Annotated in this window: 47 protein-coding genes (1 of these 47 running past the window's edge); 29 read left to right on the top strand and 18 right to left on the bottom strand. The window is 71.6% G+C overall.

Features of this window, described 5'->3' with window-relative positions; translation table 11 throughout:
• The 4 genes in view from KBX26_RS00235 to KBX26_RS00220 are tightly spaced (at most 16 nt apart) and all read left to right on the top strand, a layout consistent with a single transcriptional unit that may run on beyond the window.
• Nucleotides 1–653, top strand: partial view of a phosphatase PAP2 family protein gene (locus KBX26_RS00235; RefSeq protein WP_210864360.1) — the 3' portion only. Its footprint begins 325 nt before the window's first position; 653 of the gene's 978 nt are visible here — the last part of the coding sequence; the start codon falls outside the window, past its left edge; the stop codon is at nt 651–653.
• 16 nt (nt 654–669) lie between these two features.
• On the top strand, nt 670–1,362 hold the full coding sequence (locus KBX26_RS00230) for a response regulator transcription factor (RefSeq protein ID WP_030337016.1): 693 nt from the start codon (nt 670–672) through the stop codon (nt 1,360–1,362).
• Nucleotides 1,359–2,816 carry a sensor histidine kinase gene (locus tag KBX26_RS00225; RefSeq protein WP_210860918.1) on the top strand — a complete coding sequence of 486 codons (1,458 nt, stop codon included), beginning with the start codon at nt 1,359–1,361 and terminating at the stop codon, nt 2,814–2,816. Before KBX26_RS00230 ends, KBX26_RS00225 begins: the two co-directional genes overlap by 4 nt.
• Nucleotides 2,813–3,319: a hypothetical protein gene (locus KBX26_RS00220; protein ID WP_245233750.1), complete on the top strand. Its 507-nt coding sequence runs from the start codon at nt 2,813–2,815 to the stop codon at nt 3,317–3,319. Before KBX26_RS00225 ends, KBX26_RS00220 begins: the two co-directional genes overlap by 4 nt.
• Nucleotides 3,320–3,334: 15 nt before the next feature.
• Here KBX26_RS00220 and KBX26_RS00215 read toward each other — a convergent pair whose 3' ends face one another.
• From KBX26_RS00215 to KBX26_RS00205, 3 genes are read right to left on the bottom strand one after another with little or no spacing between them, the layout of a single operon-like run.
• Nucleotides 3,335–4,357, bottom strand: a complete 1,023-nt coding sequence (locus KBX26_RS00215) for a D-alanine--D-alanine ligase family protein (RefSeq protein WP_030337011.1) — start codon at nt 4,355–4,357, stop codon at nt 3,335–3,337.
• Nucleotides 4,354–5,496, bottom strand: a complete 1,143-nt coding sequence (gene alr / locus KBX26_RS00210) for an alanine racemase (protein ID WP_210864359.1) — start codon at nt 5,494–5,496, stop codon at nt 4,354–4,356. Before alr ends, KBX26_RS00215 begins: the two co-directional genes overlap by 4 nt.
• A complete protein-coding gene (locus tag KBX26_RS00205) occupies nt 5,493–6,650 on the bottom strand; it encodes an acyltransferase (RefSeq protein ID WP_307857714.1) in 1,158 nt (385 codons plus the stop codon). The genes alr and KBX26_RS00205 overlap by 4 nt, the downstream gene beginning before the upstream one ends.
• Before the next feature lie 148 nt (nt 6,651–6,798).
• Here KBX26_RS00205 and KBX26_RS00200 point away from each other — a divergent pair, with 148 nt between their 5' ends.
• A complete protein-coding gene (locus KBX26_RS00200) occupies nt 6,799–7,671 on the top strand; it encodes an LLM class F420-dependent oxidoreductase (protein WP_030337005.1) in 873 nt (290 codons plus the stop codon).
• A gap of 122 nt (nt 7,672–7,793) precedes the next feature.
• Here KBX26_RS00200 and KBX26_RS00195 read toward each other — a convergent pair whose 3' ends face one another.
• Nucleotides 7,794–10,055, bottom strand: coding sequence for a catalase (locus tag KBX26_RS00195; RefSeq protein ID WP_210864357.1), 2,262 nt, complete (start codon nt 10,053–10,055; stop codon nt 7,794–7,796).
• Between the two features lie 185 nt (nt 10,056–10,240).
• On the opposite strand from KBX26_RS00195, the gene KBX26_RS00190 reads away from it, so the two are divergent.
• The 13 genes from KBX26_RS00190 to KBX26_RS32870 all read left to right on the top strand — a co-directional run bounded on the left by KBX26_RS00190 (nt 10,241) and on the right by KBX26_RS32870 (nt 27,811).
• Entirely contained in the window at nt 10,241–11,131 is an 891-nt protein-coding gene (locus tag KBX26_RS00190) for a lipase (RefSeq protein WP_030337001.1), read from the top strand.
• Nucleotides 11,132–11,268: 137 nt separating this feature from the next.
• Nucleotides 11,269–12,057: an ABC transporter ATP-binding protein gene (locus KBX26_RS00185; RefSeq protein ID WP_030337000.1), complete on the top strand. Its 789-nt coding sequence runs from the start codon at nt 11,269–11,271 to the stop codon at nt 12,055–12,057.
• Between the two features lie 180 nt (nt 12,058–12,237).
• A complete protein-coding gene (locus tag KBX26_RS00180) occupies nt 12,238–12,960 on the top strand; it encodes an ABC transporter ATP-binding protein (RefSeq protein WP_210858725.1) in 723 nt (240 codons plus the stop codon).
• 30 nt (nt 12,961–12,990) lie between these two features.
• Entirely contained in the window at nt 12,991–13,869 is an 879-nt protein-coding gene (locus KBX26_RS00175; RefSeq protein WP_210864356.1) for a branched-chain amino acid ABC transporter permease, read from the top strand.
• Entirely contained in the window at nt 13,866–14,975 is a 1,110-nt protein-coding gene (locus KBX26_RS00170; RefSeq protein WP_030336996.1) for a branched-chain amino acid ABC transporter permease, read from the top strand. Before KBX26_RS00175 ends, KBX26_RS00170 begins: the two co-directional genes overlap by 4 nt.
• A gap of 84 nt (nt 14,976–15,059) precedes the next feature.
• Nucleotides 15,060–16,346 carry an ABC transporter substrate-binding protein gene (locus tag KBX26_RS00165; RefSeq protein WP_030336994.1) on the top strand — a complete coding sequence of 429 codons (1,287 nt, stop codon included), beginning with the start codon at nt 15,060–15,062 and terminating at the stop codon, nt 16,344–16,346.
• A gap of 143 nt (nt 16,347–16,489) precedes the next feature.
• Nucleotides 16,490–16,645, top strand: a complete 156-nt coding sequence (locus KBX26_RS00160; RefSeq protein WP_210864713.1) for a hypothetical protein — start codon at nt 16,490–16,492, stop codon at nt 16,643–16,645.
• A gap of 94 nt (nt 16,646–16,739) precedes the next feature.
• The gene (locus KBX26_RS00155) at nt 16,740–17,351 is read left to right on the top strand and encodes a TetR/AcrR family transcriptional regulator (RefSeq protein WP_030336992.1); all 612 of its coding nucleotides are present in this window, start codon (nt 16,740–16,742) and stop codon (nt 17,349–17,351) included.
• A gap of 82 nt (nt 17,352–17,433) precedes the next feature.
• Entirely contained in the window at nt 17,434–20,238 is a 2,805-nt protein-coding gene (locus KBX26_RS00150; protein WP_307857713.1) for an AAA family ATPase, read from the top strand.
• Between the two features lie 46 nt (nt 20,239–20,284).
• The gene (locus KBX26_RS00145) at nt 20,285–21,433 is read left to right on the top strand and encodes an acyl-CoA dehydrogenase family protein (protein WP_210864354.1); all 1,149 of its coding nucleotides are present in this window, start codon (nt 20,285–20,287) and stop codon (nt 21,431–21,433) included.
• 20 nt (nt 21,434–21,453) lie between these two features.
• Nucleotides 21,454–21,918 carry a MaoC family dehydratase gene (locus tag KBX26_RS00140; RefSeq protein WP_030336986.1) on the top strand — a complete coding sequence of 155 codons (465 nt, stop codon included), beginning with the start codon at nt 21,454–21,456 and terminating at the stop codon, nt 21,916–21,918.
• 382 nt (nt 21,919–22,300) lie between these two features.
• On the top strand, nt 22,301–23,671 hold the full coding sequence (locus KBX26_RS00135) for an endo-1,4-beta-xylanase (RefSeq protein WP_210864353.1): 1,371 nt from the start codon (nt 22,301–22,303) through the stop codon (nt 23,669–23,671).
• Between the two features lie 495 nt (nt 23,672–24,166).
• Complete coding sequence (locus KBX26_RS32870; protein WP_051708924.1) at nt 24,167–27,811, top strand: hypothetical protein; 3,645 nt, start codon at nt 24,167–24,169, stop codon at nt 27,809–27,811.
• 9 nt (nt 27,812–27,820) lie between these two features.
• Here the strand turns inward: KBX26_RS32870 and KBX26_RS00125 are convergent, their stop codons facing one another.
• The gene (locus KBX26_RS00125; RefSeq protein ID WP_210864352.1) at nt 27,821–28,870 is read right to left on the bottom strand and encodes an acetylxylan esterase; all 1,050 of its coding nucleotides are present in this window, start codon (nt 28,868–28,870) and stop codon (nt 27,821–27,823) included.
• Nucleotides 28,871–28,891: 21 nt separating this feature from the next.
• Nucleotides 28,892–29,929, bottom strand: a complete 1,038-nt coding sequence (locus KBX26_RS00120; RefSeq protein ID WP_030338248.1) for a LacI family DNA-binding transcriptional regulator — start codon at nt 29,927–29,929, stop codon at nt 28,892–28,894.
• Nucleotides 29,930–30,226: 297 nt separating this feature from the next.
• Here KBX26_RS00120 and KBX26_RS00115 point away from each other — a divergent pair, with 297 nt between their 5' ends.
• The 8 genes from KBX26_RS00115 to KBX26_RS00085 all read left to right on the top strand — a co-directional run bounded on the left by KBX26_RS00115 (nt 30,227) and on the right by KBX26_RS00085 (nt 39,893).
• Entirely contained in the window at nt 30,227–31,216 is a 990-nt protein-coding gene (locus KBX26_RS00115; protein ID WP_030338250.1) for a sugar ABC transporter permease, read from the top strand.
• A complete protein-coding gene (locus tag KBX26_RS00110) occupies nt 31,213–32,124 on the top strand; it encodes a carbohydrate ABC transporter permease (RefSeq protein WP_307857712.1) in 912 nt (303 codons plus the stop codon). The genes KBX26_RS00115 and KBX26_RS00110 overlap by 4 nt, the downstream gene beginning before the upstream one ends.
• A 52-nt stretch (nt 32,125–32,176) precedes the next feature.
• The gene (locus KBX26_RS00105) at nt 32,177–33,814 is read left to right on the top strand and encodes an extracellular solute-binding protein (RefSeq protein ID WP_210857873.1); all 1,638 of its coding nucleotides are present in this window, start codon (nt 32,177–32,179) and stop codon (nt 33,812–33,814) included.
• 84 nt (nt 33,815–33,898) lie between these two features.
• Nucleotides 33,899–34,588 (top strand): DUF624 domain-containing protein, encoded by a 690-nt coding sequence (locus KBX26_RS00100; RefSeq protein WP_210864350.1) that lies wholly within the window; start codon nt 33,899–33,901, stop codon nt 34,586–34,588.
• Nucleotides 34,585–34,719, top strand: coding sequence for a hypothetical protein (locus tag KBX26_RS32640; protein ID WP_256443313.1), 135 nt, complete (start codon nt 34,585–34,587; stop codon nt 34,717–34,719). Before KBX26_RS00100 ends, KBX26_RS32640 begins: the two co-directional genes overlap by 4 nt.
• Nucleotides 34,716–36,854, top strand: coding sequence for an alpha-glucuronidase (locus tag KBX26_RS00095; RefSeq protein WP_307857711.1), 2,139 nt, complete (start codon nt 34,716–34,718; stop codon nt 36,852–36,854). The genes KBX26_RS32640 and KBX26_RS00095 overlap by 4 nt, the downstream gene beginning before the upstream one ends.
• Nucleotides 36,855–37,160: 306 nt before the next feature.
• Nucleotides 37,161–38,471, top strand: a complete 1,311-nt coding sequence (locus KBX26_RS00090) for a PHB depolymerase family esterase (RefSeq protein WP_210864349.1) — start codon at nt 37,161–37,163, stop codon at nt 38,469–38,471.
• A 39-nt stretch (nt 38,472–38,510) separates the two neighbouring features.
• Nucleotides 38,511–39,893: an endo-1,4-beta-xylanase gene (locus tag KBX26_RS00085; RefSeq protein ID WP_210864348.1), complete on the top strand. Its 1,383-nt coding sequence runs from the start codon at nt 38,511–38,513 to the stop codon at nt 39,891–39,893.
• Between the two features lie 166 nt (nt 39,894–40,059).
• On the opposite strand, the gene KBX26_RS00080 is transcribed toward KBX26_RS00085, so the two are convergent.
• The 9 genes from KBX26_RS00080 to KBX26_RS00040 all read right to left on the bottom strand — a co-directional run bounded on the left by KBX26_RS00080 (nt 40,060) and on the right by KBX26_RS00040 (nt 50,270).
• Nucleotides 40,060–41,550 (bottom strand): hypothetical protein, encoded by a 1,491-nt coding sequence (locus tag KBX26_RS00080; RefSeq protein WP_210864347.1) that lies wholly within the window; start codon nt 41,548–41,550, stop codon nt 40,060–40,062.
• On the bottom strand, nt 41,547–42,128 hold the full coding sequence (locus tag KBX26_RS00075) for a DUF3558 family protein (protein ID WP_210864346.1): 582 nt from the start codon (nt 42,126–42,128) through the stop codon (nt 41,547–41,549). The genes KBX26_RS00080 and KBX26_RS00075 overlap by 4 nt, the downstream gene beginning before the upstream one ends.
• Before the next feature lie 47 nt (nt 42,129–42,175).
• The gene (locus KBX26_RS00070; RefSeq protein WP_210864345.1) at nt 42,176–42,709 is read right to left on the bottom strand and encodes a hypothetical protein; all 534 of its coding nucleotides are present in this window, start codon (nt 42,707–42,709) and stop codon (nt 42,176–42,178) included.
• A complete protein-coding gene (locus KBX26_RS00065) occupies nt 42,706–42,990 on the bottom strand; it encodes a hypothetical protein (protein WP_030338145.1) in 285 nt (94 codons plus the stop codon). The genes KBX26_RS00070 and KBX26_RS00065 overlap by 4 nt, the downstream gene beginning before the upstream one ends.
• A 46-nt stretch (nt 42,991–43,036) precedes the next feature.
• Entirely contained in the window at nt 43,037–45,784 is a 2,748-nt protein-coding gene (locus KBX26_RS00060; protein ID WP_030338147.1) for an AAA family ATPase, read from the bottom strand.
• Nucleotides 45,785–45,864: 80 nt separating this feature from the next.
• On the bottom strand, nt 45,865–47,268 hold the full coding sequence (gene sthA, locus KBX26_RS00055) for a Si-specific NAD(P)(+) transhydrogenase (RefSeq protein ID WP_030338148.1): 1,404 nt from the start codon (nt 47,266–47,268) through the stop codon (nt 45,865–45,867).
• A 53-nt stretch (nt 47,269–47,321) separates the two neighbouring features.
• The gene (locus tag KBX26_RS00050; protein ID WP_210864344.1) at nt 47,322–48,344 is read right to left on the bottom strand and encodes a fibronectin type III domain-containing protein; all 1,023 of its coding nucleotides are present in this window, start codon (nt 48,342–48,344) and stop codon (nt 47,322–47,324) included.
• A gap of 88 nt (nt 48,345–48,432) precedes the next feature.
• The gene (locus KBX26_RS00045; protein ID WP_030338152.1) at nt 48,433–49,071 is read right to left on the bottom strand and encodes a response regulator transcription factor; all 639 of its coding nucleotides are present in this window, start codon (nt 49,069–49,071) and stop codon (nt 48,433–48,435) included.
• Nucleotides 49,068–50,270, bottom strand: a complete 1,203-nt coding sequence (locus KBX26_RS00040; RefSeq protein WP_210864343.1) for a sensor histidine kinase — start codon at nt 50,268–50,270, stop codon at nt 49,068–49,070. Before KBX26_RS00040 ends, KBX26_RS00045 begins: the two co-directional genes overlap by 4 nt.
• Before the next feature lie 146 nt (nt 50,271–50,416).
• On the opposite strand from KBX26_RS00040, the gene KBX26_RS00035 reads away from it, so the two are divergent.
• The gene (locus KBX26_RS00035) at nt 50,417–51,175 is read left to right on the top strand and encodes an ABC transporter ATP-binding protein (RefSeq protein WP_030338156.1); all 759 of its coding nucleotides are present in this window, start codon (nt 50,417–50,419) and stop codon (nt 51,173–51,175) included.
• Nucleotides 51,172–53,703 carry an ABC transporter permease gene (locus KBX26_RS00030; RefSeq protein WP_210864342.1) on the top strand — a complete coding sequence of 844 codons (2,532 nt, stop codon included), beginning with the start codon at nt 51,172–51,174 and terminating at the stop codon, nt 53,701–53,703. Before KBX26_RS00035 ends, KBX26_RS00030 begins: the two co-directional genes overlap by 4 nt.
• A gap of 50 nt (nt 53,704–53,753) precedes the next feature.
• Here the strand turns inward: KBX26_RS00030 and KBX26_RS00025 are convergent, their stop codons facing one another.
• Nucleotides 53,754–55,367 (bottom strand): RICIN domain-containing protein, encoded by a 1,614-nt coding sequence (locus tag KBX26_RS00025; RefSeq protein ID WP_247680061.1) that lies wholly within the window; start codon nt 55,365–55,367, stop codon nt 53,754–53,756.
• Between the two features lie 95 nt (nt 55,368–55,462).
• Nucleotides 55,463–55,885: a DUF2000 domain-containing protein gene (locus KBX26_RS00015; RefSeq protein ID WP_210862690.1), complete on the bottom strand. Its 423-nt coding sequence runs from the start codon at nt 55,883–55,885 to the stop codon at nt 55,463–55,465.
• Nucleotides 55,886–55,935: 50 nt separating this feature from the next.
• Here KBX26_RS00015 and KBX26_RS00010 point away from each other — a divergent pair, with 50 nt between their 5' ends.
• Nucleotides 55,936–56,739: an AraC family transcriptional regulator gene (locus tag KBX26_RS00010; RefSeq protein ID WP_307857710.1), complete on the top strand. Its 804-nt coding sequence runs from the start codon at nt 55,936–55,938 to the stop codon at nt 56,737–56,739.
• Between the two features lie 9 nt (nt 56,740–56,748).
• On the opposite strand, the gene KBX26_RS00005 is transcribed toward KBX26_RS00010, so the two are convergent.
• The gene (locus KBX26_RS00005; protein ID WP_210864687.1) at nt 56,749–57,582 is read right to left on the bottom strand and encodes a helix-turn-helix transcriptional regulator; all 834 of its coding nucleotides are present in this window, start codon (nt 57,580–57,582) and stop codon (nt 56,749–56,751) included.
• Nucleotides 57,583–57,671: the final 89 nt, after the last annotated feature.

Genomic DNA, 57,671 nt, shown 5'->3' with positions numbered 1-57,671 from the left:
TGCTGCGCCGCCGGCTGGTGGCGGGCGTCGTCGGCGTGGGCATGGTCGTCTGCGCGGTGCTGGTGGCCGGCGCGGTGAAGACACAACTGCCCCGCCCGGACCTGCAGATCGAGAGTTCCACCACCCACAACAGCTTTCCCAGCGGTCACGTGGCGGCGGCGACCGCCCTGCTGCTGGCGTTTCTGCTGGTCCTGCCCGGGTGGGCCCGGCGCTGGCTGGCGGTGCCGGGTGCGGCGGGAGTCTCGGTGATCGCCGCCGCCACGATGATCGCGGGCTGGCACCGGTTCAGCGACGTGCTCGGTGGCGTACTGCTGGGGGTGACACTGTTTCTCCTGGCCGCGGCCGCGTTGGCGGCCCGGCCCACCGACCACGACGCGGCCGGCGGTTCGGCCGGCGGCGGCCTCTGGCGCGGGCTGGCCGAGGCGGCGGTCGGGCTGGTCGTGCTGGTCTGGGCGCTGGTGGTGGTCGTGCCCGGTCTGGCCGCGTCGGTGCAGCGCGGGCCGCTGGTTGCGATCGTGGCCGCGGCCGTTTCGACGATGTTCCTGGTGGGCGCTGTGGTGTTCCTGGTGCGTTCGACGGATTTCGCGGTGCCGAGGGCGGTGCGGAGCCCCGCGCAGCCGCAGCCGTCGACCGAAGCCCGAAAGATCTCATGATGGGATACTTGACGACATGTCCCAGGTGCTGTTGATCGAAGACCACCAGACGGTGCGCGACGGACTGCAGTTGGCGCTCACCCGGCAGGGCCACACGGTGCACGCCGTGGGCACCGGTGAGCAGGGGCTGGAGCGGCTGCGCGCGGCCCCGTCCGACGTCGTGGTGCTCGATCTCATGCTGCCCGGGATGGACGGGTTCGAGGTCTGCCGCCGGATACGGCAGCTCGGTGACCTGCCGATCATCATGCTCACGGCCCGCAACGACGACATGGACGTGGTCGCCGGCCTGGAGGCCGGCGCCGACGACTACGTGGTCAAGCCGGTGCAGGCCCGGGTCCTGGAGGCGCGCATCCGCGCGGTGCTGCGACGCACCGGTGGCGACTCGCGGCGCGGCGGCGAGCGGGCCGGCCTGGAACAGCACGGCGCGTTGACCATCGACCGGGCGGCGCTGGTGGTCAGCAAGGACGGGACGCCGGTCAGCCTCGCCCCCACGGAGCTGCGGCTGCTGCTCGAACTCTCGCACACGCCCGGTCAGGTGCTCAGCCGGCAGCAACTGCTGGAGGCCGTGTGGGAGCACGGGTATCTCGGTGACTCGCGACTGGTGGACGCGTGCGTCCAGCGGGTCCGCGCCAAGATCGAGGCCGATTCGTCGGCGCCGGTCTTCATCCAGACCGTGCGTGGTTTCGGATACCGGTTCGGGCCGCTGTGACCTTCTGGCGCTCGGTCGCCGCCCAGGCATCGAGCCTGCGGGTCCGGCTGCTGCTGGCGTTCGCGCTGCTCGGGGTCACCACCACGGCCGTCGTGGCCAGCGGCAGCTACTTCCAGGCCCGGACCGTCATCCTCCAGCAGGCGCAGGACGCCGCGGTGATGTCGCTGACCGACCAGCTCACCAAGGTCTACCCGATCGCCCAGCTTCCGCCGACCCAGAACGACCTGGACCTGTTGGCCCAGCGGCTCTCCGACCGCGAGGGCTTCGCGGTGGTCATCTACCGGGACATGCGGGCACAGGGCTCGCAGACACCCGCCCCGCTCAGCCCCGAGCTGCGGGCGGAGGTCGGCGACGGTCAGATCGCCTGGCAGCGTGTCTCGCAGCACGGGCGGCCCTGGCTGCTCATCGGCACCCAACTGCGGCTCGAGCGCCCCGACGGCACGGCCCACCCGTCCGGGTTGGAGGTCTACTCGGTGCGCGATCTCGTGCCCGAGCAGCAGAGCATCGACCAGCTCGCCACCAGGGCGTGGTGGACCGGAGGGTTGTCCCTGCTCCTCGCCGTCCTGCTGGCCCTGCTGTCCGCCCGGGGGGTCCTGCGACCCGTCCGCGACCTGGGCCGAGCGGCCCGCCGCCTCGGCGAGGGCGACCTGAGCACCCGGCTGACGGTCCGGGGCGTGGACGAGCTGGCCGACGTGGCGCGGACCTTCAACGACACCGCCGGCACGCTCGAGCGGCAGGTCGGTGAGCTGCGGCGGATGGAGTCCGACGCCCGCCGCTTCGTCGCCGACGTCTCGCACGAGCTCCGCACCCCGCTGGCCGCGATGACGGCGGTCACCGACGTGCTCGACGAGGAGGCCGAGCACCTGCCCGGGGACGCGGGCCGGGCCGCTCGGCTGGTCAGCCAGGAGACGCAGAACCTCACCCACCTGGTCAACGACCTCATCGAGATCAGCAGGTTCGACTCTGGCACGGCCCGGCTCGCCCTCGACGACGTGGACGTGGGCGCGGCGGTGACCGCGACCCTGCGGATCCGCGGCTGGACCGACCGGGTACGCGCCGACCTGCCTCCCGCTGTGGTGGCCCGGCTCGATCCCCGCCGGCTGGACGTCATCGTCGCCAACCTGGTCGGCAACGCCTTTCGGCACGGTGCCGAGCCGGTGACCGTACGCGTGAGCGCCGATCCGGACTGGGTCACCATCGAGGTGGCCGACCAGGGGCCGGGGCTGGACCCGGAGGTGTTACCGCACGTGTTCGACCGCTTCTACAAGGCCGACACGGCGCGGACCCGCTCCGAGGGCAGCGGCCTCGGCCTCGCCATCTCCTGGGAGAACGCGCGGCTGCACCGCCACGGCGAGCGCCGGGGGGCTCTCGTCGCCGGCAACGCCCCGGGTGGCGGCGCGGTCTTCACGCTCCGGCTGCCCCGCGAGACGACGGACACCGGGGGTGCCCGGTGACCGGCCGGCGCACCGGGCGGGCGCTGCTCGCCGGCGCACTGCTGCTCGGTCCGCTGCTGGCGGGGTGCGGGGTACGGCCCAGCCTCGTCATCACCGGTCGTCCCGCGGTCAGCGGCCCCGCGCAGGGAGTCGGGCTCTACCTGGTCGCGCAGGGCGAACTGGTGCTGGTCCTGCGCCCGGCCCGGGGGGATTCCTCACCGACCAAGGCACTTGCCCTGCTCGCCGCCGGCCCGCAGCCGAACGAACGCGACCAGGGTCTGACCAGCGACGTGCCGACCGGGTTGAACCCGGTCGTCGAGGTGACGCCCACGGCCGGTCGGTTCGGTGGTCTCACGGTGCGCGTCACCGGGACGGCGCAGGCGTTGTCGCCGACGGCGACCGACCAGATCATCTGTACGGTGTCCGACGCCGCCGCCCAGGCCGGCGTGGTGGCAAGCTCGGGCCCGGTCACGATCGTCGGGTCCGACGGTGCCCAGCCAGCCCGCCGGTGTCCCGCCAGGTGACCGGGCCCCACCGCCTCACACCAGGTCGACAGCTCGGGCCTGCCGGGGCAGGCCGCTGTGGTGGCGGTGGTCCTGATCGGCCAGCGCGCCGGAGATCAGGATGTCGATCAGGGTGGCGAACCCGATACCGGCCTGCTGCCAGATCTGCGGGAACTGTGACGCGGCGGTGAAGCCGGGGAAGGTGTTGACCTCGTTCACGATGGGCTCGGGCGACCCCTCGGCGGGCAGGAAGAAGTCGACCCGCAGCAGCCCGCGGCAGTCGAGGGCCTGGAAGGCGCGGATCGCACGGTCCTGGAGCACCTCGGTGGTCGCCGCGTCGAGCGGGGCGGGAATCTGGAAGGTCGCCCCGCCGTCGTACTTCGCGTCGTAGTCGAAGAAACCCGCGCCGCTCACCCTGATCTCCAGCGGCGGGCCGGCCTGCACCCGCCCGTCCGGGTGCTGGAGGACGGCCACGTCGATCTCGCGTCCGCGCGCGCCCTGCTCGATGAGCACCTTCGGGTCGACCTGACGGGCCTGCTCCAGCGCGGCGGGAACCCCCGCCCAGTCGTCGACCTTGACCACACCCAGGCTCGAACCCGCCCGGGCCGGTTTCACGAAGACCGGCAGCTGCAGCCGGCGCTGGTCATCGGGCGACAGTTCCTCGCCGGGACGCACTGTCACCCCCGGGCTGACCCGCAGGCCCTCCGCCGCGAGGAGCCGCTTGGTGACGCCCTTGTCCATGCCGGCGGCGCTGGCGAACACACCGTTGCCGACGTAGGGCACGCCGAGCCATTCCAGCAGCGACGACACGGTGCCGTCCTCGCCGTACGGGCCGTGCAGGGCGGGGAACACCACGTCCTGGGCGCGCAGCACACGCAACGCCGCGGGAAGTGGCGTCGGTCGACCGCCGACGTGCCACCCGCCGTCGCGGTCGATGAGGACCTCGGTGACCTGGTACCGCTCACGGTCCAGGTGGGCGAGGATGCTCGCCGCCGAGCGGCAGGACACCTCGTGCTCGCCGCTCTGCCCGCCGTAGAGGACCGCCAGTCGCGTTGTCATGATTTCCGTGCCCTTCCGTCGAGGTGGTCGCGGGCCACCCGAGCCCCGATGCCGGTCAAGATCTCGTGTGGGTTGGTGTCGGCCCAACGGGCCCACTCGACGACGGTCGGAGGGTGGTGGTCACCCTCGGCGGGGCCGAACACCACCACCGGGTCGCCGATCGTCACGGGAAGATCCCCGGCGTCGACCACGCACTGGTCCATGGCGATGCGTCCGACGATCGGGCACCGCCGACCGCCGAGCCACACCGAGGCGCGCCCACCCGCGACCCGGGGCAGCCCGTCGGCGTAGCCGAGCGGCAGCAGCGCCAGCGTGGTCGGTGCGCTGGTCACGTGTTCGAACCCGTAGGAGACACCCGTACCGGCCGGCACCCGCTTGACGTTGACCACGCTCGTCCGCAGTGTCATCGCGGCGCGCAGCCCGTACTCGCCGGGACCACTCGCGCCGAACGGGTCCACGCCGTACAGGGCGATCCCGATCCGGCAGAGGTCGAAGCGGGTCTCTGGTGCGCAGAACGCGGCCGCCGAGTTGGCCAGGTGGACGAGATCGGGGTCCAGACCCGCCGACCGTGCGATCCGCAGCGCCTCCTCGAAGATCGCCACCTGTCGGGTGAGCGCGGGGGCGCCCGGCAGGTCGGCGTCGGCGAGGTGGGACCACACCCCGCGCACCCGGATACCGCCCTCCCGTTCGTACTTGCGGGCCCAACCGACCATCTCGGGCCAGTCGTCCCCGGCGGCCCCGTTGCGGGACAACCCGGTGTCCGCCTTGAGCTGCACCATTGCCGGCGCGCCGAGCAGACGGGCCGCGTCGGCGACGGCGTGCAGGTGCGTCGTCGTGGACACGCCGATGTCGACGCCACCCTTGATCAACATACCGAAGTCGTCGTCCGGGCGGTGCAGCCAGCTCAACGTGGGCGCTGTCACACCCGCCTCGCGCAGGCTCAGCGCCTCGGCCGTCGAGGTCACCCCCAACCAGGCGGCGCCGGCCCGGAGCGCGGCCCGGGCCACCTGCACCGCGCCGTGGCCGAACCCGTTGGCCTTCACCACGGCCATCAACCCGGTGCCGGTGACCGACGCGATCGTCCGCACGTTGGTGGAGATCGCCTCCAGGTCGACCAGGGCTTCGGCGAGCATGCTCATCGGGCCGCCTCCACCCGCCGCCGGCCGGGGAGCGCGAACAGCCAGCCCGCGCGGACCGCGAGCAGCGCGCGGTGCACGGCCAGGCTCAGGCCGATCACCAGCCCGGTCAGCAGAATCGGATAACCGAACACGATCAGGCCCTGAGCAGACCCACCCAACCCGGAAACCGGTACGAGCAACAGCCGGTGCAGCAGGGCCAGGACCGGCATGTGGACGACGTAGATCGGCAGGGTGATGCGGCCGAGCCTAGCCAGTGGATCGCTGAGCACCGACCAGGAGGTCAGCCGGGCGGCGGCGGTTATGCCGAAGATCACTGCCAGCACGGAGACCGCCGGCCACACACCGAACCACTGCTGCGCGCCGGTCACCGCCATCGCGGCGAGCGCCAGGAGGTAGGCCCCCGAGGTCAGCACCAGCCGGCGGCGGTTGGCAGTGGCCGCCCACCGTTCGATCTGCTGTCGCAGGGACAGGCCGGCGAGGAAGAAGACCAGGTTCTGGTAGAGACCCGCACGGTTGCCCGGGGTGTCGAGCAGGCCGGCGGCGGCGACGGCGGACAGCGCGGCGGCGGGGAGCAGGACCAGCGTCCGGGGCAGCCGTCGGGTCGCCTTGGCGATCGTGAAGTACACCGCCAGGGCGTACAGGTACCAGAGGTTGGACGGCGTGATGGTGAGCTGCTCCAGCAGACCGAGCGCCGAGGTGGCCCGGTCGGTCGGCAGTTGCGGCGCGGCGGCGAGCACCGCCGTGTGGATCAGCAGCCAGACGGCGTACAGGTAGAGGAACCCGGCGATCCGGCCGCGGGCGACCAGCCGCCAGGGCCGCTGGGCGGCGTTCGCCGCGAAGACGCCCGAGATGGTGAAGAACAGCGGCATCCGCAGCGGGAGGAACTGTTCACCGAGCGTTCCCCAGAAGCCCGGCACCGGTACGCCGATGTGCCAGTCGATCTGGAGGTAGTCCTTCACCACCACGTGCCACAGCACGACGAGGACGATGCAGACGCCCTTCGCGGCATCGGCCCACTGCGCCCGCGGTGATCCGGCGGCGGGCGCGGACACGGTGGCAGGGGTGGGTCCGGTCCGCTGGCGGTGGCGGAACCGGACACGCGTCGCGTCGGGCTCCCGCTCGGTGGGCCGGGACTCGATGGTCTGTTGGATCACCCACCGAAAGCTGCCAGCCGGATATCCGCGCGTGATCCCCGAATTGTCATGATCCGGTAATGGACGTGGCCGCAGCCGACTCGTCGGCGACGCGGAGCCGCCCCGGCGCGGGCCGGGCGGCACTAGGCTCGTTGCGGAGGTGCCGAACATGAAGCTCGGGCTGCACTACTGGAACTACTCGACCCCGGCCGACCCGGCCGCCATCGCACCGACACTGGCCCAGGCCGCCGCCAGCGCCGAGCAGGCCGGTGTCGCGTCGTTCACGGTGATGGACCACTTCTTCCAGATGGACGCGGTGTTCGCGGCCGACGAACCGATGCTGGAGGCGTACACCACGCTGGCCTACGTCGCGGCGAAGACCCAGCGGATGACGCTGGGCGTGCTGGTCACCGGTGTGATGTACCGGTACCCGGGATTGCTGGCCAAGACCGTGACGACCCTCGACGTACTCTCCGGCGGCCGGGCCCGCCTCGGCATCGGCGCCTCCTGGTACGAGCGGGAGCAGCTCGGGCTGGGTGTGCCGGTGGTACCGGTGGCCGAACGGTTCGAGCGTTTGGAGGAGACGCTGCGCATCTGCCTGCAGATGTGGAGCGCCGACGACGGCCCGTTCAACGGCAAGCACTACCAGCTCGCCGAGACCATCAACTCGCCGCAGCCGTTGAGCCGCCCGCACCCGCCCATCATGATCGGTGGCGGGGGCGAGAAGAAGACCCTGCTGCTGGTGGCCCGGTACGCCGACGCCTGCAACCTGTTCGGCCGCGCCGGCATCGACGACGTCGCGCGCAAGCTGGATGTGCTGCGCGGGCACTGCGCCGCCGAGGGCCGCGACTACGACACCATCGAGAAGACGGTGGTCGCCGCCCAGGCGCCGCTGGACGACACCGACGCGTTCCTCGCCGAGGTGTCCGCGTACGCGGCGCTCGGCGTGAGCGAGGTGCAGGTGACGCCGGATCGGCACCCGGTCGAGTTCGCCCAGCGGCTCGGCGACGAGGTGCTGCCCCGGTTGGCCGACATCGGCTGACGGCGGCCGCGACTGGCGGTGTCGACACGAGACAGCCGCGGTGGATCCGGCGACAGAGTCAGGACACCGACGAGGGCCGCCCTCCCGGTGGAGCGGAGGACGGCCCTCGTCGGTCGGTCAGGTCAGGCGACCGAGACGGGGAATCGTTCCCACACCCGGTGCGCGGCCATCAACTGCTGCACCGCGGTCAGTGCCTCGGTGCCCGAGCCCGCCGCGACGACACCCGGCGTGCCGGCGACGCCGGCCTGCTCCAGCACCGTGACGCCGGCGCCCCAGGCGCCGATCGCCTTCGCGTGCCGCCAGCACTCCTCGACCAGCAGCAGCACCCGTGGGTCGACAGTGGTCGGTTCCGGCCGGCCCGCCTTGGCGTCGCGGGCGGGCAGGGCGTCCGGCGCGGGTGCCGGCGCTCCGGCCAGCAGGACCGCGTCGAACTCGACCGACCGGCCGGTGGCGAAGGTGCGCTGCACCGGCAGGTCACCCACCATGCCGCCGTGCGGGGCGATCAGCAGCGGCACCATGCCGGCGTCGAACACGGCCCGGCGGACCTCGTCGACACCGTCCAGGTCACCGGCGGGGTCGACGACGATCCCGACGGTACGGCCGTCGCTGGGCCACTCCCGGCCGACCTGCGACAGCGCCGGGCTGGGCGCGACGTCGGCCAGCGGCACGCTCGGCTGCGGCGCGGGCAGACCCAGGCCGGTGGCGACCTGCTCACACAGCACCGGGTCGATGTTGGCCAGGCTCTGCAGCTGACGCTCCTTGATCGCCTGGTGGTAGCACTTGCCCAGCTCGAAGGTGTACGCCCGGATGATGTGCTCCTTCTCGACCGGCGACATGCTCAGCCAGAACAGGCGGACCTGGCTGTAGTGGTCGTCGAACGAGGCAGGGTTGGCGCGTACCTTCGGCGCTTCCGCCACCGTGACCGGCACGTCGACGAAGGCGTGCTCGGCGTCCCCGGCGGGGAACGGGTTGCCGCCGTCGAGCGAGTTCGGCCGGTACGGCGCGACGCCCGCGTGCACGGCGTGCTGGTGGAAGCCGTCACGCAGCATGTCGTTCACTGCGGCGTGCGGGCGGTTGATGGGGATCTGCGCGAAGTTGGGCCCGCCCAGCCGGGTGAGCTGCGTGTCGAGGTACGAGAAGAGCCGGCCCTGCAGCAGCGGGTCGTTGGTGACGTCGATGCCGGGCGGCAGGTGACCCAGGTGGAAGGCGACCTGCTCGGTCTCGGCGAAGAAGTTCGTCGGCGTCCGGTTGAGCACCAGCCGGCCGATCGGCTGCACCTCGGCCAGCTCCTCCGGGACGATCTTCGTCGGGTCCAGCAGGTCGATGCCGGCGAAGGTCTCCTCGGGAGTGTCCGGGAAGACCTGGATGCCCAGCTCCCACTCGGGGTACGCGCCGGCCTCGATGGCGTCGTACAGGTCGCGGCGGTGGAAGTCCGGATCCATGCCGCCGAGCAGCTGCGCCTCCTCCCAGGTCAGCGAGTGCACACCCAGCTTCGGCTTCCAGTGGAACTTCGCCAGCACCGTCTCCCCGGCCTCGTTGACCAGCCGGAAGGTGTGCACACCGAAGCCCTCCATCGTCCGGTACGAACGCGGGATGCCCCGGTCGGACATGTTCCAGATGGTGTGGTGCTGCGCCTCGGTGTGCAGCGACACGAAGTCCCAGAAGGTGTCGTGGGCGCTCTGCGCCTGCGGGATCTCCCGGTCCGGGTGCGGCTTGCCGGCGTGGATGATGTCCGGGAACTTGATGGCGTCCTGGATGAAGAACACCGGCATGTTGTTGCCGACCAGGTCGAAGGTGCCCTCGTCGGTGTAGAACTTCGTCGCGAAGCCACGGGTGTCGCGGACCGTGTCGGCCGAGCCCCGCGAACCGAGCACCGTGGAGAAGCGGACGAAGACCTCGGTCTCCCGCCCCTTCTTCAGGAACCCGGCCCGGGTGACCGCCTCGGCGGTGCCGTACGCGGTGAACACGCCGTGCGCGCCGGCGCCCCGGGCGTGCACCACCCGCTCCGGGATGCGTTCGTGGTCGAAGTGCGTGATCTTCTCGCGGAGGTGGTGGTCCTGCAGGAGCACCGGGCCGCGCGGGCCGGCCTTGAGCGAGTGGTCGGTGTCGCGCAGCCGCGCCCCGTTCGCGGTCGTGAGGTACGCCCCCTGCTGACCGTTCGCGGTCGCCGGCGCGCCGGTTTCCGCCCCGGTCGGCGTCCGCGTCTGCGGTGCCCCCTGCTCCGGCTTCGGCGGCAGCGGCTCGTGCGGCGTCGTCGGCTCCTCGACGGGCGGTGGCGCGCTCCCCGGCGCACCGGGGACGTCCGGGGTGAGGGCGTCGGCGATCTTTCCTGAGGCGGTCTTCACGGCGTTCTTGACCGCCTCGGCGGGCTTGCTGGAATCCACTGAACGAACCCTCTCCATGGCGCGTGTACGGGCAGGCGCCTGCCCTGCTACCCCTGGTCAGAGGGTCGAAACACATCTGGGCGCGGCATCCTGCGCGGGGACTGGTGATTTCGCCGATGCCGGGACCGCCGGAGCGGCTGAAACTGACACACGTCGATATCCCTCGACTCTAGGGAGTGCCCGACGTGTCCTCACCAACCACCACCCGTCCCCGTTCCGTCGTAGCCCGGTTCGCACTGGCCGCCGTTCTGGCCGCCGGCGGCGTCGTGGCCGGCTCGGCCGGTGCCGCCCAGGCCGCGAGCCCGTACGAGCGGGGCCCGGCCCCGACCACCGCGATCCTGGAGGCCAGTCGCGGCCCGTTCGCCACGGCCTCGCAGAGCGTGTCCTCGCTGAGCGTCACCGGCTTCGGCGGCGGCGTCATCTACTACCCGACCAGCACCAGCGAGGGCACCTTCGGCGCCATCGCCATCTCGCCCGGCTACACCGCCAGCTGGTCGAGCATCAGCTGGCTCGGACCGCGCATCGCCTCGCACGGCTTCGTGGTGATCGGCATCGAGACCAACACCCGGCTGGACCAGCCGGACAGCCGGGGCCGGCAGCTGCTCGCCGCGCTGGACTACCTCACCGAACGCAGCTCGGTGCGGACCCGGATCGACAGCAGCCGACTCGCTGTGGCCGGCCACTCCATGGGTGGCGGGGGCAGCCTGGAGGCCGCCTCGTCGCGGCCCTCGTTGCAGGCAGCGGTGCCACTGGCGCCGTGGAACCTGGACAAGAGCTGGTCCGAGCTGCGGGTGCCGACCCTGATCATCGGTGGGGAGAGCGACAGCGTCGCGCCGGTGGCGACGCACTCGGTGCCCTTCTACAACAGCATCCCGGCCTCGGCGGAGAAGGCGTACCTGGAGCTGAACGGGGCGAGCCACTTCTTCCCGCAGACCACCAACACGCCGACCGCCCGGCAGATGGTGGCCTGGTTGAAGCGGTTCGTCGACGACGACACCCGCTACGAGCAGTTCCTCTGCCCCGGCCCGAGCGGTTCGGCCATCCAGGAGTACCGCAACACCTGTCCGAGCGCCTGACGGCGGTCACCGGGGCGGTCGCCGTTGGCGGCCGCCCCGTCCGCCTGTTCGGGGGAGCATTGAAGGTCTTGACGCCATACCCGAGAAACGTACACTGCGAGTGTAAATAAACACCCGCCACGACAGAGGGATGGGTGATGGAGCGCGGCCTCGAACTGCACCACATCGGCGTCCGTTTCGGCGGCCTCACCGCCCTCGACGACGTGTCCCTGCGGGTGCCACCCAACCGGGTGGTGGGCGTGATCGGGCCCAACGGCGCCGGCAAGACCACGCTCTTCAACGTGATCTGTGGTTTCGTCGCGCCGGAGACGGGTTCGCTCACCCTCGACGGCCGGCCGCTGCGGCCCCGACCGCACCGGCTGACCCGGCTCGGCATCGCCCGGACCCTGCAGGGCACCGGGCTCTTCGCCGGGCTCAGCGTGGTGGAGAACGTGATGACCGGCGCGTCGCACACCGCCCGTGCCGGCTTCGTCCCGGCGCTGCTCGGGCTGCCGGCCAGTGACCGCGACGAGCGCCGGCTGCGCGGCGACGCCCTGGCCATCCTCGACGAGCTGGGCATCGCCGGGCACGCCGAGGCCGCGCCGGGCACCCTGCCCTTCGCGGTACGTCAGCGGGTGGCCCTGGCCCGCGCGCTCGCCGCCCGGCCCCGGCTGCTGCTGCTCGACGAGCCGGCCGGTGGCCTCGGCGCCGACGACATCGCCGAGCTGGCGGAGCTGGTGCGGCAACTGCCCCGGCGGGACACCGATCCCTGTGCGGTGCTCCTGGTCGAGCACCACATGGATCTGGTGATGGCCGTCTGCGACGAGATCGTGGTGCTCGACTTCGGCCGGGTCATCGCCGCCGGCACCCCGGACGAGGTCCGCGACGATCCGGCGGTCACCGACGCGTACCTCGGTGCCACCGTCGAGGAAGAGGTCTCCCCGTGAGCGCGAGGAGTGAGCCGGGTTTGCGAGCCCCGCAGTCGCGAACGAAAGGCGGCACGGTGTGAGCGCGAGGAGTGAGCCGGGTTTGCGAGCCCCGCAGTCGCGAACGAAAGGCGGCACGGTGTGAGCGCGAGGAGTGAGCCGGGTTTGCGAGCCCCGCAGTCGCGAACGAAAGGCGGCACGGTGACCGGGACCGATCTGCTCGTCGTGCGGGGGCTGGCCGCCGGTTACGGCGCCGCGCCCGTGCTGCGGGCCATCGACCTCACCGTCCCGGCCGGCACGATCGCCGCTGTGGTCGGCGCCAACGGCGCCGGCAAGACCACCCTGCTGCGCGCGCTGTCCGGCATGATCCGCCCGACCGCCGGCCAGGTGCTGCTGGCCGGGGAGGACCTTCGGGGTACGCCGGTGGAGCAGCTCGTCCGTCGCGGGATGGCGCACGTCCCGGAGGGCCGGGGCGTGATCAGCGAGCTGACGGTTGACGAGAACCTGCGGCTCGGCGGGTTGTGGCGGCGTGACCGGGCCGACGCGGGACGGGCTCTCGACGAGGTCTACCAGCTCTTCGAGCCACTGGCCCGACGCCGTCGGCACCTGGGTCACCAGCTCTCCGGGGGTGAGCGGCAGATGCTCGCGCTCGGTCGGGCCCTGGTCGGCCGACCCCGTCTGCTGCTGTTGGACGAGCCGTCCCTCGGCCTGGCGCCACGGGTGGTAGCGCGGACCATGGCCCTGCTCCGCCAACTGCGCGACAGCACCGGCCTGACCGTCCTGCTCGTCGAGCAGAACGTGCGCAGCGCGCTCGCCGTCGCCGACCAGGGCGTCGTGATGTCCCTCGGTCGGGTGGTGATCGCCGCCCCGGCGGCGCAACTGCGCGACGACGTCGACCTGCGCCATGCGTACCTCGGTTTCTGACCACCACCTCGTCCCCCGGAGGGAGGACTGTTGGACCGCTTCGTCTTCCTCACCGTCGACGGCCTGTCCCGGGGCGCGGTGTACGCCGCGTTCGCGTTGGCCCTGGTGCTCATCTGGCGGGCGGCGCGGGTCGTCAACTTCGCCCAGGGGGCGATGGCCGTCGCCGCCGCGTACGTCGCCTACTCCGTCAGCACCGCGACCGGCTCGTACTGGGTGGGCTTCGTGGTCGCGATCGTCGCCGGTCTGCTGCTCGGCGCGCTGGTGGACCGGGTGGTGATGCGGCACGTCGATCACGCCTCACCGCTGAATCCGGTGATCGTCGCGCTCGGGCTGGTGCTGCTGATCCAGGCCGTGCTGGGCATGGTGTACGGCAGCGAGTTCCGCCCCGCGCAGGCCCCGTTCAGCCGGTCCGCCCTCACCGTGGGCGGCGTCGCCGTGCTGTCCCCGTACGACCTGTTCGTCTTCGCCACGATCGGGGTGGTGGTCAGCGGCCTGGCGTGGCTGTTCGCGCGTACCCCGGTGGGGTTGCGGATGCGCGCGGCGGCGTTCGCCCCCGAGGTGTCCCGGCTGCTCGGGGTCAACGTCGGTGGGATGCTGACTCTCGGTTGGGCGCTCGCCTCCGGGGTGGGCGCGCTGGCCGCCATGCTGGTTCTTCCGACCGAGTTGGGCCTGCACCCGCACGCGATGGACCTGGTGTTCGTCTCGGCGTTCACCGCGGCGGTGGTCGGCGGGCTGGACAGTCCACCGGGGGCGGTGGTCGGCGGCCTGGTGGTGGGGTTGCTGCTCTCCTACGTGAGTGGTTACGCCGGCAGTGACCTGACGCCGCTCGCGGTGCTGGTCCTGCTGCTGGCGGTGCTGCTGGTCCGGCCCGGTGGGCTGTTCGCCCCGGTCGCGGCGAGGCGGGTGTGAGCGCCACCAGGGCGGCGGTGCCGCCGAAACAGCAGCTCGTCGGGGCGGGCCGACCGGCCGACCGTCGGCGCGGCTCGACCCTGCTGCGTCACCTGGCGGTCGTGCTCGCCGCCGGGTTGCTGCTGGTGGCGGTCAGCTACTCCGTGGAGCCGTTCCGCAACTTCCAGCTCGCCACGGTGGCTGCTTACTTCTGCGCGACCGCCGGGCTGACCGTCCTCACCGGGCTCAACGGTCAACTGTCGCTCGGGCACGGCGCGTTGATGGCCACCGGTGCGTACACCGTGGCGCTGTGCCAGACCGCGTTCGCCGACCGGGGGATGACCGGCGGCTGGCTGTTGCCGCTCTCGCTGGCGGCGGCGGTCGTCAGCACGGTGGCGGTCGGCGCGGTGGTCGGGGTGGCCGCGGCCCGGCTGCGCGGCCCCTACCTGGCCGGGGTCACTCTCGCCGTGGCCGTGGTGGTGCCGGCGCTGGCCGTCACCTTCGACGGCGTGTTCAACGGCGAGCAGGGGTTGTCGGTGCCGGTGGAGCCGCCGCCGTTGTCGCTCGGCGCGTACTTCCCGTACGAGCGGTGGCAGCTCTGGGTCACCGGCGCGGCCACCCTGCTGGCGTTGCTGCTGCTGGCGAACCTGATCCGCAGCCGGTACGGGCGGACCTTCCGGGCGGTCCGCGACGACGAGGTGGCGGCCCGCCTCGCCGGTATCCACGTGGCCCGCACCCAGGTCCTCGCGTTCGTGGTCAGCGCCGCCACCGCCGGGCTCGGCGGCGCGCTGCTGGCGGTGCTCGCGCAGAGCGTCTCACCCGGGGCGTTCTCGCTGACCCTGTCGCTGTTCCTGCTGATGGCGGTGGTGATCGGTGGCCTGGGTCGACTGAGCGGCGCGCTGTGGGGGGCGGTCCTGCTGGTCGCCCTGCCCGATCTCACCCACTCGCTGACCGAGCTGCTGACGCTCTCGCCCGCGGTGGCGCAGCGGCTGGAGGGCAACCTCCCGCTGGCGATCTTCGGACTCACCCTGATCGTCGTCATGATCGCCGCCCCGGGCGGTGTGCAGGGTCTGCTGTCGCGTCTCGGCCGGGCTCTGCTGGCCAGGCGGCCGACCCGGCATTCCTGAGCTGTCCTCGGTCCGGCCTCGGCCGGGCGCCCCACCACCACACCGTTCCCCAGACAACCGGACCGAGAAAGGTCGGTGTTTCCCATGCACCGTAAAGCGCATCGCGGCCTCGCGATCGCCAGCACCCTTGCCCTGCTCATCGCCGTGGCCGGCTGCGGCGGTGACGACGGCCCCGGCTCAGGCGGGGCGCCGGTGCCGGGCGTCACCGACACCGAGATCACCGTCGGCACCCACATGCCGCTGACCGGGCCGGCCTCGGCCGGCTACTCGAAGATCGCCCCGGCGACGAAGGCGTACTTCGACTACGTCAACGCCAACGGTGGCGTGCACGGCCGCAAGATCACCTACAAGATCATGGACGACGGCTACAACCCGGCGAACACCCAGCAGGTGGTCCGTCAGCTCGTCCTGCAGGACAAGGTCTTCGCCGTCCTCAACGGCCTCGGCACGCCGACGCACACCGGGGTGCTCGACTTCCTCAAGAGCAACCGCGTGCCGGATCTCTTCGTCGCCTCGGGCAGCCGCAGCTGGGACCAGCCCGACAAGTATCCGGGCACGTTCGGGTTCAACCCGGACTACACGGTCGAGGGCAAGATCCTCGCCACCTACGCGAAGACGAACCTGGCTGGTCAGAAGGTCTGCTTCCTCGGGCAGGACGACGACTTCGGCCGGGACAGCCTGGTCGGCGTGGAGAAGGTGCTCGGTGCGTCGGCCGTGGCGGTCAAGCAGACGTACGTCACCAGCAACACCAACGTGGCGCCGCAGATCGGCGCGTTCAAGGCGGCCGGTTGCCAGGTCGTCGTGCTCGCCACGGTGCCCGGCTTCACCGCGCTCTCCATCGGCACCGCCGCACGGCTGGGCTTCAAGCCGCAGTGGCTGGTCTCCAACGTTGGCGCCGACCACCCGACCCTGGCCAAGCAGCTCGGCGCCGCCGCGCCGCTGCTGGAGGGCATGGTCGGCACCAACTACCTGCCGATGCAGAACGACACCGCGAACCCGTGGATCCAGCTCTTCACGAAGATCAACAAGGAGCACAACGGGGACGCGCCGTTCGACGGCAACACCGTCTACGGCATGTCGGTCGGGTACCTCTTCGTGCAGGTGCTGCTCGCCGCCGGCAAGGACCTCACCCGGGAGAAGGTGCTGGACGCCGTGCAGAAGGGTGGCTTCCAGGGCCCCGGGCTGGTGCCGCTGCGCTTCTCCGAGAAGGACCACTCCGGGTACGGCGGCCAGCGGTTGAGCCGGGTGAGCGGGGGAGTGCAGACCTACTTCGGGCCGGCGTACGAGACGGACGAGGCCGACGGGGCGGTCAACGAGTACACCGCCCCTGCGGCGGTGCCGCCGGCGAACGGGGTGCCGACCGGCTCCTGAGCCGGGGTGTCCGGACGTCCGACCGGGCTGGTTCGCGTGACCACGCCCGGTCGGACGGCTGCGCGCGTGTTGCTGACGCGGTCTGCCGGCGCGACCGTCCGAGGCGTTGACCGATGCCGATTGACGCTCCTACTATCTGCACCGTGAATGCATATTCGGATCGCCTCGCGGACCGGGTCGCCATCGTCACCGGCGCCGGTCGGGGGACCGGTCCGGCCCTCGCCCAGTGCCTCGTCGCCGAGGGCGCGCGGGTGGGTCGGTGCGACGGCGGCGTCTCGCTGACCGGCCGGGCCGGATGACGGCGTCGGTGGCGCGTCCGGGAACGCTGATCAGCCCCTGTCTAGACTCGGCGGTGCGTCGGGGGACGCCATGGCGGTGAGGGGGCGGGGGCGGATGGACGGGGTCGATGTGGTGGGCCGGGTCGACGGGCGCACCGCCCGCGCCGAACGCACCCGCGCGGCCATCGTCGAGGCGCACCTCGCGCTCATCTCCGAGGGTGACCTCCGCCCGACCGGCGAGCGCATCGCCGAGCGGGCCGGGATCTCGCTGCGCACCCTCTGGACCAACTTCAAGGACATGGAGACGCTCTTCGAGGCCAGCGGCGCGGAGGTGCTCCGTCAGCAGGACGCCGCACACCGGCCGATCTCACCCGGGCTGCCGCTGGCGAAGCGGGTCGACGCGTACTGCCGCCAGCGGGCTCGGCTGCTCCAGCTCATCGCGCCGTCGGCGCGGGCCGCCCAGATGCGTGAGCCCGTCTCCGAGCAGCTGCACCGCAACAAACTCAAGCACATCGAGCGGGTCCGCGACGAGGTCGAGGAGCTGTTCGCCGTCGAGCTGGCCGAGGCCGGGCCGGGGCGGGAACAGTTGGTGCACGCCCTGGTGGCGGCGAGCACCTGGCAGGCCTGGTCGATGCTGCGCTACGGGCTCGGTCTGGGCGTGGACCAGGCCCGCGCGGTGATGTCCCGGACCGTGGGCGCGCTGCTGGCCGAGGTCACGCCCGACTGATTCCGGCCCGGCCCGATATCGCCCCCTCTTTCCATTCGGTTTCCGATGGGTAACACTGGCAGGCATGGTTACTGCATCAAGAGTGCAACTAACCGTGCTGCGTGGCCGGGACGACGAGTGCCGGGCTGTCCGGAGCCTGCTCGACGGCATGACCAACGCCGGCGGTGCCCTGCTGTTACGCGGAGAGCCGGGATCGGGCCGGACCGCGCTGATCGGCTACGCCCACCGGCACGCCGAGGACCGCACCGTGCTCGTCGGCAGTGGGCTCGCCGAGGAGGCCACCCTGCCGTACGCCGGCCTGCAACGGTTGGTCGACCCGGTGCTGCACCATGCCGCCGACCTGCCCGACGAGCAGCGCCAACTGCTGCGGCGCGCGCTGGCCGGGGAGAGCTGCCCGGCCGACCGGCAACTGACGCTGTCGATGGCGGTGCTCGGGCTGCTCGCCGCCGCCGCCCACACGCGGCCGTTGCTCGCCACCATGGACGACGTCGACCGGGGTGACCCGCAGACCGCGCAGGTGCTCGCGTTCGTCGCCCGCCGACTGCGGCACCTGCCGCTGGCCGTCCTGCTCACCGCTGACGTCACCGCCAACCTCGACGGGATACCGGCGCACCGGCTGCGGGCGCTGACCGAGCACGAGAGCAGCGCCGTCCTCACCGACCGGCTTCGTCGGCTCGCCGAGCGCGCGGGCGTCGACCGGCTCCCCGAACGGCCGGCCGCGTCGGCGCTGGCCGCGTTGGCCACGACCGGCGGCGGCAACCCGCAGGCCCTGGTGGACCTCGCCGAGGGGCTCAGCGCGGGGCAGTGGCGGGGGGAGGAGCCGCTGCCCGCCGCGCCACCGGCGGACGGGGCGCTCGGTCGGGCGTACCGGGCCCGGCTGGACCGGCTGCCACCGGAGACCCGACGGGTGCTGCTGCTCGCCGCGCTCGACGAGGACGGCGCACCGGGCACCCTGATCCGGGCCGCCGCAGCCGCCGGCGCCGAGGTCGAGGCGCTCGCCCCGGCGGAGGTCGCCGGCCTGGTCCGCGTCGAGCAACGTGGTGTCACCTTTCCGCAGCCGCTGGTGCGCATGATGATCGCGGCCAGCGCACCGCTCGCGGAGCGCCGCGCGGCGCACCGACTGCTCGCCGAGGTGCTGGTCGCGCAGGGGCACCGGCTGCGCCGGGCGATGCACCTCGCCGCCGCGACGGCGGGCGCCGATCCGGCCCTCGCCGCCGAGTTGGAACAGGCCGCGGTCGGCGGATCCGATGGCTGGGCCACCGCGTCGGTGGCCCTGCGGTGGGCCGCCGAGTTGAGCGATCAACCCCAGTTGACCGCCGCCCGGCTGTTGACCGCCGCCCGCTACGCCTGGGCCGGTGGGCAACCCGACGCGGCCCGGCTGCTGCTCGACCGCCTCCGCGCGGTCTGCCCCGATCCGGTCGTCCGCGCGCGTGCCGACCTGCTCCGCGGTGAGCTGGAGCTGCGCTGCGGCACCGCGTCGGGCGCGTCGGTCACGCTGCTGGCCGCCGCGGCGGCCGTGGACGGCACCGACCGTGCCCTGGCCCTGACCGGGCTGGTGCGGGCCGGTGAGGCGGTCTGCTTCTCCGGCGACCAGTACCGCTACGCCGAGGTCGGCCGCCGTGCGCTGGCGTTGCGGCGCCCGGACGACCCGCCGGCCCTGGAGGTGATGGGCTGTCTGGTCGCCGGGGTGGCGGCGACCCTGCGGGGCGACCACGAGCGGGCCGGACCCGCGCTGCGCCGCGCCGTGGTGCTGGGCGGCCGGCTGACCGGTTGGGCGCTGACCCCCACCGCGCTCAGCTGCGCCGCGGCGGCCGGGCTGCTGGTGGCGGTGGACGGCGCGGCCCACCGGCTCGCCGGGCGCGCTGTCGAGCTGGCCCGGGAACGGGGCGAGCTGTCGATGCTGTCGCGGGCGTTGGAGCTGCGGGCGGTCGCCGAATACTGGCTGGGTCGACACGAGGCGGCGGCGGAGACCTCCCGCGACGGGCTGCGCGTCGCCCGGGCCACCGGCCAGGTCAACTGCGCCAACGTCCATCTGGGCATGCTGGCCGTGCTGGCCGCGATCCGGGCCGACCGGGCCACCAGCCTGCGGCGGATTCGGGAGATCGGCGAGTCACCGACGCCGGGCAGCCGTCCGCACGCGCTCGCCGCGTGGGCCCTGGCGGTGCTCGACCTGGTCGACGGCCGGCACGCCGAGGCGGCGGACCGGCTGGCGTCGCTGGCCCGGCTCGGCACCGGTCGAGGTCAGGTCCTCGTGCAGGTGATGGCCACCCCGTACCTGGTGGAGGCGGCGGCGCACCTGGCGCACCGGCCGGCGGCGACGGCCGCGCTCGCCGCCTTCGACAGGTGGGCCAGCAGCACCGCGAGCCCGCTGCGCCGGGCCCTGTCCGCGCGGTGCCACGCGCTGCTCGCTCCGCGGGGTGGCGCCGAGGCGGAACGACACTTCGAGGCGGCGTTGCGGCTGCACCCGACAGAGGCCGGCACGTTCGAGCGGGCCCGCACCGAACTGCTCTTCGGTCAGGAGTTGCGCCGCAACCGACGCCCCCGCGACGCGCGGACGCACCTGCACCAGGCCCGCGAGATGTTCAGCCTGCTCGGCGTGGAGTGCTGGGCCGAGCAGGCCACCACGGAGCTGCGGGCGGCGGGGGAGTCGATCGGCCCGCCGGACCTGCCCGCGGCACGATTGCTGACCGGCCAGCAACTGCGGATCGCCGAGCTGGTCGCCGAGGGCGCCACCAACCGGGAGATCGCCGCCCGGATGTTCCTCTCCACCCGTACTGTCGATCACCACCTGCGCAACGTGTTCCACCGGCTGGGCATCCGGTCGCGTACCGAGCTGGCCCGCGCGTTCACCGCCGAACGGCACGTCGGTCTGGCCTCGGACCGGTGACCCTCCGGTCTGGACGCGTTAAACTATCACCGCTAGTTTGATCGTCATGGACCTCACCCTCTCCGCCGAGCAGGCGGCGGTCCGCCAGCTGGCCGCCGAGTTCGCCGACCGCGAGCTGCTGCCGCACGCGGCCGCCTGGGATCGCCGCGAATCGGTCGACCCCGCCATCGTCGGCATGCTCGGTGACCTGGGCTTCCTGGGGCTGACCATCGCCGAGACCGACGGCGGGTCCGGCGGCGACCACCTCGCGTACTGCCTGGTGCTGGAAGAGCTGGGCCGGGGCGACTCGGCGGTGCGCGGCATCGTCTCGGTCTCCCTCGGCCTGGTCGCGAAGTCGATCGCCGCCAACGGCAGCGCGGAACAGCGGGCCGAGTGGCTGCCGAAGCTCTGCGCCGGCACCGCGCTCGGCTGCTTCGCGCTGACCGAGCCGGACAGCGGCTCGGACGCGGCCGCACTGCGTACCCGTGCGGTCCGCGACGGCACCGACTGGCTGATCTCCGGCAGGAAGACGTTCATCACCAACGGCACCACCGCCGACGTGGCGCTGGTCTTCGCCCGTACCGGCGGCCCGGGGCACCGGGGGATCAGCGCGTTCCTGGTGCCCACCGACAGTCCGGGGCTGACCCGACGGGAGATTCACGGCAAGCTCGGCCTGCGCGGCCAGGCCACCGGCGAGCTGGGCTTCGACGAGGTGCGCGTGCCCGACACGGCGCTGCTCGGTGCCGAGGGCGGTGGATTCCGGCTGGCCCTGGCCACCCTCGCCAAGGGGCGGATGTCGGTGGCCGCCGGGTGTGTCGGCATCGCCCAGGGCTGCCTCGACGCGGCGGTCGGTTACGCCGGGCAGCGGACCCAGTTCGGCGGGCCGATCGCCGGGCACCAGCTCGTTCAGCAACTGCTCGCCGCCATCGCTGTGGACACCGCCGCGGCCCGGCTGCTGGTCTGGCAGGTGGCCGACCTGATCGACCGCGACCAGCCGTTCGCCACCGAGGCGTCGGTGGCCAAGCTCTTCGCCAGCGAGGCCGCCGTCCGCGCGGCCAACAACGCGGTCCAGGTGTTCGGTGGGTACGGCTACATCGACGAGTACCCGGTCGGCAAGTACCTGCGCGACGCCCGGGTCGCCACCCTCTACGAGGGCACCAGTCAGATCCAGCAACTCCTCATCGGACGCGCGCTCACCGGCGTCAACGCCTTCTAGTAGCTGTAGGGAGACCTGGCATGAGAGTGTTCACCTCGTTCGAGGAGTTGGCCGCCGCGACCGGTGAGAGCCTCGGACCCGGTCCGTGGCAGCGTGTCGAGCAGAGCCGTGTCGACCTGTTCGCCGACGCCACCGACGACCACCAGTGGATCCATGTCGACCCGGTCCGAGCCGCGGCCGGGCCGTTCGGCCAGCCGATCGCGCACGGGTATCTCACCCTGTCGCTGTTGCCGGCGCTGGCCGGTGGGCTCTACCGGGTCGAGGGGGTGGCGATGGGTGTCAACTACGGGCTGAACCGGGTGCGTTTCCCCGCGCCGCTGCGGGTCGGCGCCGCCGTACGCGCCACCGCCACCATCGCCGACGTGTCGCCGGTGAGCGGCGGCGTGCAGCTGGTCGTGACGGTCGTGGTGGAGAGCGACAGCGGCGGCAAGCCCGTCTGCGTGGCCGAGACCGTGAGCCGGCTCTACGCTGCCGCGCAGCGCTGACCCCAGCTCGTCTGCGGTCTGGTCGGTGTGCCGCGACCTCCGGTAGCGTTGCGAGAGAACTTCCGGAACTTGCGGTGCCCTGCGGCTGGTGAATCCACCCGGCCGACCCAGCAGGGCACCGCCGTCGCCTTCCGATGGCACCTGTCCTGGGCAGCTACGTCCTGCTCCGGTACCCGGGCCGAATCAATTCTCGCAATCCTTCCGGAAATTCTTGCCTGTCGATCAGTGGCGCTGACATACTCCACATCCACCGAGGTCGATGACCAGCGGTGTGTGCCACTTCCCGGGCGCACTCCCGCGCGTGGTCGTGACCCGGCACCCCACCACCGCAGGGGCGGTGCGCGTCACCTGCGCTGCCCCGGGTTCCACGGAAGGAAAAGACATGATCGAACGGTGCCAAGAGGACACCCCCCGCCCACGGTTCGGCCCCCGAGCCCGTACGGCGGTCGTCCTCGCCGCCGCCGCTCTGCTCGCCGCAACCAGCGCCGCGTTCCTGCCGGGCACGGCGAGCGCCGGTACGACGCTGGGCGCGTCGGCCGCGGAGAAGGGGCGGTACTTCGGTACGGCGGTGGCGGCGAACAAGTTGTCTGATAGTGCGTACACGACGATTTTGAACCGTGAGTTCAATTCCGTGACGCCTGAGAATGAGATGAAGATCGACGCGACGGAGCCGCAGCAGGGTCGGTTCAGTTACGGTGCCGCGGATCAGATTGTGAGTCATGCGCGGTCTCGGGGTATGAGCGTGCGGGGTCACACGTTGGCGTGGCATTCGCAGCAGCCGGGTTGGATGCAGAGCATGAGTGGTAGTGCGTTGCGGCAGGCGATGCTCAATCATGTGACGCAGGTGGCGACGCACTTCCGGGGTCAGGTGGTGGCGTGGGATGTGGTGAACGAGGCGTTCGCCGATGGTAGTTCGGGTGCGCGTCGTGATTCGAATTTGCAGCGTACGGGCAATGACTGGATCGAGGCGGCGTTCCGGGCGGCGGACGCGGCGGATCCGAACGCGAAGTTGTGCTACAACGACTACAACACCGACAACTGGACGCACGCGAAGACGCAGGCCGTGTACAACATGGTGCGCGACTTCAAGTCGCGTGGTGTGCCGATCGACTGCGTGGGTTTCCAGTCGCACTTCAACAACGACTCGCCGTACAACAGCAACTACCGCACCACGCTGTCGAGCTTCGCGGCTCTCGGTGTCGACGTGCAGGTGACCGAGCTGGACATCCAGGGCGCACCGGCGAACACCTACCGCGCTGTGGTGGAGGACTGCCTGGCCGTTGCCCGGTGCAACGGCGTCACGGTGTGGGGCATCCGGGACAGTGACTCGTGGCGGGCGTCGCAGACCCCGTTGCTGTTCAACAACAGTGGTCAGAAGAAGGCAGCGTACGACGCCGTCCTCGCGGCGTTGAACAACGGCACCACGCCGACCGACCCGCCGACCAACCCGCCCACGACTCCGCCGACCAACCCGCCCGGCGGCAGCTGCACCGCGACCCTGCAGGACGGCACCCGGTGGGGCGACCGGTTCAACAGCACGGTCACCGTCAGCGGCGCGAGCAGCTGGACCGTCGTGGTCGCCGTCACCTCGCCCCAGAAGATCTCCAGCACCTGGAACGGCAGCCCGACCTGGGACAGCAGCGGGAACGTCATGACCATGCGGTCGAACGGCAGCGGCAACTCCTTCGGCTTCACCACAATGGCCAACGGCAACTGGAACCGCCCGGTGGTCCAGTCCTGCACCGCCTCCTGACCAGCGGCGCACCCTGATGGGGCGGCGACGGAATCCGTCGCCGCCCCATCAGCCGGTCCGATCACTTTCCGACCGCTGGCCGAGCAGCCGCCCGGCGTCGCCGCGGCCGAGAGGCGCAGGCCCAGACTTTGTCGATCCGGTCGTTCGAGGTACGCGCTGACAGCGTCGACGAATCCGAGAAAACGATCATGTGCGTCGCTGAATAAAGACCCCCCCGTCTATTCAGGACCGTGTGACGCCCCCCGATCCCAGGACGGTCACCAGTGTTGTCGGTAACAACGCCGATGCCGTTTCTGGCGCGCGTCACACCGCCCTCCCCGTTCTCCTCCGTGCCGCCGATCGCGTTGCCTGTCGAAGGCGCCCACACACCTCGTCGTACGATGGCTGCTATCTGACAGTCACCGATCGGCGATCACGAAACTAGATATAGTCCCCCATGGATTGTTTGCCAATCATGTCGTGAGACTGACAAACAACTCTTCGACGGGGGACAACGTGGGTAGACCTGAGCGGCCGCTCGACCCGGAGGCGGGTGAGCTGGAGCGATTCGCGCTCGACCTGCGGAAACTGCGGGCGAAGGCGGGGACGCCGACGTACCGCCAACTGGCCAGACGGGCCCACTTCTCGGTGACCACCCTGGCGAAGGCGGCCAGCGGCGAGACCGTGCCGAGCCTTCAGGTGACACTCGCGTACGTGGCCGCGTGCGACGGCGATCTGGCCGAGTGGACCGAGCGGTGGCACAGTTTGATCGCCAGCGTGGCGTCCGCCGAGACGACGGAGGTCAGCCGGGGGCCGTACTGGGGAATGGCGGCCTTTCAGCCGGAGGACTCAGAATGGTTCTTCGGACGCGAGCGCATGGTGGCTCAACTGTGTGAAATGCTCACCCGTCTGCGGTTCGTCGCTGTTTTCGCCCCGTCTGGTGCGGGCAAATCATCACTGCTCCGCGCCGGCCTGCTGGCGGCAGTGGCGGAGAATCCCGGGAAGGGCCAGCCCGCCTGGGCCACTGTGCTGATGACCCCCGGCGAACACCCGGTCGAGGAACTCGCGACTCAGCTCGTGAATGGACAGGACCTGGCGCGCGGCACGGTCCAGAGCGAGCTGATCGAGGATCCGGCGAACATCCGCGCGACGATCGAGCGGATTCTCGACTCCCGTCCGTCGGTCGCACACCTGCTCATCGTGGTGGACCAGTTCGAGGAGCTCTTCACGCTCTGCCGCGACGAGGAGGAGCGATCGGGCTTCATCGCGGCGCTGCTCGCCGCGGCGGATCTTCCCAGGGCGCGTGTGGTGCTGGGGGTGCGGGCCGACTTCTATGGTCGGTGCGCGGCCTACCCGGCCCTGGTGGCGGCCCTGCACGAGCACCAACTGTTGGTCGGCCCGATGGACGACGAGGATCTGCGCCGGACGATCACCGGCCCGGCCGAGCGGGCCGGGTTGCAGGTGGATCCGGCGCTGGTGGAGATGGCCGTGGCCGACGTCGGCGGTCAGACGGGGGCACTGCCGCTGCTGTCCCACGCGCTGCTGGAAACGTCACGCCTGCGCCAGGGCAAGCGGATCACGCTGGCCCACTATCGCGAGTCGGGCGGCGTGAACGGTGCCATCACCCGGACCGCCGAAGGGGTGTACGCGCAGTTCGACGAGGGGCAGCGCGGGCTGGCCCGGGACATCTTCCTGCGGCTGACCGCCCTCGGTGACGGCACCGAGGACACCCGACGTCGGGCCCCCCTCGCCGAGCTGGTGGGCGGCGCCGACCCGTTGGCCGCGGCCGGGGTGCTGGGTCGGTTGACGGCCGCGCGCCTGGTCACCGCGGACGAGAAGGGCGTCATGGTGGCCCACGAGGCCCTGATCCAGGAGTGGCCCCGGCTGCGCCGCTGGCTGACCGAAGATCGGGAGCTGTTGCGGTCCCACCGCAGGCTGACGGAGGCCGCCGCCGAGTGGCATCGGCATCACCGCGCCGACGGGTTCCTGTACCGGGGGGTTCAGTTGGCGCTCTGGGGAGCCCACCGGGTGCTGGACCTCAGTGACCTGGAACGGGACTTTCTGGAGGCCAGCCGGGCCCGGGAGGCCCGGCGCCGTTCGGCCCGACGGCGGCGGACCCGGGTGGCACTGACCGGGCTCGCGGCAATCGTTGTGGTGGTGAGCGTCCTCGCGGCGGTGGCTCTGGTGCAGGCGAACCGGGCGGCGGCCGAACGGGACCTCGCTGTTGCTCGGCAGCTGACGGTCGAGGCCGGCAACCAACTGCAGATCGATCCGCGACAGGCCCAACGGCTCGCCAAGCGCGCGCTGACCGTACGCCCGACTCTCGACGCTGAGATGGTGCTCCGCCAGGCGGCCGTCAACGACCGGCTCCAGGCGATCGTGCCGATGAGCAGCAAGAAGGCCCTGGGCGTGGCGTTCAGTCCGGACGGGCAGCGGGTGGCTGCCACCGGGACGGACGGCGAGGTGCGGGTGTGGACCTGGACCGGGCGCGGCGTCTCCGGGCCGGGCCTGGCTCTCCCCGGCGGACCCGACGGGCAGCTCTGGAGCCCGGTGTTCAGCCCGGACGGGAAGCGGCTGGTCACCGCCGGCTCGGACGGTACGGTCCGGATCTGGCAGGTCGACGCGACCGCTGGGCCGATCGTCCTGCGCGGGCACGAGGGCCCGGTGTGGGGCGTGGCGTTCAGCCCCGATGGACGGCTGGTTGCCAGTGCCGGCGAGGACACCACCGTCCGGGTCTGGGATGCCCGCGGCGGCGCTCGACCGGTGGTGCTGCGGGGGCACACCAAGGTCGCTGTGGGTGTGGCGTTCAGCCCGGACGGGCGGCAGTTGGCCAGCAGCGGCCACGACGCGACGGTGCGGCTCTGGGATCTGGCCGACCGATCCGCCGCAACGACGCTGACCGGGCCGCGCACGGCCACCAGGACACTGGTGTTCAGCCGCGACGGCAGCCGCCTGGCCTGCTCCAGCAGCGATGGTACGGCGTGGGTGTGGTCGCTGACCGGGTCGACCGCTCCGGTGGTGTTGCGGGGGCATGAGGGCACAGTGGAAGGGCTCGCGCTGAGCCCGGACGAACAGTGGATCGCGACCACCAGCGACGACCTGACCGTGCGGATCTGGAACGCCGACGGCGCTGGCGACCCGCTGGTGCTGCGCGGTCACACCAACCGGGTCTGGGCGGTGGCGTTCAGTCCGGACGGATCGCGGCTGGTGACCGCCGCCGACGACGGCACGGTGCGGGTCTGGGACCCGGGCAGCGAACGGGTGATCCTGCGCGGCCACGACAAGGCCTCCTGGTCCGCCGCGTTCACCCCGGACGGGCAGCGGGTGGTCAGCGGCGGCGAGGACGGCACGGTGCGGGTCTGGAACCTGGCCGCGCCCGACGAGCCTCGGCTGCTCGGCCGCCACGACGGCGACGTCTACGGCCTCACGGTCAGCCCGGACGGCACGCGGGTGGCAACCGGCGGCAGCGACGGGACGGTACGGGTGTGGGACCTTGCCGGCAGAGACGATCCGGTGGTGCTGCGCGGGCACGAGAAACAGGCGTGGACCGCCGACTTCAGCCCTGACGGCCGTCGCCTGGCCAGTGTCAGCAACGACCGGAGCCTGCGCATCTGGGACCTGACCGGCCAGCGCGGCCCGGTGGTCCATCGGGTCGCCGAGGAGATCCGGTACGCCGCCTTCAGCCCCGACGGCACGAAGGTCGCCACCGCCGGCGCGGAGGGCACCCTGCGGATCTGGGACGCCCTCGGCGCGGCCGACCCGCTGCTCCTTCCCGGTCACGAAGGGCTGGTCTGGGCCGTGGCCTTCAGCCCGGACGGAGAACGGGTCGTCAGCGCCGGCTTCGACGGCACAGTGCAGATCCACTCCATCACCAGCGGCGTCGCGCCGATGGTGTTGCGAGGCCACGAGGGCCCCGTCTGGCACGTGTCGTTCAGCCCGGACGGGCGGTGGGTGCTCAGCGCCGGCAAGGACGGCACCGCCCGCCTGTGGCGCGCGTCGGAGACCGCGCAGTCGGTGACCTTCGACGGGTTCGGGGCGTCCGTGGAGACCGTGGACTTCAGCCCGGACGGCGAGCGGCTCGTCTCGACCCACGACGACGGCACCGTACGCGTCTGGCCCTGCCGTGCGTGTGCTCCGGTCCAGCGCCTGCTGGAGCCGTGAGCAGCACACTCACGGTGTCGGTGCGCGCCGTGGCGTCCGGTCGACGAGCGGATGTGCCCGGCGGTACCGGGCTGGGCGCAACACCGAGCCCAGCCAGCGCAGCTGACGCCGGACGTGTACGGCCTCGCCGCCCTCGTGACCGTTGAACGGGTAGACGTGCATCTCGCGTTCGGGTGGGACCGGCCTGCCGTTCGCGGCGCCGTAGTGGTTGTAGGCGGCGAAGGCCGTTCGCGGTGGGCAGACGGTGTCGCGCCGGCCGACCCCGAAATGCGCCGGGGCCGTCGCTCGGCGGGCGAAGCTCACGCCGTCGACGTAGGACAGCGTGCGCCAGACCGCCTCCTCGGCCTCCCGGTGCACGGCCAGGTACCGGGCGATCTCGCCGTACGGCGCGAGATCGGTGAGCGCGACGCTGCGACGCATGTCGCACAGGAACGGGGCGGTGGTCAGCACCGCGCTGAGGTCGTCGACGAGACCGGCCACCGCCAGGGCGAGGCCGCCACCCTGGCTGTTGCCGACCACGCTGACCTGGTCGCCGTCGACCCCGGGCAGCGCCCGGACCGCCGCGACCGCCCGGACCGCGTCGGTGATCAGGCGGCGGTAGTGGTAGGTCCGCGGATCGAGGACCCCCCAGGTGACCGGCGCGGGCCCGCCGGGCGCGCCGTGCGGGTCGGGGGTGTCCCCGGCGCCGTACTGGCCCGCCTGGCCCCGGTTGTCCATCAGCAGGTGCGCGTACCCGGCCACCGGCCAGGTCAGCCGTTCGTGGGGAAGGCCGCGACCGCGACCGTAGCCGGCGTACTCGACCACGGCCGGCAGCGGCTGCCGCACCCCCGCCGGGCGGGTGTACCAGGCGCGTACGGGGTCACCGCCGAAACCGGCGAACGTGACGTCCCAGGAGTCGAGCAGCGGCAGGTCGGTGGGCTCGGGACGGACGTCGACGAGCACCGGCGCGGTGGCCGCCTCGGCGAGCGTGTCCCGCCAGAACTCGTCGAAGTCGGCGGGCTCGGCGACCTCGGGCGCGTAGCGCTGAAGCTCGTCGACGGTGTTGGCGCAGTGGGGCACGGGTCCTCGCAGGGGCCGGGGTCAGTGCGGGTGTGTCGGTGGCGCGGTGCTCTCCCGGACGACCAGCTCGGTCACCAGGTCGATCCGGCTGGTCGCCGGCTCGTTCCCTCTCGTCAGGTCGAGCAGCATCTGGGTGGCGATGCCGGCCATGTCGCGCAACGGCTGGTTGATCGTGGTGAGGGCCGGGTCGGTCCAGGCGGAGAGCGGCAGGTTGTCGTAGCCGATCACCGAAAGGTCCTCGGGCACCCGCAGGCCGCACTGGCGGGCGGCCCGGAGCACCCCCATGGCCTGGATGTCCGACCCGGCGAAGATCGCCGTGGGCCGGTCCGGCCGCTGGAGCAGTTGCAGCCCGTGCGCGTGCCCGGCTCCGGCGGAGAAACTGCCGTAGCGGATCAGCTCGCGGTCGAGCACCAGCCCGGCTTCCTCGTGGGCCGACTGGAAGCCGGCGGCGCGGGCGCGGCTGCACAGCACCTCGGGTGGGCCGGAGATGACGGCGATCCGGCGGTGCCCCAGATCCAGCAGGTGCCGAGCGGCGAGCAGGCCGCCGTTCCAGTTGTTCGACCCGACGGTGGGCACGGAGGCCGAGGTCGCGCTGTCGGTGTCGACGACGACGAACGGTATGCCCTGCCGACGCAGGTGCTGCTGTTGCGCCTCGGCCAGGTGGGAGAGGACGAACACCACACCCAGCGGGCGGTCGGCGAGTAACGCCTCCAGCCAGCGTGCCGGCGGTCGGTGCGCGCCGTCGAGTTGGGCGACCGACAGCCCGATGCCGGCGGCGGAGGTCACCGCCTCGACGCCCCGCAGGATCTCCATCGCCCAGCCCGTGTCGAACTCGTGGAAGACGAGGCCCACCCGACCGCCGCTGGTCGCGTGTCGCCGGGCGCGGCGCTGGTACTGGTGGCGGTCGAGGCTCGCCTCCACCCGGGCTCTGGTGCCGGGGGCGACGTCGCCGCGTCCGTTGAGGACCTTGGAAACGGTCGCGACCGAGACGCCGACATCGTTGGCGATGGTCGCGATGGTGGTGGAGGCGGGTGGGCCGAGCGGGCGGTGCTCTGTCATCGCAGCCCCATACAACATCCGAAAGTTTCGGCCGACCTTAACATGATGCGACATTCACGCCAGTCGGTCTCGCCGTCGGCGTGCCCATTGGTGGGTCGTCGCGCGGCCCGTCGACGACGGAACGCCGATCTCAGGGTCACCGTGTGCAGGAAACAATGCCTGGTGGTCCGATTGAGACTCTTGACAGGCATCGATGGGGCACTTAGGTTGCCGAAAAGGTTGCGCAGGTTTCCGGAAAGTTTCGGATCGTGAAGTTTCGGATCGGGGCTGTTCCCCAGTCGGCATAGGAGGTCGTGGATGACATCCACCCTGCGGCCACCGCCGCCGGCGCCGCCGCGCTCACCGCAGGAGGCGCGCAGTCCTGCTCCGCGCCCACCGCGACGTGGCCGAAGCTGGCGGCAGGCACTGCGCCGGGACTGGCAGCTCTACTCCCTCGCCATTCTGCCGCTGCTGTTCTTCCTGGTCTTTCGGTATCTGCCGATGCTCGGCAACATAATCGCCTTCCGCCGGTTCAAGCCGGGCGGCAGCATCTTCGGTGAGTACTGGGTCGGGCTGCGCTACTTCCGGATGTTCCTCACCGACCCGACGTTCTGGGAGGTGTTCACCAACACCCTGGTGCTCGGGGCACTGACCCTGCTGTTCTGCTTTCCGCTGCCCATCGTGCTGGCGCTGCTGCTCAACGAGGTCCGGGCCCGCCGTTTCAAGCGGTTCGTCCAGTCCGTCTCCTACCTGCCGCACTTCCTGTCGATCGTGATCGTGGCCGCGATGGTCATGCAGCTGACCTCGATCGAGGGCACGGCCAACCAACTCGTCAGTCTGTTCGGCGGCGACCCGGTGGCATTCCTGCAGAAACCGGAGTGGTTCCGCACCATCTACGTCTCGTCCGAGGTCTGGCAGACGGTCGGCTGGGGCACGATCCTCTACCTCGCCGCCCTCACCACCATCGACGAGGACCTGTACGAGGCAGCCCGGATCGACGGCGCGGGCCGGCTGCGCCAAACCTGGCACATCACGTTGCCCGGCATCCGCCCGACGATGATGACCCTGCTGATCCTCAACATCGGCAGCTTCCTGGCCGTCGGGTTCGAGAAGATCCTGCTGCTCTACAACCCGTTGACGTACCCGACCGCCGACGTGGTCTCCACCTATCTGTTCCGGATGGGCTTCCAGTCGAGCAACTTCAGCTACGCGGCGGCCATCGGTCTCTTCGAGGCGGTGATCGGGCTGATCCTCGTCCTGTCGGCGAACGTCATCTCCCGTCGCACGGTGGGGACGAGCCTGTGGTGACCTTCGGTACGAAGATCGACGCCCCGAAGACCCGCGGGCCGGACGACAGCCGGGGTTACCGGGTCTTCCGCGTCGTCAACACGGTGGTCCTGCTCGGCGTCGTGGTCGTGACGCTGTACCCGTTCCTCAACATCGTGGCCCGCTCGCTCAGCGAAGAGGCGTACATCATCGCCGGCAAGGTGAGCGTCGTCCCGCGTGGGTTCGACCTGACCGCGTACAAGCTGGTGATGTCGGACTCGCTGTTCTGGACGAACTACCGCAACACGGTGGTGTACACGGTGGTCGCCACGCTGATCTCCATCGTGCTGACCACCTGTTACGCGTACGTGCTGTCGAAGCCGCAGCTCAAGGGGCGCGGAGTGCTCGTCGGGGTCGCGCTGTTCACCATGTTCTTCTCCGGTGGCCTGATTCCCAACTACGTGCTGGTCACCAGCCTGGGGATGAAGAACACCATCTGGGCCGTGGTGGTCCCCAACGCCATCAGCGTGTTCAACCTGCTGGTGATGAAGGCGTTCTTCGAGAGTCTGCCGACCGAGTTGGAGGAGGCCGCGGCGGTCGACGGGCTGAACACGTACGGCATCCTGCTGCGGATCGTGCTGCCGCTGTCGAAGGCGATCATCGCGACGATGGTGCTCTTCTACGCGGTCTCCTTCTGGAACTCGTGGTTCACCGCGTTCCTCTACATGGACCAGCAGGATCTGCTGCCAGTCACCGTCTACCTGCGCAACCTCATCGCGGGCGCCACCGACGCACAGCAGTCCGGCGCCGCCGACGCCGACGTTGTGCAGGCCGCGGCCACCCTCCAGGCCGTGACGATCGTGCTCACCACAGTGCCGATCCTGGCGGTCTACCCCTTCGTCCAGCGGTACTTCGTCCGCGGCGTGATGCTCGGCGCGGTCAAGGGATGACGCCGAATGCCGCACCGCGGCACCTCCGAACCCACCATCGAAAGGACGAGCCATGCTCCACAAGACGTGGCGCCGCGTGGCGGTAGCCACCGCGGGTCTGCTCGCGCTCTCCCTTACCACCGCCTGTTCCGAGGACCCCGGTGAGTCGACGGACCTCTCCGGGAACCGGGTCGGCGCGATGGCCGACTACGGCGTCGGCGACCAGTTCAAGGCCAGCGAGGCGCTCTCGTTCTCCACCCTCTACAACAACCACACGTTCTACCCGCTCAAGGAGGACTGGCTGTTCTGGTCCGAGTTGACGAAGCGGACCAACGTCACCATCGAACCGGTGGCCGTGCCGCTGAGCGACTACGAGCAGAAACGCAGCCTGCTGATCGGCGCCGGGGACGCGCCGCTGATCATCCCGAAGACGTACCACCCGCAGGAGAACGCGTTCGTGGCCTCCGGGGCGATCCTTCCGGTGAGCGACTACCTGGACCTGATGCCCAACCTCAAGGACAAGATCGCCAAGTGGAACCTCAAGCCGGAGATCGACAACCTGCGGCAGGCCGACGGTAAGTTCTACCTGCTGCCCGGGCTGCACGAGAAGCCCACGCAGGACTACACGGTGCTGGTGCGCACCGACATCATGCAGGAACTCAACCTGCCGACGCCGAAGACCTGGGACGACCTGTACGCCGTACTCAAGGCGATGAAGGCGAAGTACCCGAACGTCTACCCGTACTCCGACCTCTTCAGCAAGCCGAACCCGACCGGCGCGTTGCTGAACATCCTCGGCTCGGCCCACGGCACCCAGGCGGGCTGGGACTACCAGCACGCCACCTGGGACCCGGCGGCGAAGAAGTTCACCTACACCGGAGCGTCCGAGCAGTACAAGCAGATGGTCACCTTCCTGCACAAGCTCGTCGCCGAGGGCCTGCTCGACCCGGAGAGCTTCACCCAGACCGACGACCAGGCCCGGCAGAAGCTCGCCAACGGCAAGTCCTTCGTGGTCACCGGAAACGCGCAGACGCTGGTCAACAACCACCGGCCCGACCTGGCCAAGACCCTGCCGAACGCGAAGATGGCCAAGATCCCGCTGCCGGTCGGCCCGGCCGGCGAGGTCAACCCGTTCCCCCGGCTGGAGAACGGCATCATGATCTCCACGAAGGCCCGGGAGAGCAAGAACTTCGTGGCCATGATGCAGTTCATCGACTGGTTGTGGTACTCGGACGCCGGCCTGGAGTTCGCCCGCTGGGGCGTCGAGGGCACCACCTTCACCAAGGACGCCTCCGGGAAGCGCACGCTCAACCCTGGCGTCGACTTCCTCGGCCTCAACCCGAAGGCGCCCAAGCACCTGCAGAAGGACTTCGGCTTCCAGAACGGCGTCTTCGCCTACGGCGGCAGCCCCGACCTGGTCCGCGGGTTCTTCTCCCCGGAGGAGCTGGAGTTCCAGAAGGTGATGGACGCGCGTGCCCCGCGGATGGTGCCTCCGCCGGCCCCGTTGACCGACGAGGAGCGCGAGCAGGTGTCGCTCTGGGAGACGCCGCTGAAGGACTTCGTCACCCAGAACACGCTGAAGTTCGCCCTCGGCCAGCGGCCGCTCGCCGAGTGGGACGCGTACGTGGCGGAGCTGAAGGCCAAGAACTCCGACCAGTACATCGAGCTGGTCAACAAGGCGTACGAGCGGTTCCAGAAGAACAACGGCTGATCAGCGAGGTCCGGGTCGGGCGGCCAGTCGCGGCCCGACCGGACCTCGTCGTGAGCACCGGTCGGACGATCAGAGGAAACGACAGTGAGTGGCGCGGCCCAGACCTGGCGACAGTTCGGCGACGGACCACTGTCGCGGATCACCTCACGCGTCTACATCCTGCTCGTGGTCGAACTGCTCCTGCTGCTCACCACAGCGCCCGGCCTGCTCCCGTTGCTGCTGCTGGACCGCGACCCCAGCAACCTGCCGCTGGTCGCGCTCCTCCTGGTACCTGTCGGTCCGGCCCTCTCCGCCGCCCTGTACGTCCTGCGCCACCAGCGAACCGACCTGACCGACCTGCGCCCGGCCGCGGTGTTCTGGCGCGGCTACCGAGCGAACGCGTTCGGGGTGCTGCGCATCTGGGTGCCGACGCTGCTGTGGTTGGCCGTGCTCGCCCTGAACCTCGCCTACCGGGACGCGGTCGGCCTGGCGACCTGGTGGACGGTGCCGTTGGTGCTGATCGCGGTGGCGGTGACACTCGGCGCGGCCAACGCCCTGGTGATCACCTCGCTGTTCGACTTCCGCACCCGGGACGTGCTCCGACTGGCGGTGCACTTCCTCGTGCGTACCCCGGCGGTCACCGTCGGGAACGTCCTGCTGCTGGCCGCGGCGGCCGGGATCACCGCGGTCCTCTCCGAGGCGGTGCTGACGCTGCTCGCGTCGATCGCCGCCCTGGCGTTCCTGCGCGTCAGCGAGCCGATGATCCACCTGATCCGGAAGGAGTTCACGACATGAGCCTGCCCCTGAGCGCCACGGTGCCCTTCGGGGGCGACGACAACCCGCGACAGGAGACCGAACCGCCGTCGGCGCTCGCCACCCCGCGACTGCCGGCGTACCGGGTCGTCGTGCTGGAGGGAGACCGGTGAACGCCGAAGAGTCAGTGGACCTGGAGCAGTTGATGTTCGTCGACGAGCCGATGGATGGTGACGGGCCGCGGGTCCACCCGGCCTGGTTGCCCCCGGAGGCGTTCCGGTCGCTCGGTGCGCGCCGCGTCCTCCTGCACGGCGAGGGGTTGCTCGTCGACACCGTCCTCGACGAGGTCTCACGGGCCTGCGCGCGCTACGGCGGGCTGGTGTGGCACTCCCCGTCCTGGGACGTCGACGTCGACCTGGTGCTCGCCCTGCGCGACGCCGCTGAGCTGCCCAACCCGTCGGTCGAGGCGGCCCGTGCCGCCGGTGAGGCGGCGCTGGTCGAGCTGGGCGACGGCGAGACGCTCGGCGACGAGGGTTTCGTGTTGGCGCGGGCCGGTGACGTGACGGTCGTGCTGGCCGACGCGCCGGCCGGCCTGCTGTACGGGCTCTTCCACGTGGTCCGGCTCTGCGCGGCGGCCTTCGACCCGGCCCGCCCGCCGGAGTGGCACCGGCCGGCGCTGCGCCGGCGGATGCTGAACCACTGGGACAACGTCACTGTGCACCCGGTGATGGGCCAGGTCGAACGGGGGTACGCCGGCGGTTCGATCTTCTGGCGGGACGGCCGTTCGCGCGGCGACCTGGACCGGGTGCGGGAGTACGCGCGGCTGTTGGCGTCCTGCGGGGTCAACGCGATCTCGGTGAACAACGTCAACGTGGCCCGCACCGAGGCGCTGCTGCTCACCGAACGGCTCGGTGACGTGGCCGAGATCGCGGACGTGCTGCGCCGCTACGGCATCCGGGTGCACCTGTCGGTCAGCTTCGCCGCGCCGGTGCTCCTCGGTGGCCTGTCGACCGCCGACCCCCTCGACGAGAACGTGCGGGTCTGGTGGGCCGCGACCACCCGGCGGGTGTACGAGCGCATCCCGGACTTCGGCGGTTACCTGGTGAAGGCCGACTCGGAGGGGCAGCCGGGCCCGTTCACGTACGGCCGTGACCACGCCGACGGCGCGAACCTGCTGGCCGAGGCGCTCGCCCCGCACGGGGGAGTGGTGCACTGGCGGGCGTTCGTCTACAACCACCACCAGGACTGGCGGGACCGGTCCACCGACCGGGCGCGGGCCGCCTACGATCACTTCGCCCCGCTCGACGGGCGCTTCCGCACCAACGTGGTCGTCCAGGTGAAGTTCGGTCCGGTGGACTTCCAGACGCGGGAGCCGATCTCACCGGTGCTCGCCGCGATGCCGGCGACCCGGTTGGCGGTGGAGTTGCAGGTCACCCAGGAGTACACGGGCCAGCAACGGCACGTCTGCCACCTCGGCCCGTGGTGGAGTGAGGTGCTCAGCTTCGCCCCCTGGGGGCCCGGCGGGCGGACGATCGCCGACGTGGTCACCGGGGAGGCGGGGGCGGGCGGCGGGATGGTCGCCGTCGCCAACGTCGGCGACGACCCGTTCTGGACCGGGCATCCGTTGGCGCAGGCCAACCTGTACACGTTCGGCCGGCTGGCCTGGGACCCGCGGCGGGACCCGACGGCGATCCTCGACGAGTGGATCACGCTGACCTTCCCGCCCTCGGCGACCGCCGACGCGGAGCTGGTGCGGCGTACCCTGCACGAGATCATGGACGACTCGTGGCGCACCTACGAGCGCTACACCGCCCCGCTGGGCGTCGGCTTCATGGTCAACCCCGGCGACCACTACGGCCCCGGCGTCGACGGGTACGAGTACACGCGGTGGGGCACCTACCACTTCGCCGACCGCGACGGCGTCGGCGTGGACCGCAGCCGCGCGTCGGGCACCGGTTTCACCGGCCAGTACCCGCCGTACTGGGCGCAGGTGTACGAGTCACCCGAGAGCTGCCCCGACGAGCTGTTGCTCTTCTTCCACCACGTGCCGTACGGGCATGTGCTGCACAGCGGCTCGACGGTCATCCAGCACATCTACGACACCCACTTCGCGGGGGTGGAGGAGGTGACGGCGATGCGGCGACGGTGGCAGCGGCTCAACGGCATGATCGACCCGAGCGTGTACGAGCGGGTCGCCGAACGCCTGGAGGAGCAGGTGCGGTGTGCCACCGAGTGGCGCGACCAGATCAACACGTACTTCTTCCGCAAGTCCGGGGTGCCGGACGAGCGAGGGCGGGACATCTACTGAGCGGCGACCGACGGCCCGACCACCCGGTCGGGCCGTCGGTCACCTCGCGCTCACCGGGGTCTGCGCGTACCGATAATGTCCCGGTAATTTCTCGCGACCTGTAGTCGCTGATCATGCCGGTCGATGCCGGTGGTAGCGCAGGTGGCCGCCGGAACCGCTGCGGCGAAAGGTTTCCGGAAGTCTTGACAATCGAACGTGCTCGATTGAAGCTGACATGGTCACGCGAGCCGCGGTCAAGGTCGGGCGAAGGGCAGTCCTCGACTCAAGTCCCCTTCCACGCGCCTTTTTTCGCAAGGGATCGCGACGATGACACTCAAGACGAAAATGCTCGGCGTCGTCATGGCTGCCGTGACGTTGGCCGCCGCCGCGCTGACGTTCGCCACCCCCGCGTCGGCGGCGACGCTCACGCAGGTGACCAACTTCGGCACCAACCCCACCAACCTGCAGATGCACCTGTACGTCCCGGACCGGGTGGCGACCCGACCGGCGATTCTCCTGGCGATGCACTACTGCACCGGGACGGGCCCCGCGTTCCACTCGGGCACGCAGTACGCATCCCTGGCGGACCGGTACGGGTTCATCGTGATCTACCCGTCGGCAACCCGCAGCAGCAAGTGCTGGGACGTCTACTCGCCGCAGGCGTTGCGCCGTGGCGGCGGCAGCGACCCGGTCGGGCTGATGTCCATGGTCGACTACGTGAAGCAGCGCTACTCCGCCGACCCCGCGCGGATCTTCGCCACCGGCACCTCGTCCGGCGCGATGATGACCAACGTCATGCTGGGTGACTACCCGGACGTCTTCGCGGCGGGCGCCTCGTTCGCCGGGGTTCCGTTCGCCTGTTTCGCCACCGGCGGCACCTCGGAGTGGAACAGCCAGTGCGCGAACGGGCAACTCATCCGGACCGCGCAGCAGTGGGGTGACCTCGTCCGGGAGGCGTACCCCGGCTACACCGGACAGCGACCCCGGATGCAGATCTGGCACGGCACCAACGATGAGACGCTGCGCTACCCGAACTTCGGTGAGCAGGTCAAGCAGTGGACCAACGTGCACGGGCTGAGCCAGACCCCGACGTACACCGACTCCCCGCAGTCCGGCTACACCCGCACCCGGTACGGCAGCAGCGGCCCGATGGCGCCGGTCGAGGCGATCAGCATGCAGGGTGTCACGCACAACCTTCCGGTCGACGCCGCGCAGGTGATCCGCTTCTTCGGGCTGGACGGGACCGCACCGCCGACCACCCCGCCCCCGACCACCCCACCCCCGACCACTCCGCCGCCGACGACCCCGCCGCCGAGCGAGGGTGCCTGCCGGGTCGGCTACACGGTCAACGCCTGGAACAACGGCCTCACCGCGAGTGTGGCCATCACCAACACCGGCACCACCGCCGTGAACGGCTGGGCGCTGACCTTCACCCTGCCCAGCGGGCAGCGCATCACCGGCGGCTGGAACGCCCAGTACGCGCCGACGAGCGGTGCGGTGACCGCCCGCAACGTCTCCTACAACGGCACCATCGCCCCGAACGCGTCGGTCGAGATCGGCTTCCAGGCCACGCATGAGGGCGGCACCGGCAAGCCCGCTTCGTTCGCACTCAACGGTGCCGCCTGTTCGGTGTCCTGATTTCCCCTTCCACCCCACCACCCGAGAAGGAGTCACACGATGAGAAATGCGAGATGGAAGGCGGCATCGAGAGCTGCCATCGCGCTGACCAGCGCGGGGGCCCTCGCCGCCGGTATGGCGCTGTTCATGACCGCGCCGGCCGCCGCCGGTACGACGCTGGGCGCGTCGGCCGCGGAGAAGGGGCGGTACTTCGGTACGGCGGTGGCGGCGAACAAGTTGTCTGATAGTGCGTACACGACGATTTTGAACCGTGAGTTCAATTCGGTGACGCCTGAGAATGAGATGAAGATCGACGCGACGGAGCCGCAGCAGGGTCGGTTCAGTTACGGTGCCGCGGATCAGATTGTGAGTCATGCGCGGTCTCGGGGTATGAGCGTGCGGGGTCACACGTTGGCGTGGCATTCGCAGCAGCCGGGTTGGATGCAGAGCATGAGTGGTAGTGCGTTGCGGCAGGCGATGCTCAATCATGTGACGCAGGTGGCGACGCACTTCCGGGGTCAGGTGGTGGCGTGGGATGTGGTGAACGAGGCGTTCGCGGATGGTAGTTCGGGTGCGCGTCGTGATTCGAATTTGCAGCGTACGGGCAATGACTGGATCGAGGCGGCGTTCCGGGCGGCGGACGCGGCGGATCCGAACGCGAAGTTGTGCTACAACGACTACAACACCGACAACTGGACGCACGCGAAGACGCAGGCCGTGTACAACATGGTGCGCGACTTCAAGTCGCGTGGTGTGCCGATCGACTGCGTCGGGTTCCAGTCGCACTTCAACAACGACTCGCCCTATGTGAGCAACTACCGCACCACGCTGTCCAGCTTCGCGGCTCTCGGTGTGGACGTCCAGATCACCGAGCTGGACATCCAGGGCGCGTCGGCCAACACCTACCGCAGCGTGGTGGAGGACTGCCTCGCCGTTTCGCGCTGCAACGGCATCACCGTGTGGGGCATCCGGGACAGTGACTCGTGGCGGGCCTCCCAGACCCCGTTGCTGTTCAACAGCAACGGCTCGAAGAAGCCGGCGTACGACGCGGTCCTCGCGGCGTTGAACAACGGCACCACGCCGACCGACCCGCCCACCGACCCGCCGACCGACCCGCCGACCGATCCGCCCACGACCCCGCCGCCGGGGACGGGTGGCTGCACGGCCACGGTGACGGTGAACCAGTGGACGGGTGGCTTCGTGGCGAACGTTCGGGTGACGGCCGGATCGTCGGCCCTCAACGGCTGGACGGTGACGATCGCGCTGCCGTCGGGCGCGACGGTCACCAACGCGTGGAGCGCCGACCGCAGCGGTAACAGCGGCACGACAACCTGGACGAACGTGTCGTACAACGGCCAGGTCGGCGCCGGACAGTCCACCGAGTACGGCTTCCAGGCCAACGGCACCGCCGGCACTCTCAGCCCCACCTGCTCAGCCCGCTGAACCCTGGTCCGGCCGGTGCGGAGGCAGGACCAGCGCACCGGGCGGCCCCCCCCACCCCCCCCCCCCCCCGCGGGTGAACAAGTGGGGTGCGTCACGACACGCCGTGGACGCTGACCGAAATCTCTTGATCACCGAGTCGAGGTGGGGGTGAGCCCGATTGGGGACGTTAGGAGGTGCAGATCTTCTTGGGCGGTTGGATGTCCAGTTTGGTGAAGACGTTGTCGACTCTGCCGATGCCCGCCTTCGCCGCGATCGGCCCGGCGTTCACCAGATCGAGGAATGCGTTGATCGCCCTCGTCAGGCCAGCGGGAATCGTGTAACCGACGCCGTAGTCCAGGTACAGGCCGAGCTGGGTGCTGCGGCACAGCACGAGCGGTGCCCCCAGCGCGGAGCCGACGGTCAGCCCCACCGAGGCGGTGACTGTCGCGTACAAGCCGGCGGTGAAGCCGAGCGCACCCAGACCAGCCCGGAACGCGGCCTGGTAGTGCACGATGATCCCGTTCACGCCGACCGACGGGCCGCTGATCGAGTCCGTGATGCTGTTGCGGACGCTGAGGCGCCAGGGTTCGGTAGCGCCGAACGCGCCGTTGGCGTAACCGAACCCCATGGAGCCGCCCAGCGACCACTCGCCGGCCGCCTTGATGTTGCCGTCCTTGGCGCTGAAGGCCGTCTGCACGCCGATGAGCTGGTTGGCGGTGACCGAGAACGGTACGCCGAGGATCTCGCCCACCGGCACGCTGAAGTCCAGGGGGATGGGGATGCGCTTGTTGATGTTCTGGTGGCTGTCGGTGGCCCCGGCGATCTCGATCCGCAGCCCGGCCATCCCGCCGATCCGCAACTCCGCCCGGCGGACCGTGGCGCCGCGAATCTCCAGGTGGAACCGGGCGGTGGGCCGCTTCATCAGCAACGTCGCGGTGCCCGCCACGCGGATCCCACCGCCGTCGTAACTGAACCGCGCGCCCACACCGCCGGCACAACAGATCGGGGTGACGGCGAACCCGGCCACCCGCCGCTGAGCGGCGAAGGTTCCCGGTCGCACCGCGCGGGCCACCCCGAGCCGCCCACCCGAGGTCGAGTCAGGGCGTTGCCGGGCGACCGGGGCGGTCGAGGCCACGCCCCCGGCACCCTCACCGTCGGCGTCGTACTCCGCCCAGAAGGGCGTGCCCGCGTCGTGCCGGGTCGGGTTCTCCAACGCGACCGGGCCGTCACTGGCGAAGGTGCCGTCGCGGATCACGTCGGTGATGTCCACCGGCCCCAGGGTCACCGCCAGGTCGCCGGTGTCACGGCGGAGGTCGAGCACCCGCCCGACCGCCCGCCCGGTGAGGAACATGACCTTTCCCCGGGCGAGCGTGTTCGCGCCGCTGGCGCGGGGATCGATGCGCCAGGTGAGCGCGTCCGCGGAGAGCCCGCGCACCGACGCGCCGCCGCCACCGACGAACACCACGTCGGGTTGGTAGGTCACCCCGGGGTCGGACGTCGGCGCGGCCCCGTACCGCTGCTCCACCGCCGGGTCGGCGGTCGGCGGCTCGGGCGGCCTCGGTGCGGTGTCACCCCGCCCGCAGGCGGTGAGCAGGAGCACTGTCGCGGTGAGCAACGCGATCACCGGACGACGACGCCCCGGCCCGGCGGGCACCACGTCGCCGCCCCGGACGGTCACAGTCGGCCGGCGACCGTGGCGGCCGCGGATTCCAGGGCCTTGCGATAGACGGCCGGGTCCTCGGTGCGAACCAACCGGACGCAGGCCCACAGCCCGTCCTTGCTGACGAAGACCGTGCCGTCCTCGGCGTACGACTCGTCGCCCACTCCACTGATCGGGGTCAGCTTGTGCCCGAGTTCGCGATCGATGTCCAGGAACTTCTTCGCGCCGTCACCGACATACACCTCGACCTGCGCGGTCGGGCCGGTCGACGGTCCGGTGTAGGTGCAGCTGCTCCGATCCGGCGCGGGCGGCTCCGCTGGCTCCGCCAGCCGGGTGCCGGCCAGCTTCTCGGCCTCCTGCCTGGTCAACAGCGTGCAGGCGTCGACGGCCGTGGTCGCCGGGGCCACCTGCTCCGGCGGCACCGACGGTTCGCCGTCGGAGGTGGCCGCCACTGTCGGCTGGACGCCGGCGGCGGGGTCGTCCCCGTCGCCGCCCGTGCCGCCGAACAGGGCGCAGCCGCCGAGCCCGGCGAGCGCCAGGACCGCCGCGGCCACGGCTCCTCCGGCGCGTCGCCACACCGGTGCGAGGTGAGTCATCGTGGCTCCTCTCCTTGTCTCGGACTCGGCCGGTTCCGGCCTCGGGCTCACAGCGGGAGGGCGTCGAGCACCGAGCGCAACGCCGACTCGTATCCGCCCGAGGTGGCGCCCAGCCGCTCGAAACTGCTCAGGATCACGGTGTAGCTGCCCTTGTCGCTGACCACGACGGCCTCACCCGCGATGTCCTTGACGGCCAGGTACGCCTTGCGGCCCTTGTCGACGTCCCGCACCTCCCGGTAGACCTGGGTGGCCTGATCACGCTGGTAGGCGTAGGTGCTTTCGCCGGCGAGCGGCGATGCGGTGGTGATCGTCAGCGAGGCGACGCCTTTGCCGTCGCCGAACAGGCAGTTGCCCTGGTCCTGCATCGACTGACCGACGAGGTCGGAGACCTGGGCAGCGCTGAACGGGCACGCGGGTCGGGGCACATCGGGCAGTTCACCGCCGGCGTCGGTGTCCGCGTCGGCGTCGACCCCGACGCCGACGCCGGGGTCGCTGCCCCCGGTGTCGTCGGGGCCGCAGGCGACGAGCGGGATCAGCAGCAGCGAGCACCACAGGGGTGCGATCAGTTGGCGCACAGTCATGCTTCCTTCACCTGTCGTGGAACGTCTGAAATGGTGGGGTTGGCCTGCGGCGGATGGATCCACCAGGCCGGGATCAGCCGGTCCACCCGCCATGCGCTGACGGCGGCGGCAGCGGCCACCGCCTCCGCGTCGGGGCCTTCGACCAGCGCGATGACGACATCGTCGGTGGGCAACCGGATGGTGGCGACCAGCCGGCAGCCCACCGTGGCGATCAGCGGTGCCACCGCGCCCGCGTCGGCGGAGCAGTAGTACTGCTCCAGGACGAACAGGTGGTTGGCCATGACCCGACGCTAGGACGTGGCCGGCGGCGAGGAATCGGGCGTTTCCCTATGTTTGCGCTTCTGCCCTGGTCATCGCCGCGCCCAGCTCCGCACGGGTGGAGATGCCGAGCTTGCGGTAGACCCGGGCGAGGTTGGCCTCGACGGTCTTCGGGCTGACGAACAGCTCGTCGGCGATGGCCCGGTTGGTCCGGCCGCGCGCCGCCAGCCGCGCCACCCGATCCTCGGTGGGGGTGAGATGCCGGGGTGTCGGTGCCCGGCCGCCGACGCGAGCCAGCTCGGCCCGGGCGCGCTCGGCGAACGCGGCAGCGCCGATCGCTGTGAACTCCGCCACCGCCGCCTCCAGCGCCTGCCGGGCCGGCAACTTGCGGCGGGAACGCCGGTGCGCCATCCCCGCCACGAACAGGCAGCGTGCGCGATCCAGCGGCAGCACATCCGGCGGTACGGCGTCCCGCGCCGCCGTCAACGCGTCGAGCGCCGGCCCCGGGTCCCGGCCGGTGGCGCTGTCCAACAGCACGCGGGCCCGCGCGGTGCCCAGGATCGTCCAGGGCCGGGGCAGGCGGCGATGCCGGTCATTCAGACGTTGCAGCGCGGCGGCGGCCCGGTCGAGGTCGCCGGCCCCGACGCACGCCTCGATCCAGTCCGGCTCGAAGCGCATCGCCAAAGGCTCCACCAGACCCCTGGCATCGATCGTCGCGGCCAGGGTCGTGTAGGCGGCGGCGGCCTCCGCCATCCGGCCGGCCGACAGGGCCACGAACCCGGCCAACTGCTGGTGGATGCGTCGGCACCAGTCGTCGTCCAGCTCCTCGGCGAGCCGCAGGCCGGACTCGGCCACCCGGGTCGCCTCGGCCAGCCGACCCCGGTGGGCGTCGAGCAGGGCGGCCAGCCAGGTCTCCGCGACCAGGCCGCTGCCGAGCTGGTCGCCGAGGTCCCGGGCGGCGGCGATGTGCCGCTCGGCAGTGTCCCACCGGCCGGCCAGCAACTCGGCCTCACCCAGGTGCGAGAGCAACTCGTGCTGTAGGGGCTCGTCGCCGCGGGCCTCCGCCCGAGCGAGCATCCGGTGCAGCCGATCGCGGGCCCGCTGCGCGTCGTCGATCGACTTCCACCAGATCGCGGGCACCGTGCTCGCCAGCCACGCGGGCTCGTCGCCCTCCAGGCACAGTGCCCGCTCCAGCAGGTCGGTACGCGGCGCCCGGCCGAGGCGTACCTCCTGGAAGAAGAGCAGGAGCAGGGCGGCCGCGAGCAGGTCGTGCTCGCCGTCGCGGCCGTCCAACAGCGCGGCGGCGGCCTCGGCGTGCGCCCGCGCGGCCTCGGTGTGGTCGTCGAAGACGGCCAGGTGGGCGTGGACGCGGCCGGCCACTGCGGAGCCCGGCCGGGCCGCCGTCAGGGCCCGGGTGCCGATCTCCACCGCCGCCTGGCCGGCCTCGCCGCTGGACCAGGCGACGACGGCGCGCAGCAGCAACGACTCGGCCCGTAGGTCGCCGGTGAAATCGGCGGCGACCGCCTCGGCCGCCTGCCGGGCCGCCGGGAGGTCACCGCTGTCCAGCCGGCAGCGCGCCGCCGCCAGCCGCCGCCGGCCCAGCAGTGCCCGGTCCTCGACCGGGGTGAGCTGGCTGGCGCGCTCGTGCAGATCGGCGGCGAGGTCGGGCGCCCCCCGACTGTGCCAGCGTTCGGCCGCGGCGGCGAGGGTCTCCGCGACCACCGGGTCGGGTGCTGTCGTGCACAGCGCCAGGTGCCGGGCCCGCTCGTCCGGGTCGGCCACCAGATCGGCCAGTTTGCGGTGCAGGCGGCGGCGGACTCCGGGCGGGATGCCGGCCCGCACGGCGGCGGCATGCACCGGGTGGGTGAACCGCACGCCCGTCGGTGTCACCACGATCAGCCCGGCCTCCTCGGGGGCGTCCAGCGCGGCGGCGGGCACCCCGGCCGCGGACAGGTCGACGAGCGTGGGCACGGTCAGCAGGGCGGCCAGTCGGAGCGCGTCGCGGCTGGGCGGGGGCAGCCCGGCGACGACGTCGGCGAGCAGGTGGTGCATGGACGCGGCCACCGGCAGATCGTCGCCGGGCGAGGGGTGGCGTGGCAGCCGCTGCATGGCGCGGACCACCTCGATGGTCAGCAGCGGATTGCCCCCGGCCTCCCGGGCCACCCGGACCAGCATCGGTCGGGTGAGCGTGACGCCGAGCTGGTCGCGCACGACGTGGTGCAGCGCGCCGACGTCGAGTGGCGGCAGCTCTACCCGGTCGAGCCGGTTGCCGTGGCGGCCGTCGTCGAGCCCGAGCGGCACGTCCTCGCTGTCGCCCTGGCCGCGTCGGCGACTCACCAGCACGCTCAGGCCCGCCACCCGGCGTAGCGCGTACCGCAACGCGCGCTCGCTCGGCCGGTCCAGCCACGGCGCGTCGTCCACTGCCACCAGCGTCCTCAAGTGGGGGTCGGTCGTGGCGGCTTCCAGCAGGGACCGGGTCGCCGCCCCGACCACCCGGGTGTCGACGGCCTCCCGGACGGTGCCGGAGAGGAGCACGACCTCAGCCGCGGCCCGCTGCGGGCCGGGCAGCGCGGCGACCTGGTCGGCGAGCGGACGCAACAGGTCGGCCAGGGCGGCGTAGGGAAGCTCCGCCTCGGCCTCGGTGGGCGCGCAGCTGAGGACCAACCACCCCGCCTGGGTGGCGTGCGCGACCAGTGCCCGCCAGAGTTCGGACTTGCCGATGCCGGCCGGCCCCTCCACCAGCACCGGCCCGGATCGGCCCAGCTGCTGCCAGGCCCGGTCGAACACCTCGTCCCGCCCGACGATGGCGCGTCGCATGGGGAAATTCTGGCATCGGCGACGGTCGCCGGGGCATCCCGCCAACGGGTGATCGGGGATGGCCCGGCCGCCCCGAGGAGTCAGCCGTCGATGCGGGTGATGTTGCGGATCTTGTTGGACGCGTCCAGGGCGGCCACCTTGTACGCCTCGGCCAGCGTCGGGTAGTTGAACACCGCGTCGATCAGGTAGTCGATGGTGCCGCCGCAGCCCATCACGGCCTGACCGATGTGGACGATCTCGGTGGCGGCGGTGCCGAACACGTGCACCCCGAGCAGTCGGCCGTCGTCGGGGGAGACGAGCAGCTTCAACATGCCGTACGAGTCGCCCACGATCTGACCCCGGGCCAACTCGCGGTAGCGGGCGACGCCCACCTCGAACGGGGTGGAACTCTCGGTGAGCTGCGCCTCGGTCTGCCCGACGAAGCTGATCTCCGGGATCGTGTAGATGCCGATCGGTTGCAGGCCGTGCATCTCCCGGATCGGCTCGCCGCAGGCATGTTGCGCGGCCAGCCGGCCCTGCTCCATCGAGGTGGACGCGAGCGCGGGGAAGCCGATCACGTCGCCGACCGCGTAGATGTGCTCCACCGAGGTGCGGTAGTTGCCGTCGACGGCGATCCGGCCGCGTCGGTCGGCCGCCAGCCCGGCCGCCTCCAGCGCCAGGTCGTCGGTCTGGCCCTGCCGGCCGGCCGAGTACATCACCGTGTCGGCGACGATCTTCTTGCCGCTCTTGAGGACGCACAGCGCGGCCGTCTGGTGTTTCTCCACGGCGGCCACCTCCTCGCCGAAGCGGAACGCCACGGACAGGTCGCGCAGGTGGTACTTGAGTGACTCGACGATCTCGTCGTCGCAGAACTCCAGCATCCGGTCGCGGCGCTCCACCACCGTCACCTTCGTGCCGAGCGCGGCGAACATCGAGGCGTACTCCATGCCGATCACGCCCGCGCCGACCACGACCATGCTGCGGGGTACGGCCTGGAGGTTGATGACGCCGTCGGAGTCCACGATGGTCCGGTCGTCGAAGTCGACGCTGTCCGGGCGGGCCGGGCGGGTGCCAGCGGCGATGACGATCTTGTCGAAGGTCACCTTGGACTCGCGGCCGGAGCCACCGTCGACCCAGATCGAGTGCGCGTCGGCGAACCGTCCGGTGCCGGTGATCATCGCGACCCGGTTGCGGGCCAGCTGGTTGCGGATGACGTCGGTCTGCCGGGTGATGACGTGCTGGGTCCGGGCGGCCAGGTCGCTGACCGTGATCTCCTCCTTGACCCGGTAGCTGCTGCCGTACAGGTCCCGCTGGCTCAGGCCGGTCAGGTAGAGCACGGCCTCGCGCAGGGTCTTGGAGGGGACGGTGCCGGTGTTGATGCACACCCCACCGATCATGTCGCGGCGGTCCACGATGCCGACCCGCCGGCCGAGCTTGGCGGCGGCGATCGCGGCCTTCTGACCGCTGGGTCCGGAACCCAGCACCAACAGGTCGTAGTCATACACAGGCGTTAGCGTCGCAAGATGTCCTGGCGCGCGCCAGACTTCGTACCCGAGTGTTACTCAGCCGCCACCGTGCAGCTGCCGCCGTTGAGCGTGACCTCCTCCGGTGGCTGTGATCCGGTGGCGACGAACCCCAGCGACACCGTGCCGCCGGGTGGGATCAGCGCGTTGTGGCGGACGTTGCGCACCCGCAGGTAGCTGCTGTCGCGGTCGACGACCTCCGCGCCCCACAGGCTGCGCAGCTGCTGGGCGGCGTAGAACCGCCACCGCATCGTCCAACCGTCGATCGCCGTCGCGCCGGTGTTGGTGACCAGAAGGCGTGCCACCAGACCGTCGGGCCACTGCCCCACCCTCGAGCGGACCGTGCAGCTCGGCGGTGGCGGCAGCGTGGTCACGGTGACCGGTGCGGACATCGGTGACAGGTGGCCGGCCTCGTCGCGGGCCTGCACCACGAAGGTGTACGTGGTGCTCGGCGTCAGCCCGCTGATCTGGGTGCTGTTGCGCCCGGGCGGATACTGGTACACCTCGCTGACCCGGGTGAGGACGCCGCCGGCGTCGACCCGGAACACCTCGTACCGGTCGAGGGCGACGTTCTCGACCGAGTGCGCCCAGCGCAGCCAGACCAGCGTGGCGGCGACGTCGTAGGCGACCGGTTGGCCGGGTGCGCCGGGCGGTTGGTCGTCTCCCGGTGGCATGGTCACCCGCACTGTCGGGTCGGACAGTGAACGGTTGCCGGCCGCGTCCACCGCCGCGACGGAGAAGACGTACGTGCGCGACGGCCGTAGGCCGGTGATCCGGATGCTGGTGGTGTCGGTCGAGTACTGGGCGCCGGAATCCTCGAACCGGACGCCGACCGGATAGCCGACCACGCCGACGTTGTCGGTCGCGGGCGCCCAGGTCAGCTCGATCCAGGTGGTGTCGACGGCGACGACGGTGATCGGGCCGGGGGCGCTGGGTCGTTCGGTGTCCGCGGCGGCGTACGCCGGGGTCGCGCCCGCCGCCAGCACTGTCGTCGTGAGCACGCAGGCGGCCAGCGCGGCGGCCCTGGATCGGACGCCGCGCACCTGATGATCGCGCATGATGCTTGCCTCGCTTCCGGGTGACCGCAGCGGACCAGTCATCGACTGTCGACGATGTTAGGCCACTGCTGGTCGCACCGTTGCCCCGTCAGCCGACGAGGCGGCGTTCCCAGGCCCAGGCGGCGATCTCGACCCGGTTGCGGGCCTTGAGCTTCATCTGCACGCTCGCCAGATGGGTCTTGACAGTGCCCACGGCGATGAAGAGCTGGGTGGCGATCTCGGCGTTGGTCAGGCCGCGGGCGACGAGCTTCACGACGTCGAGTTCCCGTGGCGACAGCCCGCCGTCGTCGCGCGCCGGGGCCGGTGAGCTGAGGTGCTCCAACAGTCGTACCGTGATCGAGGGGCTGATCAGCGCGTCGCCGGACACCGCCGCGCGGACCGCCTCGACCAGCAGGGCCGGGCCCGAGTCCTTGAGCAGGAAGCCGCAGGCGCCGTTGGCGAGCGCGGTGTGCACGTACTCGTCGAGGTCGAAGGTCGTCACCACGACCACCCGGACCGGGTCGGTGACACCCGCTCCGGCGAGCAGCCGCAGCGCCTCGAGACCGTCGAGGCGGGGCATCCGGATGTCCAGCAGCACCACGTCCGGGCGCAGTCGTCGGGCCAGTTCGACGGCCTGCACCCCGTCGGCGGCCTCGCCGACCACCTCCATGTCCGACTGGGCGCCGATGATCATGCCGAAGCCGGTTCGGACCATCGCCTGGTCATCGGCGATCAACACCCGGATCACCGGGCCACCGCCGCGGGCAGCGGGAACGCCGCGTCGAGCACCCAACCACCGACGACGCCGGGCCCGGCGGTGATCGTGCCGCCGAGCGCACGGACCCGCTCGGTGAGGCCGATCAGACCGAAACCGTGCCCCCGGGCCGGCGCGGTGCGCGGCGACGCACCGTCGTCGGCGACCCGGACCAGCAACCAGTCCGGGGTACGCCGCACGACCACATCCACGGACCGGGCGTCCGGCGCGTGCTGACGGGTGTTGGTCAGCCCTTCCATCACCACCCGGTACGCCGACGTCGAGACCTCCACCGGCAGTCCGGTCAGGTCACCGTCCACGTGCAGCCTGGCCGGCGCGTTCGCCGCGCCGTTGAACCCGGTCAGCAGCGGCTCCAACTCGGTCACCCCGGCCAGCGGGGCCAGCGGCGCGTCCGGCGGGGCGTCCGGGTTGCGCAGGATCCCGACCATCCGCCGCATCGAGGCCATCGTCTCCGCGCCGGCCCGCTCGATCTGCTCCAGGGCGACGATCACCCGCTGCGGGTCCTGTTCGGCGACGAACCGGGCGCCCTGCGCCTGCACCACGATCCCGGTCACGTGGTGGGCGATGAAGTCGTGCAGGTCACGGGCGAACTCCGCGCGCTGCTCCGCCCGGACCAGCGCGATCGCCCGCGCCCGGCCGGCGGCGATCACCCGCAGGTAGAGCCCCACCCCGGCGGCGCCGGCCGCCGCGAGCGCCTGGAGCAGTCCGAAGATCACCAGCAGGCTGTCGGTGCCGACGCGCAGCGGCATCGCGGCCACGGCGAGCCCGGCGGCCACCGCCGCCCACGGGGCGAGCCGGGGCGCGCCCCAACGGCTCACCACGAAGACCACGCCGATCAGCCCGGCCGACTCGGCGAGCCCCCAGGTGCGGGCGATCAGGATGCCGCCGCCTGCGGAGAGGAGCACCACCCCCGCGGTCACCGCCAGTGAGGCGGCGGCGAGGGCCAGCGCGGCCACCGGCAGCCGGCGCGAACCCGGTTGGTGCACCGGCAGCCAGAGCGGCACCGTCGCCACCGCCAACCCCACCGGCACCAGCAGGAGCAGAAGAGCCGAGATCCCGCGGTCGTCCGCAGTGCTGGCCGTGAAGTCGAACAGAGCGAGGAGGCCAAAGGCCACCAGCCCGGCCGCCTGGGCCAGGCGTACCCACAGACGGCGAAGATCCGGAGCGCTCATGGTGACCCAGCGTAGCCAGCCGGGCGGAGCTGCCGGATCGGCCAAAAGGCAGACCCGGTGACGGCGATACCCGGCCCCGGGCCGATGCGCCCACCCCACCGCGGCGGCGACGCTTCCCCGGTCACCACGCAGCCACTGGAGGAACGATGACAACCCACGCCCCGCCGCAGACCAGCCACGCCGCGGTCGCCGCGGTCGACCTGGTGAAGGTGTACGGCAGCGGCGAGACCGCCGTCCGTGCCCTGGACGGGGTCTCGGTCGGCTTCGGCCGGGCCGAGTTCACCGCGATCATGGGCTCGTCCGGGTCCGGCAAGTCGACGCTGATGCACTGCCTCGCCGGACTCGACACGGCCACCTCCGGACGCGTCCTGCTCGGCGGTACGGAGCTGACCGGCCGGTCGGACCGGACCCTGACCCGGGTACGCCGGGAGCGGATCGGCTTCGTCTTCCAGTCCTTCAACCTGCTGCCGCAGCTCACCGCCGCGCAGAACATCACCCTGCCGCTGGACCTCGCCGGTCGGCGGCCCGACGCCGACCTCCTCGCGCACCTGGTGCGGGTGCTGGGCCTCGGCGACCGCCTGAACCACCGGCCCAGCGAGCTGTCCGGTGGCCAGCAGCAGCGGGTCGCGCTGGCCCGGGCGCTGGTGGCCCGGCCCGAGGTCGTCTTCGCCGACGAGCCGACCGGCAACCTCGACTCCCGCTCCGGCGCGGAGGTGCTCACCATCCTGCGCGACTCGGTACGCGACCTCGGCCAGACCGTCGTCATGGTCACCCACGACCCGATCGCCGCCGCGTACGCCGACCGGGTGGTGCTGCTCGCCGACGGGCGGCTGGCCGGCGAGATCGACAAGCCGGACCAGGTGTCGGTCACCGACGCCCTGCGTGAGCTGGCGGCCCGGGCATGAGGGCGACGGTGTTGCGTACCCAGACGGCCGCCGCGGCCCGGCGGCCCGGCCGGCTGATCCTGACCGGCCTGGCGATCCTGGTCGCGTCGTTCGTCGTCTTCGGCACCGTGCTGGTGCAGCAGATCACCGAGCGGACCGTGCGGGACAACCTCAGCGGCACCCCGGCCGTCACCGACCTCGTGATCGGCAGCCCCGGCGAGCCGCCACCCACCGTGGCGGACGTGCGGCAGATCCGGGCCGTGCCCGGGGTGGCCGAGGCGGTGGCCCGGGCGTCGGCCGGGATCTCCGTCGGCGAGGGTTACCTCAACCTCCAGGCCGATCCGGGCACCGGCCCGCTGAGCACGGTCCGGCTGATCGAGGGCAGCTACCCGGACCAGCCCGGCGAGATCGCGGTCACGCCGCGCACCGCCGAGCGGCTCGGGCTCTCGGTCGGCACCACCACCAGCGGTACCGGCGGTGAGCTCACCGCCCCCGCCGCACTCACCGTGACTGGCGTGGTGGAGACCGCCGCCGACGCCGGCTACGACGCGTACGCCCCGGACAGCGCGGTGATCGCCTGGGCGCGCCTCACCGGCGTGGAGCGCGTCGACCTGCGAGTTTCCGCCGACGCCTCGACGGAGGTCGTCCGCCAACGGGTGAGCGCGGCGGTCGCCGGCCAGCCGATCCGCTCCGGCGCCGAGGTGCGCGAGGCCGAGGCCAACGCGGCGGCCGAGGAGGTCGGGCGACTCTTCATCCTGGTCGGCATGTTCGTCTCCATCGCCGTCGTCGCCGCGGCGCTGGTGGTCACCTCGACCTTCCGCATCGTCTTCGCCCAGCGGATGCGGCAGCTCGCGCTGCTGCGGGCGGTCGGCGCGAGTCGGGGCACCCTGGTGCGGGCCCTGACCGCCGAGGGAGCCCTGACCGGGCTGGTCGCCGGCGTCGTCGGGGTCGTCAGTGCCCTCGCCCTCGGGTACGCGCTGCCGGCGGTGCTGCGCGCCACCGGCCGCGCGGTCTCCGCGCCGGGCCTGCCACTGGCGACGGCGGTCCTGGTGGTGATCGGTGCTGTCGTGCTCACCGTGCTGGCCGTGCTGGCACCGGCGCTCTCGGCCGCCCGGGTCTCCCCGCTGGAGGCACTGCGGACGGCGAGCACCACCGCCGGCCGGCGCGGCATCGGGGTCCTGCGTCTGGTCGGCGGGCTGATCCTGGCCATCGGTGCGGTACTGGCGGCGGTCGCGACGATCAGTCAGTTGCCGAAGCCGGACCAGTCGAGCTACGACCCCGCGATGCCGCTGCTTCTGCTGGTCGGGTCCGGCGCGCTGGCGTTCTTCGCGCTGGTCGCTCTCGGTCCGCTGCTGGTACGCCCGGTGCTGGCAGTGGTCGGTTGGCCGCTGCGCCAGCTCGGGCCGCTCGGACGGATGTCGGTCGGTGGCATCGGCGGGGCGCCGCGCCGGGCGGCCGCGGTCTCCGTCGTGGTCGCGCTGGGCACGACGCTGATCTCCGGGGTGGTCATCGGCGGCACGTCGTTGCAGGTCCTCGCCGACCGCGAGATGGCGCTCGCGGCCCCCACCGACTTCGAGGTCACCGGCAACGGTGCGACGCTGCCGCCGGCTGTGGTGAGTCGGGCCGAGGCGGCGCACGGCGCGCTGGCCCGGGTGGTGCCGTACCGGAAGGTTGACGACGCCACGCTGCTGCGCGGTGCCGACAGGCTCGGCGCCGTCGAGTCCGGCTACCCGATGAGCGACCTGGACGTGGCGGTGTTGCCGAGCACCGGTGACCTGGACGTGGCCCAGGGCAGCCTGGACGATCGCGGCCCCGGCCGGATCGTGCTCAACAGCTGGGTCGCGCGGGACGCGGGCCTGCGGGCCGGCGACACCGCGACGCTCGCCGTCGCCACCCGCCGGGTCGACGTCCGGGTGGTCGCGGTGCTGCCCGGTGACGGGCCGCTGCACGCGGGCATCCTCGCCGACCCGGCCGACCTGGACCGGCTCGGCGTGGCGTCGGCGTACACCGGTCTGTTGGCGGACGCGGCCGGTGCCGGCGAGGACGGTCGCACCGCCGGTGTGCGGGCGCTGCGGCAGGCGATCGCGGGCAGCGACGGGGTGGGCCTCACGGTGCTCGCCGACGAACGGGACCGCACCGACGCGTTGGTCCGCACCCTGGTCTGGATCGCGGTCGGTCTGGTCAGTCTGACCGTGCTGATCGCGGTCGTCGGGGTGGGCTCCACGACCGCGCTGTCGGTGGTCGAGCGGGTACGCGAGTCCGGGCTGCTCCGGGCGATCGGGCTGTCCCGGACGGGTCTGCGCACCATGTTGACTGTCGAGTCCGGCCTGTACGGGTTGATCGGCGCGAGCATCGGCCTGGTGCTGGGCGTCCCGTACGCCTGGTTGGCGGTGCAGGCCCTCGGGATCGCGGCACCGCTGACCGCGCCGCTGCTGCCGCTGGCCGGGCTGTTCGTGGTGCTGGTCGGGCTGACCGCGCTGGCCGGGGTGCTGCCGGCCCGTCGGGCGTCGCGGGTCAGCCCGGTGGTGGCGCTGGGGACTGACGGCTGAGCACCGCCGTGGGGTGGCGTCGGTTGTCGGCGCCGCCCCCGGCGGCCCGGTCAGTTGGGGTTGTTGGCGTGGGTCAACGTCTCCCAGGCGACGAAGAGGTTGTTGGTTCCGGCCGGACGTTGTTGCAGCGTGAGGGTCTGGGTGTTGGTCATGACGTTGCCCAGCCGGTTGCTCATCGCGTTGAAGCCGACCTCGGTGATCGGGCCGAGGCCCCGGGTGAGGCTGCCGCCGCAGAGCCAGGAGGGCGGCGCCTCGCCGAGCTGGTAGCGCGAGTGGAAGCCGAGCGCCTGACGCAGCCGCTCGCCGACCTGCGGGTACAGGTCGCGGCCCTGGATCCGGGAGGTCTCCGCGACGTGTGAGATGGCGGAGATCCCGTACCCGGTGTGGACGAAGTCTCGGCAGGTCTCCTGGGCCAGGCCGGCGACGAAGGTGGACTGGCCCTGCCAGTAGCCGATGATCTCCGCGCTGGTGTCCAGACCGCTGCCGGGCGTGGTGTACGGCAACGCGCCGTCGCTGGGCAGGTACACGAAGGCCCGGGTGCGGTTGAGGAAGCGGGTGACCGCCGCGTCGTAGGCGCTGCGGTCGTCCAGGAACACCGCGATGCCGACGGCGGCCTCCATCATGGTCAGTTCCCAGTTGCCGTTGCTGTTCGAGCCGTTGCGCACCATCGGCAGGTAGACGGTGCGCAGCATCGTGGCGAAACGGCTGGCGTTGGGCCAACTCTGGTACGTGTACTTGATGATTTCGGCGGCCCGGGGCCAGACCGAAGCGGCCCAGCCGGTCTGCAGCGGGGCGTTGCTGCCGGTGTGGGCGGTGATCGTGGCCGACCACGCGTCCATGATCTGAATGGACTTCTGCGCGTACCGGGCGTCTCCGGTGGCATACCAGGCCAGCGCGTCGGTGTACGCGGCGATCGCGTCCTCACGCTCGTCGGTGCAGCCGTTGTTCGGGTTGGAGTAGGAACCGCACTCGACCACCGAACGGGGCGCCGGGGTACGCGACAGGGAGGCGTACCGGCTGCTCATCATCTGGTTGTAGGCCGCCGCCCACGGCTGCGCGCCGGCCTGGACCCGGCCCCGGACGAAGTCGAGCTGGCCTCGGCTGACCAGCACGCCGGGGTGGGTGAAACCAGCAGAGGGCGGCGGTGTGGTGCCGCCGCCGCTGGGCAGTGTCCAGGTCTGGTTGGCGGTGCCGGTGCAGCTCCAGATCTGCAGCGGGGTGCCGTCGGCCGAGCTGGGACCGGTGGCGTCGAGGCACTTGCCGGAGACCGGGTTGACCAGTTGGCCGGCGTTGGCCGACCACTGCTGCGCCCCGGTGCCGTTGCAGTCGTAGATCTGCACCCGGGCACCGTTTGCCGTGCTGGCGGCGGCGATGTCCAGGCACTTGCCCAGCGCCCGGATGGTGCCGTCGTCGGCCACCGTCCACTGCTGCGCGGTGGAGCCGTTGCAGGTGAAGAGCTGGACCTGGGTGTTGTTGGCCGGGTTCGCGGCGGCCACGTCGACGCACTTGCCGCCGTACCCGGTGATGGCGCCGGTCGCGGCCGCCGTGGCGGGTGCCGCGCCGACGACCATCGCGGCCGGTACGGCGAGCAGGGCCGCGGCGAGCGCGGAGGTCAGTCTGATGCGGGGGTGGCGGGGCACGAGCCCGGCCAGTCGTCGCGCCATGTCGGGTCCTTCCGGGGCGGCGAAATAACTGTAAAGTGTGTTAATCATTACAGCCATACACACCGATATCAATGTCTTCGTCGCCACGGATGCCGTTACGGGTGCATCGACGCGCCCTTGAGCACCTTGTCCACCACGTTGCGTGGCGCGTGCAGCGCCAGGCCCACCAGGTCGAGCTTCTCCCGTCCGACCGCACGGACGGCGGCCCGGTTGTCCCGGTCGTTGCCGGTGGCGAACAGCTCGGCCGTGAAGATCGCCAACCGTAGGCCCCGGGCGAGGGCACGTGAGTGCGCGCCGACCACCGTCGCCCGATCCCCGGCGAAGATCAGCACCGGCTGGCCGAACATCGGCAGGTAGCGGGTGTCGTCGGCGTCCCGGTACTCCTCGCCGAGCAACTCGGGCAGGGTGCTCGCGATGCCGCTGACCAGGAAGGCGGTGACGTTCAGTCGTTGCCAGCTTGCCAGGTCGTCACGGAGCAGTACGGCGATCTTGGTGGGAAAGCGGATCGGTTCGGTCATGGCGTCGAGCCTGCCCGCCCCGACGTCGCCCGGTCTTGTACGTTCTTAGCGTGGCCACCAGCCCGGCTGGCTCGCACGTCAGCGCATGGCGACCCGCGGTAGCCGGGGTCGCCGAGGTCTTCCACGCCCATTTCGTGGACCACGCCTACCCCCGGCACATCCACGACGTGTGGACCCTGTTGATCGTCGACGACGGCGCGGTCCGCTTCGACCTGGACCGGCACCGGCACGGCGCGCTGCGCACGTCGGTCACCCTGCTGCCACCGCACGTCCCGCACGACGGCAGCTCCGCCACCCCGGACGGCTTCCGCAAGCGGGTCCTGTACCTGGACGCCTCCGCGCTCGACGCCGAGCTGATCGGCCGGGCCGTGGACGAGCCGGACCTGGCCGATCCGCAGCTGCGCGACCGGATCCACCACCTGCACCAAGCGCTGGCCGCACCCGGCGACGAGTTCGAGGCCGAGAGTCGCCTCGCGTTCATCCTGGACCGGCTACGCCGCCAGCTGCGCCAGCGCCCTCCGGTCGATGGCCAGTCGGCCGGACGCGGCCTCGCGGTCCGACTACGGGAGCTGCTGGACGCCCGGACCGTCGAGGGCGTCACGCTGGGGGAGGCCGCGCAGCTGCTGCACGCCCACCCGACCCACCTGGTCCGGATCTTCACCCAGGTGTACGGCGTGCCACCGCACTCGTACCTGACCGGTCGTCGGGTCGAGCTGGCCCGGCGCCTGCTCCTCGCCGGGCAGCGGCCCGTCGAGACGGCCGTCGCGGCCGGGTTCTACGACCAGGCGCACCTGGCCCGCCACTTCCGGCGCTACCTGGGCGTCAGCCCGGCCCGCTACCCCGCCCGGGGCTGATCGGACGGGTCAGACGAGCTGGCCGCCGATGACGGAGAGCAAGCGCAGCTTCTCGTCGCTGGGCGACCCGGGCACGGCGGTGAAGACCAACAGCGTCTGCGACTGGTCCGGGTCGACGAGTGTCTGGCAGTGCAGCTCCAACGCCCCGACCTCCGGGTGCACGAAGTGCTTGGGCGGGCAGTAGCCGGCCGGCACCGGGTGTTCGCGCCACAGCCGCGCGAACTCGACGCTCCGGGCCAGCAGGTCGTCGACGAGCGCGGCGGCCCGTGACCCGCGCCCGTCACGGGTGTACGCGGCGTGCAGGTGCGCCACGAGCAGGCGGCTCTGCGTCTGGTGGTCCTGCGCCGGGTGCAGCTGCCGTGCCGCCGGGTCGGTGAACCAGCGGTGGTGGGCGCTGCGCGCCAGGCCGGTGTACCGGGTCTCGTCACCGAGCAGCGCGACGGCCGGCGCGGTCTGCGCCAGGGTCTCGCCCAGGTGGTTCACCACCTGGGCCGGGGTGTCGTGCATCCGGTCGAGGATCCGCATCATGCCCGGGTTCACGTGATCGGCGCGCAGCGCCCGACGCGGAACCGCGTGCCCGGCGAGCTGGAACAGGTGGTCCCGTTCGGCGAGGGAGAGTCGCAGGCCACGAGCGAGCGCGGCGAGCATCTGCTCCGAGGGGTGCGGCCCACGCTGCTGCTCCAGCCGGCTGTAGTAGTCGGTGGACATCCCGCTCAACGCGGCGACCTCCTCGCGCCGGAGCCCTCCGGTGCGTCGGCGCGGGCCCCGGGGCAGCCCGACGTCCTCGGGCTGGAGGGCCTCGCGGCGGGTGCGCAGGAAGCTCGCGAGTTGGGCGCGGTCCACGATGACTCCGATCGGCAGGTGCCGGGAAACGACCCGGCACATCGAGCGCAACAGCACACCCCCAACCCCGTGTTCCCTCCGCCCCACCC

This window comes from Micromonospora sp. C97 (assembly GCF_018070385.1).
GTDB classification, from domain to species: domain Bacteria; phylum Actinomycetota; class Actinomycetes; order Mycobacteriales; family Micromonosporaceae; genus Micromonospora; species Micromonospora parva.
Note: the sequence above shows the minus strand (reverse complement) of the source record. Positions and strands in the feature narration are given on the sequence as shown.

Coding starts and splice junctions, on each gene's coding strand:
- KBX26_RS00050 (WP_210864344.1), bottom strand. CDS start 48,344: ATGCGCGATCATCAGGTGCGCGGCGTCCGATCCAGGGCCGCCGCGCTG.
- KBX26_RS00030 (WP_210864342.1), top strand. CDS start 51,172: ATGAGGGCGACGGTGTTGCGTACCCAGACGGCCGCCGCGGCCCGGCGG.
- alr (WP_210864359.1), bottom strand. CDS start 5,496: ATGAGCATGCTCGCCGAAGCCCTGGTCGACCTGGAGGCGATCTCCACC.
- KBX26_RS00070 (WP_210864345.1), bottom strand. CDS start 42,709: ATGACTGTGCGCCAACTGATCGCACCCCTGTGGTGCTCGCTGCTGCTG.
- KBX26_RS00015 (WP_210862690.1), bottom strand. CDS start 55,885: ATGACCGAACCGATCCGCTTTCCCACCAAGATCGCCGTACTGCTCCGT.
- KBX26_RS00165 (WP_030336994.1), top strand. CDS start 15,060: ATGCACCGTAAAGCGCATCGCGGCCTCGCGATCGCCAGCACCCTTGCC.
- KBX26_RS00085 (WP_210864348.1), top strand. CDS start 38,511: ATGAGAAATGCGAGATGGAAGGCGGCATCGAGAGCTGCCATCGCGCTG.
- KBX26_RS00155 (WP_030336992.1), top strand. CDS start 16,740: ATGGACGGGGTCGATGTGGTGGGCCGGGTCGACGGGCGCACCGCCCGC.
- KBX26_RS00090 (WP_210864349.1), top strand. CDS start 37,161: ATGACACTCAAGACGAAAATGCTCGGCGTCGTCATGGCTGCCGTGACG.
- KBX26_RS00115 (WP_030338250.1), top strand. CDS start 30,227: ATGACATCCACCCTGCGGCCACCGCCGCCGGCGCCGCCGCGCTCACCG.
- KBX26_RS00105 (WP_210857873.1), top strand. CDS start 32,177: ATGCTCCACAAGACGTGGCGCCGCGTGGCGGTAGCCACCGCGGGTCTG.
- KBX26_RS00230 (WP_030337016.1), top strand. CDS start 670: ATGTCCCAGGTGCTGTTGATCGAAGACCACCAGACGGTGCGCGACGGA.
- KBX26_RS00145 (WP_210864354.1), top strand. CDS start 20,285: ATGGACCTCACCCTCTCCGCCGAGCAGGCGGCGGTCCGCCAGCTGGCC.
- KBX26_RS00120 (WP_030338248.1), bottom strand. CDS start 29,929: ATGACAGAGCACCGCCCGCTCGGCCCACCCGCCTCCACCACCATCGCG.
- KBX26_RS00135 (WP_210864353.1), top strand. CDS start 22,301: ATGATCGAACGGTGCCAAGAGGACACCCCCCGCCCACGGTTCGGCCCC.
- KBX26_RS00215 (WP_030337011.1), bottom strand. CDS start 4,357: ATGACAACGCGACTGGCGGTCCTCTACGGCGGGCAGAGCGGCGAGCAC.
- KBX26_RS00025 (WP_247680061.1), bottom strand. CDS start 55,367: ATGGCGCGACGACTGGCCGGGCTCGTGCCCCGCCACCCCCGCATCAGA.
- KBX26_RS00040 (WP_210864343.1), bottom strand. CDS start 50,270: ATGAGCGCTCCGGATCTTCGCCGTCTGTGGGTACGCCTGGCCCAGGCG.
- KBX26_RS00140 (WP_030336986.1), top strand. CDS start 21,454: ATGAGAGTGTTCACCTCGTTCGAGGAGTTGGCCGCCGCGACCGGTGAG.
- KBX26_RS00060 (WP_030338147.1), bottom strand. CDS start 45,784: ATGCGACGCGCCATCGTCGGGCGGGACGAGGTGTTCGACCGGGCCTGG.
- KBX26_RS00185 (WP_030337000.1), top strand. CDS start 11,269: ATGGAGCGCGGCCTCGAACTGCACCACATCGGCGTCCGTTTCGGCGGC.
- KBX26_RS00075 (WP_210864346.1), bottom strand. CDS start 42,128: ATGACTCACCTCGCACCGGTGTGGCGACGCGCCGGAGGAGCCGTGGCC.
- KBX26_RS32640 (WP_256443313.1), top strand. CDS start 34,585: ATGAGCCTGCCCCTGAGCGCCACGGTGCCCTTCGGGGGCGACGACAAC.
- KBX26_RS00200 (WP_030337005.1), top strand. CDS start 6,799: ATGAAGCTCGGGCTGCACTACTGGAACTACTCGACCCCGGCCGACCCG.
- KBX26_RS00065 (WP_030338145.1), bottom strand. CDS start 42,990: ATGGCCAACCACCTGTTCGTCCTGGAGCAGTACTACTGCTCCGCCGAC.
- KBX26_RS00035 (WP_030338156.1), top strand. CDS start 50,417: ATGACAACCCACGCCCCGCCGCAGACCAGCCACGCCGCGGTCGCCGCG.